Below are 49,462 nucleotides of genomic sequence, written 5' to 3'. Positions count from 1 at the left end.
CATTTTCTCGTCATATTCATGCTTATTGCATGGATCTGACGAGAAAATGCTGTCACGGCGGAGAAAGAGCTAGCGAGAAGCCGACGAGCGATGTTCGTTTCTTTTCGTTCACATCAGCAAACGAATATCTCAGTATTTCCGCAGTCTATAGTCTGACTGGAGCGGCTTTATGAATTTTCCGGGCTAGTGCCGCCAAGCTAATTTTCCTACGAACCCCGTTCATCCTGAGCCTGTCGAAGGATACTGGTAATGCGCTTTGATAGGCTCAGTGCGAACGGATATACCCATCGCCTTTCAAGATGCTACGTTGTTGCCAGCGTTCGCTCACCCTGATCACCTACTACTTTCACCTACTACTTTTAGTCTCACAGGGCTTCGCTCACTTGTCGCCTAGTAGCATCTTGAAATCCAATGGGTATAGAAAATCACCTGACTCCTGGATTATTGTTCTTTTCCGATAATCATATCCAGTCCACGATTATAGAATTCAAGCCAGTCGTCCAGAACGGCTTTGACATCTTCTTTGGTGACTTCATCGTTGTCTGATTGTTTATTAATGCCCTTACGAAGCACTTCGCCTTCCAGTTTTCCAGTACCACCGTCTCTTAATTGAACTTCCATATAGAGAGCAACGATATAATCCAGACGATCTGTTGCGGTTTTAATCAATGTTCTGGCAACAGCAACAGGCAGGACAAATTGTCTGGGTTTGAGGTCTTTCATTTCTGAAACAATACCTGTGATAGCGGGTTGTATCACAAGTACGCCAGGTCCTGGTTTTTCAGCCAGCATGCCACGTTTCTTCAGGCCTTCTTTAAAGCCATTGTTCAGGTAGTCTGCCACTTTGGTGGCTACTTCACGCTGTGCGTCATTCGTGGCGTTGTAATTTGGGAACAGTTTGATGGGCTCAACATAGACTTTTTTGTATTTCTTCAGATCGCCACTGACCCAGCGCATGGCGGTATCGTCATCAATAGGAGTGAGTTTTTCATAATGTTCCAGATAGCCGCTGTAGGGTTGTTCTTCAGTATCGATTTTCTGTTGTGTTGAGCAGGCCGTCAGTAGCAGGGCGCTGATCAGCACAACGGGCAGTGCGAGAAGTCGGCGTGTTTTTTTGTAAGCTGTCATGGTGCGAGTCGTTATGTGATTAAGGGAGTTTTTTACTATGGAAATGCTGCTCTATCAGACCCTGAAGCCATTTTCATGGTTCGAGGTGAGCAGCATTTCCCGCTCATGGCTGTTTAGCTCATGGCTGTTTAAATGAGCAAAACGAAATGTTGGCTCAAAGAAAGGGATAATAGGCTTCTTCTTCTAAAAGAGTCCACCTGATGTCGTTCTTAGTGGTTCAGGCGCATCCATCACCCTGGGCCAGCGATGACTTTTATGACAGCTTTGTTCGTTTTCTTCAGTCACAACATAAAGCCGTGTGAAAGGGCCGTCTGTAGCAATCAGGCCCTGAATAAACTGCTGATTTTCCAGCATGAACCAGTGGCTTTCACCGGCGTCATCTTTTTCCATAAACGCATCGACACTGATCTTTACAGGTCTGGGGTTAAAACGGCTCCAGATGCCACTTTTTACGGACTCAAGTCTTGCCCAGCCTCCCTGAGGGGCAAGGCCTGGCTGACTTTCACGGCGTCCCCAGGGTACCAGGACCTGCTGGCCCTGCCGGGTCAATACCGGCAGTCGGGCTTTAGGGTTCGGGAAAAAGGTTTTGATGGTCTGGCCATCCAGATCGAATTGTACACCGCCGCACACGTCCAGGGGCTCTCCATTGTTGACTGTGAAGGATTCTCATTCCTGATGGCGATGACAATCTGCTTCAAGCGCTCATGGTACGCAATAGATTATTAATGTTTGAGCGCACTTAGCGTTTGCTGCCACCTTTGCAGTCCGGGCTATCAGGTGCCTGCTCTTGACGTTCATGCCACTCACCGGGTGTATAAGTGTGGAGAGCCAAAGCATGAATCCCACCTTGCATTTCTTCAGACAGAATCTTGTAGATCAGTTGATGCCGTTTAACGGGCATTTTGTCTTCAAACTCCTGGCTGACCAGTACCACTTTAAAATGGGACTCCGAGCCGGGAGGCACGTTGTGCATATGGCTTTCATTGAAAATTTCAAAGTGTTGGAGTTCCAGGGCAGCTGTCAGTTTTTTACTGACCCGATCTTGCATACTCATACTTCCATTTCCGCCTTTTTAATCTTGCTTACAGAGTCAGGTTTATAGCTTTAGATTAACAGGAATGCCGAGGGTTGCGAAGGGAAAACCGGATTAGCAAAGTTCACTGCTGAGGAGAATGCATTTCGCGTTTTTTCGATCGGTACAGTAGTCCTTTATGGGGGTGCTGAAGGGTGCGTCCCCTGCACAGATTACTCTGATTGGTGAGGGCTGAGGTCGGGCAGATTGCAGCCACTGTCCATAATCCTGTCGACCTGTAGTCAGGGTATAACTGAATGAGTCGAGTTGGGCGAGGGCCTCCAGTTGTTCAATGCAGTAATGATTGTCACTGCTGGATGCTTCTTGTATCAAGTGGATTCTGGTGTGGGGTGAAGGGGTTGTAAGGCTCAGAGTATCACGGGCATAGGCCAGTAAAGGAGCCAGAGAGCCTTCTTGAGCAATAAGTATTTGGTCAGCGGTGTCTGGCAGATTTCCACAAAGATGCAGTCCGCGGGGGCTGCTGAGGCTGACTTTTTGGCCGACTTCGGTAGAATCGTGAGCCCAGGCGCTAAAAGGCTCAGCTACCTTACGCTGAACATGGATGACCATTGACCGATCCTGTGACGGTACAGAAGCAAGATAGCATTCTTTTTCAAGATTAAGGCCGGTATCGACTCTAATGTGCTGACCGGGAAAGTAGTTTACCGGGTGTCGTGCAGCCAGCTCCAGGGCGACAACGGTGGGGCTTAAAGATTGTTTGGCCGTAATGATGGCTTGTGTGTGTTTTCTGCCTGGTAATGACACGGTCATATCGCTTTCGGGTAGACACTGGCAGGCAAGAAAATAGCCTTCATTAACTTTTTCACTGCTCAAGTATGTCTGGCTGTCTGCTGGAGGTTGACCCATATCGGCTTTCAACATACAGGCGTGACAAATACCTGAACGGCAGGAATAAGGAATTCGTTCTCCCTTTTCCAGTAAAGAGTCCAGCAAGCACTTGTCGGTATTGACCGGGTAAGCCCGATTAGAGAGTGTGATAACAGGCATGGTGGTATCTTACCTTGGTGTTTTTTACCGTGGAAGCCATTTCATTGCCATAGCGGTTTTAAACGCAAGCTATGAAATTCTTCAGGCTCCTGGGGCTTGATACTTAATCTCTAAGCCTCGTCTGTCGTTTGTTTCGGCCAGTCGCGATAAAAAATGAAAGGCTCTGTGGTCAATCCCTGATTATCGTGAAAAACAGGCATCTGTATCGCTATTAAAGTTTGGAGATGTCACTAAATGTTTTTCTACGCTCATGGCTGTTTCCTGAGGAAAGCATTGATATACTCCACGGGCAAATGAGGAGGGGAAGCCCGAAATGAAGCCAGAAAACAGTCAGGTTTCAAAAGGGTTCTTCATTAAAGTTCTGAATTGTGCAGTGAGCCATCAGAGCAAAAAACAGAGCCAGATTGCTGGCCGGGATTCTGAAGGCTGTTCTTCAGTATCTGTATCGTTTGAAGATTGCAAAGCTGGCAGTCTGCCGGATCTATGTATGAGTTTGGCAGGCTCCTGGACCGATCATGGGAGTTGGGGAGCGTAATGACACTAATTCGTGAAGAGGATCTGATTGAGAGCGTAGCTGACGCTCTGCAATTTATCTCCTGCTATCATCCGCTGGACTTTATTCACGCCGTCCATGATGCCTGGAAAAAAGAGCCGTCCAAGGCCGCTAAAGATGCTATGGCCCAGATTCTGATCAACTCCAGAATGTGTGCCATGGGTAAGCGACCTATTTGTCAGGACACGGGTATTGTAACGGTGTTCCTGAAGATCGGTATGAATGTCCGCTTCGAAAGTGATCGAAGTGTTGAAGACTTGGTGAATGAAGGTGTTCGTCGCGCCTATACACACCCTGAAAATGTTCTGCGTGCTTCTGTTCTGGAAGACCCGGCTGGAGCGCGTAAAAACACCAAAGATAACACGCCAGCGGTTATTCATATGACTCTGGTGCCGGGTGATACCGTCGACGTACAGGTGGCAGCAAAAGGGGGTGGCTCAGAGAATAAGTCCAAGCTGGCCATGTTGAACCCATCTGACGATATAGTGGAATGGGTGAAGAAAACAGTTCCTACTATGGGAGCGGGCTGGTGTCCTCCGGGCATGCTGGGTATTGGTATTGGTGGTACGGCTGAAAAAGCTATGGTACTGGCCAAGGAATCCCTGATGGACCCCATTGATATTCATGAGCTCAGAGAACGCGGACCCAGTAACCGGGTAGAAGAATTGCGTCTGGAAATCATGGAGGCAGTAAACAGTCTGGGTATTGGTGCTCAAGGGCTAGGCGGACTGACCACGGTTCTTGATATCAAAATTAAGGACTACCCAACTCATGCGGCTTCTTTGCCTGTTGCTATGATTCCAAACTGTGCAGCTACACGACATGCACACTTTGTTCTAGACGGCAGTGGTCCTGTTATTCAGGAAGCGCCGAGCCTGGACGATTACCCTGAAGTCGCTCTGGATTTGAGTGAAGGTGTTCGTAAGGTCAATGTTGATGATATCTCTAAAGAAGAGATCAAGACCTGGAAGCCGGGTGATACGGTTTTGCTGTCGGGTAAAATCCTGACCGGTCGTGATGCCGCACACAAGCGTATGATCGATATGATGTCCCGTGGAGAAGAGTTGCCTGTGGATCTGAAAGGGCGCTTTATCTACTATGTTGGCCCTGTCGATCCCGTTCGTGATGAAGTTGTGGGTCCAGCGGGTCCGACCACCTCTACTCGAATGGATAAATTCACCCGGACTCTGTTGGAAGAAACTGGCCTGGCTGGGATGATTGGCAAAGCTGAGCGTGGTGATGCTGCCATTGAGGCCATCAGAGATAATGAGTCTGTCTATCTGATCGCTGTGGGCGGTGCCGCTTATCTGGTTTCCCAGGCGGTTAAAAAGGCAGAAGTGATTGCCTTTCCTGAATTGGGAATGGAGGCCATCTATGAATTTGAAGTTAAAGACATGCCTGTGACGGTGGCAGTTGATCATACGGGTGATTCCGTACATAAAACCGGCCCGCAGATCTGGAAGCAGAAAATCGAAGAGCAGATATTGGAACTGAAATAAACGGGTAATTACTATTGTGAAAATGATTCCATCCCGAGGGTTGGAATCATTTTCTTAGCTACGGGGCTGTAAAAAGTACAGGGTTCCAGTGCTCAATGATATTGCCCGATAGCTGGATTTGATACTTTTATCGCTCCAGCCTATACTTCCGCAGCCTTTTGTCTTGGCGTCAGCTTATTTTCTTGAAAAGGTTAAGTGTCCGATCTTCAGGAGTATCTTTCATGATATTTATGTCCGAATTTCCACAGAACCCTGTATGTATTCCTGCCAGTCAGTTTTTAAGAGATAACCCTCCTCAAACTCGTGCAATTACTGAAATGACAATGTCGTTCAGTGACCTTGATAACATGAATCAGTGCTTGAAAGCATTACAGGAGTCTGATGAACGACTTTTGTCAGTGTCGGATAGTGAAGCTAAATACGATTGGCGTAATATCACCGTTAAAGGTCGGTTAATCTGTTTTGGTGTACAGCTGGTACGACGAGTCTTTCTTTCATGAAAAGAAAGAGGTTTACGCGGATGAAAAGCATACTCGTATTATGAGTCAATTTGGCATATCCCCTGATCAATACTCAGTCAATCATTATTGCCTGGCAGCTTGATGAGTCGAATTCAGCTGCCATTAATTCTGCTCTTGAATGAGATTATTACTTTACTGGCAGGTGTATTGATTTTTATTGTAGGTGCAGCCATTGCGGAAACCCAAGGCAATGCAGGCTATTCTAGCTTGTATTTGTCTCTGGCTGTACCTGGTGTCCTTTTTTCCACTGTAATTGGCTCTGCCGTTTCTTTCTTTAGCTCGGTGACCATTCTGCGTGTATCGTCAATTTTGTCTCTGGTGCTGTCCAGCTTTTTAATAGATGTAGAAATGTCATTGGCCGTTGTCATGGGTATAGCCTTTATTTTTTCGATTCTCAGTCAGGCCAGAAGCATTGCGTTCTTTTCCATTTGTTCATGCAACGTTCCTGACCAACAACAAACTATTTTTCAAGGAAAAATAGTTTCCCTGAATTCTCTGGTTAGAATTACGACGCCTGCTATTGCATTGTTTCTATCCAACGGTATAAGTGCCGGTGATTTGCTGGTATTGTTCAGTACGATCAATGTAATTGTCGCAGTAGCTTTGTATTGGTCAACCCTTAATCTTGTCAGAGAGTCCTCAGGTAATATTCTGGTTTCGATAGTCACTCATTTACCAAAAGGTTATCCTTGGAAAGCACTCTTTATAACCTATTATCGTTGTGTACAGACTATTATCGTCACTACCGTATCCGCTGAGTGGTTATTACTTGATAATTATCAACAGGCCTCTTTCAACTTTGTATTGATGGGGGTGGCTGTCACTATGGTCGGGGTATTGATGGTTTATAATTGTCGAAATATTCCAGAGATCCCGGTTCTGGTTATCTATTCATTATTGCTTGTTCTATTTTTGGTATTGAAAGCCAATGCCTGGCTGGTTTTTGTTACGCTCTTTCTTTATACGCTCTATGAATCGATTCTGGCTTCAAAGATAAAAATAATGGCCACACCCGATGATGCCCCGTACTTTGCTTCCTGGTTTCAGTGGAGCACAGGAATGGGGATGATTATTGGCTATGTTGCCGTGATTATAAATCCAGATTTTTTCCAGACAGGAAATCTTTTTTTTATTCTGCCAGTGGCAGTAGCAGGGTGTCTAATTGCTGTAATCCTGAGAACCGAGTCCTTTAGAATTTCGTGAAGGTGTCAATATTCGGTCGATTGGCCGCAGGAACAGAAGTTCTATAATCAGTTTATAAGACCAGGCAGTAAGGACGCATTATGGTTGACGATTCTGATCAGACTCAAGACGCTGCACCCAGAGGCAATAATCGTATAGCAGTTGCGTTGTTTTCCTTGTGGCAAAAGCTCTTGGCAAGGATGAAGCCATGTTTCTCCAGGTGGGGAGAAGAAGAGAGTGTTGGAATTGATGATGATTCCCGAATCGTTAGAGCTAATCTACTGAGCCTTCAGATTGAGGACCGTTTTGAGCACTTCTGGATTGAAGAGCGTGCTCAGGAGATTGAAGAAGATAATGATTCTGAAAGCGTAGAAGGGGATGAGTTGTTTTCTGAGTTGTTAGCTGCTGAAGAAGAGTGGGCCCGATTGCAGCAAATTCGAGATCAGTTTCGTAAGAACAACGATTAGAAGTATGGCCTGTCTATTATCGGTCAGGCCATGGAAACATGGTTAGTCATGCTTGCAGTCTGGTTAGTTTCTTTTCGATAGTCTTTCCTCATCATGAGGTTAGCGAAAAAAGGATTGAGTCAAAGGAGTGATTCATGGCCGGGATATTGGAGACAGGGCAGTCAATTGCCAGAGGCACACTGAACGGAGCTGTCAGAGGTGCTTTATTGCCCGCAGAGCTTTCATATAAGGCAGGGAAGGCGGTGGGTTTGGCCTTCGGTAAATCCGTTGCTGCTGTTGTTGGGTTGCCAGGCTATCTGGTGATCAAAGGCGTGAATGTCTTTCGTCCACAGAATAAAAAATTTGATGCTTCTGAAGCGTTCAATATTGTCCCGGTCGCTCCTTTTAAATACATTGGTGCCGGTCTTGCTCTGACATCTACTTCCCCTGCATTGATTGCGCTGACTCCGCTTGCTGCCATTGGTGGAACTGTCTTTGGTGCAGTATTTACTGTTACAAGACAAGGGGGTAAGAAGTTGGTGGGGTTGATCGCTTATCGTCAGCAGGGTGAAGCGGCCAATGTTCAGCAAATTCGCCAGCAGTTGATGGACTTGCAGCGTCGTATCGTCGAAAAACAGGGTGATGCCAATCCTGCTGATCTCGAGGATTTAGTCCGGGAGTTTAATCATATGGGGAATGATGACCAGATTCTGATCATGGAGCATGTTCAGGGCCTGACTAATGCAGCGGGTGAACCTATTCCTGTCACTGATGAGAATATCGTTGAAATCCTGAATATTATTCATGAGATAAGCCCGGAAGGTGATTTAGCTCCTGTGTTTATGGATCGGTTAATGAGGTTGATCAAAAATCTGGGTATTGAAGATGGGGATGAGCTTTGTGATGGGCTTAACGCCTACAAAAGCTTTTTGCAGCTTCAGACTGTTCAGCATAATCAGGGTGCTGAGGTATTTACTGGCAATGATTTCAAAGGGCTGGTTGAGAGTGGAGCATTGAATAATCCTGTGGTGTTTCAGGCGCCAGTGCATACCATTGAAGAAATGACTCAGGAGCAAATTGAGCACTTTGGAACTCTGGATGCTTACCTGAATTTTGAGCGTGAACGTTATTTGACAAGAAGGCTCAATACAGCCATGCAGGCATTGCAGGAATATCAGCAGGGGCAAGGTTTAGCTCCCTGATGTTCAGGAGATCATTAAAAAAGGCCTGACTGAAAATCTGCAGTCAGGCCTTTTTATATTCAGGTCAAGTATTTGCTCAATTCAACGTTTACCGCTTAAAGAGCTTGAATAGCTTTGAGCTGTTCATCCAGACGTTCTTTGGCAGCCTGGGCTTCTATCAGCTTACTGCGTTCCTTCTCAACCACTTCGGCTTTGGCATTGTTGATAAACTTCTCGTTGGACAGCTTGCCTTCAAAACGCTGAACTTCTTTATTGAGTCGTTCAACTTCTTTACTGAGACGAGCTATTTCTTTGTCTTTGTCGATCAGACCCGCCATGGGTACGAGCACTTCCATCTTGCCAACCAGCTGAGTGGTCGACATTGGGGCTTCCTCGTCGGAGGCTAGAACACGAATATCGGTCAGCTTTGCCAGTGACTTCAGGAAGGCAGTGTTCTCATTAAGGCGACGCTGGTCGTCAGAAGAAAGATTACGCAGCAGTACGCTCAGCTCGCGGCTTGGGCCAATATTCAATTCAGCACGAATATTACGGATGCCGGTAATAAAGCCTTTCAGCCATTCGATATCCTGCTCAGCAGTCTCGTCTAGCTTGCTTTCATCCAGAGTCGGGTAGCTCTGGAGCATGAGTGTTTCGCCCTCAACGCCAGCCTCTTCCTTGATGTTCTGCCAGATTTCTTCAGTAATGTATGGCATGAACGGGTGGGCCAGACGCATGATGGTTTCCAGAACTTTGACCAGAGTACGACGAGTACCACGTTTCAGAGCTTCGGAAGCGTCTTCATCCCATAAAACAGGTTTGGACAGCTCCAGGTACCAGGCGCAGTATTCATTCCAAATGAAGTCGTACAGGTTCTGGGAAGCATGATCAAGGCGGAACTCGGCCATGTTCTTTTCAAGCTGGGCTTCCAGGCGCTGCAGCTGGGAAATAATCCACTTGTCCGCCAGAGTGAGTTCGACTTCGCCACCGTTCTGGCCACAGTCTTCACCTTTGGTGTTCATTTGAACATAATTGGCGGCGTTCCAGATCTTGTTACAGAAGTTTCTGTAACCTTCCAGGCGCTTCATGTCCCAATTGATATCGCGACCGGTTGAGGCCAGAGAAAACAGTGTATAGCGTAAGGCATCAGTGCCGTGGGCTGTAATGCCTTCAGCAAAGGTTTTACGGGTGCGTTTCTCGATCTTTGCGGCCTGTTGAGGCTGCATCATATTACCGGTGCGCTTCTCCACCAGGCTTTCCAGATCGATTCCATCGATCATGTCCAGAGGGTCCAGAACATTGCCCTTGGATTTGGACATCTTGTCTCCGTTCTCGTCACGGATCAGACCCGTGACATAAACGTGTTTGAACGGAACCTGTGGGTTGCCATCTTCATCTTTCATGAAGTGCATAGTCATCATAATCATCCGGGCAACCCAGAAGAAAATGATGTCAAAGCCGGTTACCAGCACATCGGTAGGATGGAAGGTTTTCAGGCGTTCAGTGGTTTCGGGCCAGCCCAGAGTGCCAAAGGTCCAGAGTGCCGATGAGAACCAGGTGTCCAGTACGTCATCGTCCTGCTTAAGGGTAACGTTGGCTGGAATGTTATTCTGTTCTCGTACTTCTTCTTCGTTGCGACCTACGTAGACGGCACCGTTCTCGTCGTACCAGGCAGGAATGCGATGTCCCCACCACAGCTGACGGGAGATACACCAATCCTGGATATCTCTCATCCAGGAGTAGTACATGTTTTCATATTGCTTGGGTACGAACTGAATGCGGCCATCTTCTACCGCTTCCAGAGCTGGTTTGGCCAGAGGTTCGGCACGGACAAACCATTGATCGGTTAGCAGAGGTTCAATCACAACACCGGAACGGTCACCGTAAGGAACGGTCAGGTCATGATCTTTGATTTCATCCAGAAGCCCGGCTTCATCAAAATCGGCAACGATCTGTTTGCGCGCAGCAAAGCGCTCCAACCCCTGATATTTTTCAGGGATAGGTGCAGTAATAGTGTCGTTTACAGTGCCGTCATTGTTGTAAGTGTCGCCTTTCTCTGAAATGAAGCCTTCCAGAGTCATGATGTTGATCATGGGCAGACCACAGCGCTTGCCAACTTCATTATCATTGAAGTCGTGAGCGGGGGTGATCTTGACGCAACCAGTACCTTTATCCATGTCGGCATGATCGTCAGCCACAATGGGAATACGACGATTCACCAATGGCAGAATGATGTCTTTGCCGATGAGTGCTTTATAGCGCTCGTCTTCAGGGTTAACTGCTACACCTGTGTCACCGAGCATGGTTTCAGGGCGGGTGGTAGCGACAACAATGTAGTCTTTGCCTTCAGCCGTGGTTTCACCGTCTGCCAGAGGGTAGCGCAGGTGCCACATGTGGCCTTTAACGTCTTTGTTCTCCACTTCCAGGTCGGAAATGGCGGTGTGCAGTTTAGGATCCCAGTTGACGAGACGCTTGCCACGATAGATCAGATCGTCTTTATATAGGCGAACAAACACTTCCTGAACCGCTTTATAGAAACCGGGGTCCATAGTGAATCGTTCATTTTCCCAGTCGACGGATGCACCCAGCCGGCGGAGCTGGCGAGTAATGGTGTCGCCAGATTCTTCTTTCCATTCCCAGATTTTGTCAGTGAATGCTTCGCGACCATAGTCATGGCGCGTTTTGCCTTCTTCTGCCTGAATCTTGCGCTCTACCACCATTTGGGTGGCGATACCGGCGTGGTCAGTACCTACCTGCCAAAGGGTATTGCTGCCTTTCATGCGCTGGTAACGAATCAGGGCGTCCATAATGGAGTCTTGGAAAGCATGACCCATATGCAGACTGCCGGTGACATTGGGCGGTGGAATCATGATGGTATAGGGTGAGCCTTCGCCTGAGGGGGCAAAGTAACCTTTTTCTTCCCAGGTCTGATACCAGGTGCGCTCAATCGCGTGAGGGTTAAACGTTTTTTCCATAACTTCAGGATTCTGACAGGTTCTGATCTAAACCGCGTAGTATACACGGAACGGTCAGAGCAGTGTTAATAGGAGTCGCCATTCGGGTTGAGTCTACATCGAGAGCATCAATGACTGAATGACAAAAGGCGTCAATCTGAAAGATTTTCAGGCATCTGGTCCAAAAGGTGATCCAGATAGTGGTTCAGTTCGCGGTTCAGCTGGGCTTCAACCCTGACCAGTTCTTCATCAATGATTTCCTGAATGAACAAACGGGCCTGTTTACGTAAACGGGATTTTAGTTCCGATTCTGAAACGCCAGAATGGATGACGGGCGAAAGCGTAGGGGGCTGAGGATGACTTTGCTGGTAGTCCCCTTTGACGTTCAGCACCGCGACAGTCTGTCTGGAGTCTTCCTGATCTGCCAGGTCGGTAAGAACAGGAATGTGTTGATTGAGATGATCGCTACGATCTTTCTCTTCTTTCAGAAGGCTTCTCAGTCGTTCCAGTTCATCCAGTAGACCTTCTGTTTTTTTCTGGCTCATGGGGCTTATCCTGCAATCTGGATTCGGTGAGTTTCCGGCTGGATGCCGTCAGCAATATAAGCCCTGAATTTATCACGGAGCACCTCGACCGGGCCTGGACTCTGATCAACAATTTCACAGGTCCGGACAAAGTGTTTATAAAAGTCCGGAATTCGACTGGACAGGTTAATCAGTAGAGTATTGTCGTGCAATGATTCGGGTTTCTCTATGCCAAGAGTGACAGGAGCGCCCGATGTCTTGCTGGTGATTATCTGATGGGGAAGAAAGCTGTCTTCTCGCCACTCCCAGAGCAGGCGATCCAGGGTTTCGCACTGGATGTCGTTATCCGTATGAATATGTACAGGCATACCATTACGCCACGCTTTGTCGGTAAGTCGACAGGCGAATTGCTTAACGGCTTGTGCGGACTGCTGTTGCAGCAAATAGAAGGTTACTCGGGACATGAAGCTGAGTGTAATGGGAAATGGCTCTGGTGGAAAGGTTGCAAGTCATGGATTTAACAGGGCTTGTGTGAAAATTGAAAGCAGAACGGGTCAGGTATGACCCGTTCTGGCAGAGACTTACAACTGGTTGATCAGATATTGAATCAACATGGGGACAGGGCGACCGGTTGCACCCTTGGCTTTTCCGGAAGTCCATGCGGTACCGGCAATGTCCAGGTGGGCCCATGGATAGCTTTCAGTAAAGCGAGCCAGGAAGCAGGCGGCAGTTATGGTACCTGCTGAACGACCGCCAATGTTGGCCATATCGGCAAAGTTCGAATCCAGCTGGGCTTGAAACTCTTCGCCCATAGGCAGTTGCCAGGCTTGGTCGGAAGCGTCTTTTGAGGCTTTGAGCAACTCACCGGTCAGCTCATCATTATTACTCAGCAGGCCAGTGATATGATGGCCCAGGGCAATAATGCAAGCTCCGGTCAATGTGGCTACGTCAATCACTGCTTTTGGCTTATAACGCTCGGCATAAGTCAGGGCGTCGCAGAGAACCAGACGGCCTTCGGCATCTGTATTGAGGATCTCAATGGTTTGGCCAGACATGGAAGTGACTATGTCACCGGGACGGCTAGCATTACCGCTGGGCATATTCTCGGCGGCGGCTACCATGCCGACTACATTGATGGGCAGATCCAGAGCAAGGATGGTCTGCATGGCACCAAAAATACTGGCTGCACCACACATGTCGAACTTCATTTCGTCCATGGCTGCACCAGGCTTCAGAGAAATGCCACCGGTATCAAAGGTGATGCCTTTGCCCAGCAGGACAATAGGCTTTTCGCCACGCTTGCCACCTTTGTAGTCCATTAGAATCAGCTTGGATTCCTGATCGGAGCCCTGACCTACGGAAAGCAATGAATGCATGCCCAGGTCGGACATCTGTTTTTCGCCCAGAATCTTGGGGGTCATTTTGGCATGAGATTTTGCCAGGGTTTTAGCCTGATCTGCCAGGTAGCTCGGGTGGCAAACGTTACCAGGCAGATTGCCCAGTGTCCGGGCCAGGTTTCGGCCTTCACCAATGGCCTGACCTTCTGCAATGGCTTTTTTCAGAGCTTCTATATGTTTGCGGTCTGCCAGAAAAGTGATTTTCTTCAGTGCCAGTGCATCGGCATTTTTGCTTTTGAATTCGTCGAACTGGTAGAACGCATACACTATGGCTTCGACCAGCTGGCGTGCTTTCCAGCTGTGATCTTTGTCTTTTACCTCGATATCGTCCAGTGTCACCAGGGCATCTTTGGCAGAAGCTGCTTTCAATTCAGAAGCCACCGATTGAGCCAGTTTGATGAACTCGCTTTCATTCAGGGCTTTCTTGCCTTCGCCCGTTGCACAAAGCAGAATTCGCTCAGGGGCAATTTCCGGAACATGTTGGAGCAACAGGGTCTGGCCTGCCTTATATTTGAGGTCGCCTCGCTTGAGAATGCTATCAATGGCACCTTTGCTGGCTTCGTTAACGGCTGACGCAGCAGTGGTAAGCTCTTTCTTCTGCACACCCAGTACCAGGCAGGCAGTTTTCTGCTTCTCTACCGCTCCGCTTTTTACGATAAATTGCATGGTTGCTCCCATAGGACACTTGTCCGGTTATAACTCTCGGGGATGACCCGATCTCCTGTTAATCTTTCTGACAAAACCTGTAGCGCTTCGCTCTGGCTGTTGGTCAACGGCTCTGGCCTGATGTCAGGAAGCTGGCTGAGAAGAAATGACCCGGTCTAAAGTTCACCAAAGAAGTGGTTTCTCTGAGCTTTGTCTGTGAGTGCAATTCCTGTCCAGTTTTCCGGAGTAAGCCTCTGACCAATACATTTGCTTCGGTCAGGGGCTGGTATAGCCATGAGCCGAATTGCATTCTGAACCGACAGATACTCGAGTAAGCCCTGTGAACTCCTTCAGGTCACATCCGATTTTTGCAAAAGGAATGTAAATGATGCGACTTCTCTCATCTGGGCTATAAACTCGAATAGGTTTGTTGGATAATTGTCAGATCGGGTATTTGAACAGAGCTTGCGCCAGAAGTGAATTCCCGCAAGGCTTTCAGAGACAGATTCTAGCCCGTTTATTGTGTCAGTGTGTCGACAAATGTCTTTCAGGGCAGAAAAAACATGTTTTGATGGTCGATATACTGCCTGAAGCTGCTTTTTTGTTTTGTCTGATTCAACAAGTGTCTCGTTGTATGCCATGAAAAAAAACAGCTCAGATGTTTGAGTCATTACATCATTCATTCGCCTTGGGTGCCTGAATGACATTTTTTATGAACTATCGGAAACAGTAACACCAGATCATGCCTTCGATCCTTTTTCGATACCTGGCCAAAGAAATGCTCAAGGTCACATTTGCCGTCACCGGTGTTGTGCTGTTGATCATTATGAGTGGCCGCTTTGTGAATTATCTGGCACAGGCCGCCAACGGCTCGCTGAATGCCGACTTCCTTTTTGCCATCATGGGTTACAGAATGCCCGAGTTCCTGGTGATGATTATTCCTCTGGGACTGTTTCTGGGCATTATCATGGCTTATGGAAGGCTCTATGTAGAAAATGAAATGACAGTGATGGGAGCCTGTGGAGTAAGTCAGGGGCGGCTGTTGCGTATGACAATGATCCCTGCACTGTGCATTATGGTTGTCGTTGCTCTATTGAGTACCATGGTGGCTCCCTGGGGGATAAAGAAGGTAGAAACTATTCTTTCCCAGCAAGATTCCATGACTGAGTTTGACACACTGGTGCCCGGAAGGTTTCAGAAGTTTGAAGGGGCCAACCGGGTAACCTATACCGAGTCGCTGACAGACGATAATCAACAACTGGAAAAAGTGTTTATTGCTCATCAGTCCAGTGCTTCAGATAGCTCGGAAATATCTCTGGTGATGGCAGAGAGTGGTCGCATATCTACGACGGAAGAAGAGGGGCAGCGTTACTTGATCCTTAGTGATGGCTTTCGCTACGACCTGGTTCCAGGTGCGCCAAAAGTAAGGGTTACCCAATACGAAACCTACGGTATTCGGATGGAAGAAAGTACTGTGGCTGATGAAATCAGCAAAGAGCAGGCTTTGCCTACGTCAGTATTAATAGGCTCTGATAATCCGTCTTACATTGCAGAGCTTCAGTGGCGTATCTCCTTGCCATTATTAATCCCTATTATTGTACTGCTGGCGGTTCCACTTTCTAAAGTTAATCCTCGACAGGGACGGTTCGCCAAGTTATTACCGGGAGTCCTGTTGTATCTCCTTTATCTGGCTTTGCTGATTTCAACCCGGGGGATGGTAGATGATGGTCGTTTATCTCCGCAGCTGGGTGTCTGGTGGGTTCATGGTGCCTATTTGTTACTTGGATTAGGGGTCTATTTTCAGGAGCCTGTACAGGTCATGATTGCCAAACGGAGAGCTGCTCGTGCGTAAGCTGGATCGTTATATCGCATGGAATGTTCTGGCATCCATGGTCATGGTGCTTGTGATTCTGGTCGTGCTGGAATCCATGTTCGCATTTTTGGGTGAACTGGATAATGTCCGTGGTAACTATCAGATGGTGGATGTGGTCGTTTATATCCTGCTGCTGATTCCCAAAAAAATCTATGAATTTATTCCGGTTTCGGCTCTGATCGGTTGTCTGGCCGGCCTGGGTAGTATGGCTTCCAACAGTGAGCTGGTGGTCATGAGGGCTGCAGGTGTGTCACTTTGGCGTATGGTCTGGTCAGTCATGAAGCCAGCGCTGGTACTGATTTGCGTAGGCATCGTAGTAGGGGAGTACGTAGCGCCCACCACCGAACAGATTGCTGAAACCCGTAAGAATATCGCACGATCTTACAACGGAGAATATTCTGGTGAGGGGGTCTGGCATCGTGAAGGCAATGAGTTTATGTATTTTAACGCGGTAGAGCCCAATGGGGTGCTTTACGGTGTGAGCCGCTATGTATTTGATGGTGAGATGAGGCTCAAGGAAAGCTCCTTTGCTAAAAGGGCTATTTATCAGCAGAACCATTGGATATTAGAAGATGTGACCCGTAGCCGTGTAGAAGGCAATAAAGTTGTTTCTGAAAAAGTGAATACAGAACCATGGAATACCAGTCTAACGACAACACTCTTGAAGGTCGTTGTCGTTAAGCCTGACGGTCTGTCTATTTCAGGATTAAACACCTATACCAATTATCTGGAGGAGCAAGGGCTTGATACCGGTGAGTATGCCCTGGCTTTTTGGACCAAAGCCTTACAGCCTTTGTCTATCTTCTCTCTGGTGTTAGTCGGAATCTCTTTTGTTTTTGGTCCCCTGCGCTCGGTTAGCATGGGGTTGAGGATTTTCTCGGGCGTCATTACCGGCGTGGTGTTTATGATTGTTCAGAACCTGCTGGGGCCTTCCAGTCTGGTATTTGGTTTCCCGCCTTTATTGTCTGTGCTTCTGCCCGTTCTGATCTGTATCGGTATAGGGTCATTGCTATTATATAAGGCGGCCTGACGACAGGGTGTTATCTTGACAGGTAATGCCCGTATACAAGTATCGAAATTCAGGGAAGAGATGAAAGAGCCAGTGTAAAAGCTGGCTCGATGGTGTTTAGTGGTGCTTCGAGCGTTTTCGTGAATTTTTCTCTTTTTCTACAGGAATATAAGCTCTGGAGAGTTGTTTTTGATTCTGCACGGGCTTCATGGAGGCCAGTATTTTTGTCACCAAGCGAGTCAGCTCATGGAACAACAGGATATTCATAGTTTTGTCCTGAGTGTAGAGGTACCAGATAATAAATTCACCGGTTCCAAGCTTCAAAAGACGCCATAAGATGTGGCGGACTTCGGTTATATTAACTCATATAGGTAAAAATACTAATAAGCATTTCGGAAACTATTTGGTTGTTTTAAGTGGAAAGGGAATATCAAAACAGCAGGTTGAGGCAGGTGTTTCGTGGGTTTGTATGGCAGTCATCTCAATAAAAGTTGGTTGACTGCCTGCTATCGAGTCAGGATTATTGTTTGGGAATATACAGGGTTTTAGAGCTTGATAGGCGGTCCTGCCAGCTAAGGCTCTCTCGATCCCACAGGCACCAAAAGACACCCAGCCCGCAGAGTGCGAGTGAGGGAATAGCGGTGAGTACTCTGATCAGGCATTGGCCAATGGATATAAAGCCACCCTGCTGATCCAGGACTCGAATTTTCCAGGCCTGCATGCCGAGAGTCTGGCCGCGACGGGACCAGAAAAAGGCAAAAAAACTGAAAATGCTCAGAAACAGAGCCGCATAAAAGAATGGACCGCCTATTGACTGTCCGCTGTCTGTCATAGCTTTAAGCTCTTCTGCTCCATACACCTTCATTTGAATGCCCAGGTTGATAAAGCCGACCAGGAACATAATGGCTAATACCAGAAAGCTGTCGTATATAATGGCGGCCAGTCTCCGCCAAACGGGGGCGGGTTGTGCTTGGTTCTGTTTAGATGTGTCTGACATAAAAGCTCCTGTAACAGGTTGCGGAGTTTATCAGTTTCTATGGGGTTGGGCAGTAGCTGTATGAAGGTTTCATGAGCTTGATAGTGAGCGTTAAAAGGTAGACAGGATGAGAAACTCAATACTTTATGAGATCTCAGAGCTGAGAAACCTTGAGATCCTGAACGCCTATGAGACAATCATGGCTCAATTGAAATAATGGAATAAGAGCATTGGCAGGGCGACCAAGTTCAGTTCAACGTTTGAAGAAAGCAGCAATTCGACTATTGGTGAAAAAACCGGGGTCGAGTCTGGCTGAGTTGGCAGCAGCTGCCGGTATTGGCAGGGCGACACTGCACCGACATTTTACCAGTCGTGGGCAATTAATTGGCTCTCTGCTAATGGATTGTCTTCAGGCAGTAGAGCAAACCTATATGGCTGTCGAAACTCAATACCCTGATGACTATCGAGAGCAGCTCCTGCAGATGATAGGAGGCTTTGTTGAGCTTGAAAGCGAGTATTGTTTTTTGCTCAGGGACTGGGGTGTTTCAGATACTGATGAGATCTATGTGAATCTGGCCAGACAACAAGCGGCATGGGACGCGTATCTCCAGTTTTTGGTCAGTGTAAATGTGTTACGACAAGATCTGCCTCTGGCCTGGCATAAGTCTGGGATTGATGGCCTGATTGGAGGAGCCTGGATGGGGATTGAAGATCAGGAGATCGGAATCAAGCAGGCAATACGATTGACTCGAGAGTCAGTGGAAAAGGCGTTTATGGTGCCACTTGAGCAGTCAGGGAAAAAATAATTTAGCATTGTCGTATTGTTGTTAAACTTTGCTGATGTCTTGTATGAGAATTTGCAGATGTTCTCCTGAAAAGTAAATTAATAAAGCAGGTTTGTATTTGAACTAGACTCTTAACATTTGTGGGAGAATGTACCTATGAAGAAGAGTCTTTTTTTCGGTTTGTTCATCTGTTTTGTGCCCTATTCGCTGGCTCTCCCGGTGAATACAGAAGGCAGTCCTCCTGTAAAGGATGTGTCTGATTGCAAAACTCACTTCAATTACACCGTAAAGTCGTCGTCTGGTGAGTGGCAAACCTATGTGCATTTTGCGGCTGAAGATGGCACATCTGTTCTTCCAGAAAAGAACTGTGAGAAAGTGGCCTGGTTTGAAAAGGATGACGATGATCCGATGAAAGTCAGGCAAATCCAGCTTCCCCTTGTGGTGTCAGAAGGGGATAGCGAGATTCTGGGGTATCAGCTGGGGACAAAGTCTGACTTTTATGGCGTGCTGTCAATTACCATGGTTCAAATGCCAACTGAAGGGTCAAGGCTTCGTGAACACTACAAGCTCTATGAGTTGTTGGTAGATAAAGCATACTCACTAAAGAAGGCTGAGAGTACTCCGCCGCCAGCGATGTGCTCTTTTGTCATTGCTGCTAGCGGGCCGGGTAAGCCCGTGGTGACTCCCTTCAGTTTTCACGGTGCCGTTTGCAACATTGATCCGAATACCCTGAGTATTAACGCCAGTCTAAAAGGAATTGATCAAATGGTAGGGATTCCGGGGTTCTAATACGTCCAGGAGCCCGTTCGTACTGAGTCGTCGAAGTGCGGCCCTTGGCCAGGCGAAGTGTGTGCGTAAAACGCACTTGTTAAGTTACTCTTTATGATCGGCAGGATTGATTTTGGAAGTCAGAATATGATCCTGCCACTTTCCGGCGATCTTGAGGTAAGACTTGGCTCTTCCTTCTTCTTCAAAGCCCAGCTTTTTAAGTAGTGTTGCACTTCGATGGTTGTCAGGAATGTAGTTCGCCATGATGCGATGAAGTTTTGCTTCCTGAAAGATGTAGTTCATGCCAGTGGAAACAATCTCGTGCATTAATCCCTGACCTTCGTATTTTTTCGAAATAGAGTAGCCTAGGTGACAGGCTTGAAAAACACCTTGGATGACATTGTTAAAGTTACATAAGCCAATGACTTCTTTTCTGTCAGGTGTCAATGCTGTGAGCTGGAAGCCGGTACCTTCCTTGAAGCTTTTACACTGTGCTGTTAGCTGGCGCTCACACTGTTCCAATGTATAAAAACTCTCATTTCGCACAGGTTCCCACGGGGTCAAGTGATCCCGGTTAGTCAGTCTGTATTCTAAAAGCAAACCGGCGTTATTGGGTTCAAGAATTGTCAATTCAGTTCTTGGTGATTTTATATTGATCATATTGATTCCATAACCAATCTTAAGAGACTTACTGCGTCCTCTATTTAGTACCTATGATGACAGGCTGGTAGAAGACGTTATCAAGCCTCTGTACATTCTTAAAGCCTGCTTCTCTCATCAATTCACAAAGCTGGTCTGTGGAGATGGCATAGTAACGAGAGTGAAGTGTGTGAGTGATTGCTTTGCCTGTAGAAAGGTCTTCTTCAACCAGGTGAAAGGCAAGACTGTACTGATCGCCTTCAAAGTCCCAAACTTGAAACAGGATGTATCGTTTGTTGCCTTCAACCCGGACGCCATAAGGTTTTAACAGGTTTCGGCCACGTTCTTCCTTTTCATAATCTCGAACAGTGATCAGACAGCCACCACCCGATTTGAGACAAGCAAACATTTGTTTAAAGGCTGTAAGGATATCATTGTCGTTTAAGAGGTGAGGTACAGAGTTATCCGCAGAGATTACCAGATCAAAACCAGACCCATGATGATCAAAAGCCTGTCGCATGTCGCAGACTGATACATCTAAATTCAGGCTGCGTTCGTCTGCTTCTTGTCTTGCGCGCTCAGCTTCTTTTTCTGAAAGATCGGATGCTGTGACTTTATAGCCCTTCTGAGCCAGTCCTATGGCTTGGGTGCCAATGCCGCAGGAGACATCAAGAACTGATTCGGTGTCGGGCCAGAATTTCCGAATCAGCGCATGAAGTTGGTTCGACTGTTGCTCAATGCTGTCATCCCAGTCTTCGAAAATAAGAGGGTAAAAAGGGGTGAGCTGATCGTAAAAGTCATTCATGCCGAAGAGTGTATCGTCAAGTAAGGGATGTTAATCAAACAGTGAACTCTGTTGATAAGGGAGTCCACCTTCAAGGTTTAATAGCTTTTCCTTAACGGGTTTGCCACCGGCATAGCCCTGAAGCTCACCATTGCTCGCAATAACCCGGTGGCAGGGAACCAAGATTGAAATTCCGTTGGCACCATTAGCATTGGCTACGGCTCGGAGGGCGTTTTTGTCTCCCATGGATTCAGCCAGTCCTGCGTAGGTGGTGGTCTCTCCGTAGGGGATGTCCAGCAAGGCTTGCCAAACGCGTTTCTGAAAGGCGGTGCCTGCCAAGAGCAGCGGCACTGAAAAGACATTCCGTTCTTTACGAAAATACTCTTCCAGTTGTTGACGAGCGAGTTCCATAATTTCGTCGTCTTTCTCGACATACTCAGCTTTGAGCCCGTTTTTGACGCGTGCGTCGACTCTCAATCTTTTCTTTCGATAACGCCAGTCACACAGGCAGAGCTGCTGGTCATAGGTGCCAAGCATCAGCTCGCCAACCGGCGATTTATAGTATTGGATGTTGATGGTGTTCATGGGGAGGGTTTATATCATATTTTGCTTGCAGAGCATTTGGGGGCTGCTGTTATTTTTTGAAAATATTAGCGGTGCGGCAGTAGCGTGTTAATTTTTGTGGGTGTCAGATAACAGGTATTCTGTTGCCGTTTGTTATAAACGGTATGGTTAGATGCTTGGTATTATTGGCGTATAAGATATAGGAATGATTGTGGCTTGTAGATAAGAGACTCTCAGATAGCTGGATTCTCTGTTGGTCTTTGAGTGGAGATAAATTGAACTTGGTACCGGTGGGCGGACTCGAACCGCCACGCCCGTGAAGGCGGGGGATTTTGAATCCCCTATGTCTACCAATTCCATCACACCGGCACTGTTTTTCAGGACTGGGCTGTCCCGAGAAGATGTGGCGTAGTATACATAAGCCCGAACTGTTTTCAACTGTCGTTTTAGTCCCTGAGTTTGAACCTGTCTTTTCTGATCAATCTTTCATCATAATCGATGTGTCAGGCGGAATGTTTTGTCGCCTGACAGAGACTCGGTTTTGCAGTATATTGACGCGTTTTTTCAGAAACGGTCAGCTCTCCAGACCGCTGAATGGCTTATATTGATGTTGTTTTGATGTTGTTTTGATGTTGTTACAGACATTTTCATGAAGGGAGTGATACTTTCATGAAGCTGGATGGAGTCGTTGAGCGGCTTATGGCTGTTTTATTTTCAGGTACCAGACCACACACCTATTATGCGCGTCAGTGATTTTGATTTTGAGCTGCCCGATGAGCAGATTGCCCGGTTTCCTGCTCAGGAACGTACCGGGAGTCGTCTGTTGCGGCTGGATGGTCCAACAGAGACCATAACCCATGGCCAGTTTGCCGATGTAGAAAGCCTGCTTGAGCCTGGCGACCTGCTGGTCATGAATAACACCCGTGTCATTCCGGCCAGACTGTTTGGCCGCAAAGAAACCGGCGGTAAACTGGAGGTTTTGATAGAGCGAGTGCTTGAAGAACGTAAGGTATTGGCTCATGTTCGTTCCAGTAAGGCGCCTAAGCCCGGCAGTCGTATCTTTCTGGCGGATGACTGTATAGAAGCAGAAGTGACCGGCCGACAAGGGGCTCTGTTTCTGATTGATTTTGATGAGCCAGTACTGCCGCAGTTGCAGGAACATGGCCATATGCCTCTGCCTCCTTATATAGATCGTGAAGATGGCAGTGCTGATCGTCTGAGGTATCAAACCGTATTTGCGGAAAAAGACGGTGCAGTAGCGGCGCCTACAGCTGGTCTTCACTTTGATGAGGCTATGCTGCAGCGGTTGAAAGAAAAAGGCATTGAGCAGGCGTTTGTTACTTTACACGTTGGTTCGGGGACTTTTCAGCCCGTTCGGGTTGATAATATCGCTGACCATGAAATGCATTCTGAGTACATAGAAGTGCCCGAAGCGGTTTGTGCAGCGGTCAAGGCTGCTCGTGCCCGAGGTAATAAGGTGGTGGCTGTAGGGACGACTTCGGTTCGTTCTCTGGAGTCAGCTTCCCGTGACGGTGAGATCAAGCCCTTCTTTGGTGATACGGATATTTTTATTTTTCCGGGCTATGAGTTCCGCTCTGTGGATGCCATGATCACAAATTTCCACCTTCCTCAATCCACACTGCTGATGCTGGTCAGTGCGTTTTCGGGTAAAGACGCCATTCTTCGAGCCTATAACGAGGCGGTGAAAGAAGGGTATCGATTCTTCAGTTATGGCGATGCCATGTGGTTGACTCGTAAATCCTGAGCAGATTGTAAGAAAGTCGGAGATCGGGCTTGAAAAAGCCCTGATGCGCTCCCACTTTAAATTTAATTCTTTTTTAGAAATGTTGTCGGATGGGTGCAGGCTGCTGTGCCCTCTGAATTGAGAGGCTCATGAGTAGAGAAGAGTGCTTCATGCAGTTCGAAGAGCTGGCCACTGATGGTGAAGCTCGACGTGGACGTCTGACCTTTCCCCGGGGAACGGTTGAAACACCGTGCTTTATGCCGGTTGGTACCTATGGCACCGTGAAAGGCATGATGCCCAAGGATATTGAAGATACCGGCGCGGAAATTATTCTTGGGAATACTTTTCACCTGATGTTGCGTCCGGGTACTGAGATTATTCAGGAGCATGGCGATCTGCACGATTTTAATCAGTGGCAGGGACCGATTCTGACAGACTCAGGTGGCTTTCAGGTATTCAGCCTGGGCAAGCTGCGAAAGATTACCGAAGAAGGTGTTTCTTTCAAGTCACCGGTCGATGGCTCTCCAGTCTTTTTGAGCCCGGAAGTGTCTATGCAGGTTCAGCGTGAACTGGGTTCTGACATCGTCATGATCTTTGACGAATGCACAGACGGTGAAGCGACCGAAAAAGAAGCGGAAGACTCCATGGAGTTATCGCTGCGCTGGGCGAAACGATCCAAAGAGGCTCATGGTGACAATCCTTCGGCTTTGTTTGGCATTATCCAGGGTGGAATGTTCGAACATCTGCGTGATCGTTCTCTGGAAGGCCTGGCTGAGATCGGTTTTGATGGTTATGCCATTGGTGGCCTTTCTGTGGGTGAAACCAAGGAAGATATGATGCGTATTTTGTCACATATCACCAATAAAGTGCCTCAAGGTTATCCCCGTTATCTGATGGGGGTGGGTAAGCCGGAAGACATTGTTGAAGCCGTTCGTCGCGGTGTGGATATGTTTGACTGTGTAATGCCAACTCGTAATGCCCGTAACGGTCATTTGTTTGTGGATGAAGGTGTCATTAAGATCCGTAACGCCGTTCATAAGCGGGATGCGAGCCCATTAGAAGAAAGTTGTGACTGCTATACTTGCCAGAATTTTAGTCGCTCCTATCTGCATCATCTGGATAAGTGTGGTGAGATTTTGGGCTGCATGCTCAACACTATTCACAATTTGCGCTACTACCAGAGAGTTATGGCGGGTTTGCGAGACGCCATTGAACAAGGTAAATTGGACGACTTTGTCGAAGAATTCTACCGAAAGCGTGGACTTCCGGTGCCGGCTCTGTGAGAGCCTGACAGAGATTAGTGTCCGAATATAAGGTTTTGGAGAGCGAGAGAACGTTTTCACTGGATTTGTGCAAATAGTTGACCTATTTAATCAAGCTCAGTGTAAAAGTGATCGTTCTTTATGAGCTTTAGGAAGGGCTGTCTACTCTCGGGTCAGACTCTTGGAGTGCACACGATCCTGCTTTTTGTTGTGATGGAATTTAACTGTTTATTGTCTTTAAGGAGTATTTGAATGATCCCATTTATCAGTCCGGCATTTGCTGAAGCGGCTGGCGCAGCCTCTGCGGGTCCAAGCATGTATGGGCAGCTGATTATGCTGGGCGGTTTTGTCCTGATTTTCTGGTTGCTGATCTGGCGCCCACAATCCAAGCGAGCCAAAGAGCATAAGAATCTGCTTGGAAACCTGTCCAAGGGTGATGAGGTTGTGACCACAGGCGGTATTGTAGGCAAGGTAGTGAACACTACTGATGAGTTTATTACTCTTCAGGTTGCTGAGAATCTTGAGCTGAACTTCCAGAAGTCTTCAGTTGCAGCTTCTCTGCCCAAGGGCACTATAAAAGCCATTAAATAACAGCTGTTAGCTGGGAGCCTGTCGGACTTAAGACAATTTCGGCCTGAAATCCAGAAAGAACGGCCATCTTTTCCGTTGAATTTGCTTAGATAGGTCAACTATTCGCACAAATCCAACGAAAAGCTGACTCGCTCTACTGAATTTCATGCTCGAAAGCTGAAGTCCGACAGGCTTCTAGGAGGCTGACCGAGAATAGACAGCCCGGCCTAAAATCCAGAAAGAACGGCCATCTTTTCCACTGAATTTGCTTAAATAGGTCAACTATTCGCACAAATTCAGTGAAAAAGCTGACTCGTTCTACTGAATTTTATGCTTGGATGCTATTCTCGGTCAGCCTCCTAGGGAAATAATTTTTCGCACTTTTGATGATTGAAAATTATTTCACGATAAAAAAGCGCGACCGGACATCGAAGACGGTTTCCGGTTATCTCTGGAGAAACGGATTTTGCCTGGGTATCAGGGAGAATATTCGTTCCCTGAACAGGCATTAGGAGCCTGACTGAGAATAGATCATCCGGCCTGAAATCCAGAACGAACAGCCGCAGCTTTAAGTGGTTCTAAACAGCTCCGTTGAATTTGATTGAATAGCTGAACTATTCGCACAAATACAACGAAGCTACCCAGAACGTTCAAGGCTGTGTCTGGTTCTACTGAATTTTATGCTTGTGCACTATTCACGACCAGACTCCTGATCCAGGCATTTAATATATAGAACAGGAACCGGTGGGCCATGCTCAATCGATATCCCCTGTGGAAGTACCTGCTGATTGCAATGATTGTTGCACTTGGTTTTGTGTACGCTCTACCTAACTTGTACCCCGATGATCCTGCTATACAGATATCGGGCGCTAGCTCATCAGAGACGATCACTGCTGGTGTGCAGGCAAAGGCGCAAAAAGCACTGGATGCGGCCAATATAGAGGCCAAAGCCAGTGATACTGAAAATAATGCCTTGTTGATTCGACTGAAGCATGCTGATCAGCAGCAGCTGGCGAAATCAGTTATTAAAGATGCTCTGGGCGATGATTATATTGTTGCGATCAACCTGGCTCCGACTACGCCAGATTGGTTGACTTCCATTGGCGCTTATCCCATGAAACTGGGTCTGGATCTGTCAGGTGGTGTACATTTCCAGTTGGAAGTGGATACCGATCGGGCTGTTAAGACCAAGCTGGATATATCTAATACAGAAATCAGAGCGCTTCTGCGAAAGGAAAGGCTGCGTTATCGTACTATGCCTGACCGTACAGACGGAGCCCGTCAGCTGGCCTTCCTGGATGAGGCCACTCGTGATAAGGCTGAACGGAGAATCAAGCGAGAGTTTCCAGATTTGCTGGTAGAGACAGAAGATCTGGGTGAGCGTTATGTGGTTTCCTACCGTTATTCAGAACAATATATACGTGAACTGGAAGATTATGCGGTCAAGCAAAACCTGACGACAGTTCGTAACCGTGTCAATGAACTGGGTGTGTCTGAGCCTCTGGTACAACGTCAGGGACGTAACAATATTGTTGTTGAACTGCCTGGTGTGCAGGATACCGCTGAAGCCAAGCGTATTCTGGGTAAAACCGCTAACCTTGAATTCCGCCTTGAGGCTTTGGCAAACGCTTCTCGCAGTAATACTGAGTCTTTTGACTATCGTGGTCGTTCAGTTAATCTGGAACGCGACATCATTATTACCGGTGAGCGGGTTTCCAGTGCTCAGTCCAATTTTGATACCGAAAGTGGTCAGCCGCAGGTAAACATCAGTCTGGACAGTACTGGTGGTAAGAAGATGAATAATGCTACCCGAAATAATATCGGGCGAAGCATGGCGGTTATTTTCATCGAGCAGAAACCTGTGACGCGTACTGAGACCCGTGAAGTTGACGGAGAAAAGGTTAAGGTCAAAGTGCCTGGCTTCCGTGAAGAAAGACGGGTAATCAGTCTTGCAACCGTTCAGTCGGCACTGGGTAACCAGTTCCGTATTACCGGCCTGGACTCCTCTGGAGAAGCTTCTGAGCTGGCGCTGTTGCTGCGTGCTGGTTCCCTTGCTGCTCCTATGTACTTCGTTGAAGAGCGAACCGTAGGTCCGAGCCTGGGTGCCGAGAACATCAAGATGGGGGTGGACTCCACATTGATGGGCCTGGGTATGGTTGTCATGTTCATGATGGTGGTATACCGGGTATTTGGTCTGTTGGCTAATATTGCTCTGGCTATCAACCTGATGCTGTTGACCGCTGCGATGAGTATCTTTGGTGCAACACTGACCATGCCGGGTATAGCCGGTATAGTGCTGACACTGGGTATGGCTGTAGATGCCAACGTTCTGGTGTTCTCGCGAATACGTGAGGAAATCAAGTTGGGTCGGCCGGTTCAGCGTGCTATTCACGATGGTTATGACCGGGCCTTTGTTTCGATCTTTGACGGAAACATTACTACGCTGCTGGTGGGGTTGATCCTCTTCGCAGTGGGTACAGGTCCGATCAAGGGCTTCGCTGTGACTCTGTCTATCGGTATCGTCACATCCATGTTCACTGCGATTATGGTAACCCGTTCACTGGTGAATCTGGTGTATGGCGGTCGTCGTGATCTCAAGAAACTGAGCATTTGAGGTGGTCACAATGGCAGATCAAAAAACAGCCTTGGGCGATAAAACAATCAATTTTATGAAGTTGCGTACTTACGCAACCATTCTTTCCATTGTGATGATCGTTGGCTCCCTGGCTTCTCTGGCCACCAAGGGAATTAACTGGGGGTTGGATTTTACCGGCGGTACCCTGATTGAGCTTGTCTATGATAAGCCAGCTAACACGGAAAACATTCGTGGGCAGTTGGGTGAGGCAGGATACGGTGATGCAGTGGTTCAGGAGTTCGGTTCAGTCCGGGATATTCTGGTTCGAATTCCTGGCGATGATCCCGCTCTGGGTCACAATATTGCCAAGCTGCTTGATCAGAATCACGATGGCAGTGTTGTCGTTAAACGGGTTGAGTTTGTTGGGCCTCAGGTAGGTGAACGACTGCGAGAGCAGGGCGGTCTGGGAATGCTGATGGCGCTTGGCATGGTTATGCTTTACATCGCTTTCCGCTTCCAGTTTAAGTTCTCTGTTGGCGCGGTTTTGGCCTTGACTCATGACTCTATTATCGTGCTTGGCTTGTTTTCCATGCTGCAGTTGCAGTTTGACCTGACCGTTCTTGCGGCGATTCTGGCAGTGATAGGTTACTCGTTGAACGATACTATTATTGTGTACGACAGGATTCGTGAAAACTTCAGGAAGCTGAGAAAGGGGGATGCCGATGAGATAATCAATGTTTCCCTGACTCAGACTCTCGGTCGGACATTGGCAACCTCTGGTACCACTCTGATGGTGCTGCTTTCACTCTTCCTGTTTGGTGGTGAAATGATCAATGGTTTTGCCACCGCACTGATAGTCGGTATTGGTGTGGGTACTTATTCCTCCATCTACATTGCCTCCAATCTTCTGATCTACATGAAGATCAGTCGCGAAGATCTGATTGTTCCTGTTAAGGAAGATGATGTTGATCAGACGCCTTGAGAATACTGATTGATATGCTTATCTTTTAAGTGCTTAAACGTTTGATAGAAGCCGGCCCGTAAAAAGGCCGGCTTTTTTATGCAAGCCTTTCCTGTCTTTTGAGTGACTACCTATCAATTAAACTTACTTCGTTTCATTTTTATTCGTAACTACCCAGCCTGATGGAATCGAATGTTTCTGGCTTATTGAGCAGGTATCCTGCAAGACGTAACGGCGGGAGCATAACCAGCTATGTGACTAGAGTTGCAATGCGGGAGTAGTTGCCGAGGTTGCCAGAGCAATGAGTCAGAAAGTATGATTTATACCCATCGCCTTTCAAGATGCTACGTTGTTGCCAGCGTTCGCTCACCCTGATCACCTACTACTTGTAGGCTCACAGGGCTTCGCTCACTTGTCACCTGGTAGCATCTTGAAATCCAATGGGTATATAGGGTTGGGTACTTGCAGTACCGATCCACGCTCACTTACTGATTTTTTCCGGTTAGCGGCAGTTCGCCAGATATAGAGCTGAGATTCTTGTCGTTCAAGCTCTTTAGCAGCAGAAGATGCTCTGGTTTTTTCGGCCAGCTTCAATGCCTTAGCTCTGAATTCAGGGGAATGGAACTTTCTATTTTTCCTGGTAGTCATTGGTCACCTCTCAGAGTGATTTTACTCTCTTGGAGAGATGCCCAGAACTACTGCCTTACATTAAGTTCGAAAAACTGAATCAGACTCAATCCTTTCTGAAACTGAATCTTATTCTTGGCCTAGACACACCTCATTCAGGCTGAAAACCATTGTCGCCAGTTTAGACGGTTATCTGGCATTGGGTGGGCTTGGGAAAGGTGGTAAACAGGTAGAGGTTTGAATATGTTTTTAAAGGAAGGTTTATTAAACTAGAGGCTTTATCTGCTTAAGGTATCAATATGCTGAGTCGGAATAATACTGCTCTGGTGGTAGTGGATGTGCAGGGTAAGCTTGCCTCGTTAATGTATAAACAGGAAAGGATGCATGATGCCCTGGTAAGAATGGTCAAAGGGGCTCAATTGCTGGAGCTGCCTGTGTTCTGGTTAGAGCAGTTGCCAGAAAAACTTGGGCGTACGACTCCCGTGTTGGCTGAGGCGTTGAAAGGCGCGGTCCCTATGGCTAAGGCTTCATTCAGTGGTTGTGGGCAGCCGGATTTTATGGACTCATTAAAGGCTTCAGGTAAAACTCAAGTATTACTGGCAGGGATAGAGGCTCATATTTGTGTCTATCAGACGGCTCTGGATTTAATGGAGCGGGGTTATGATGTTGAGGTGGTAGTGGATGCAACTTCGTCCAGGTCCAAGCATAACAAACGACTGGCGTTAGATAAGTTGGCAAGGAAAGGTGTTGAGCTGACCAGTGTAGAAATGGTGCTCTTTGAACTGATGAAAACAGCAGAGTGTGATGTGTTTCGGGATGTGGCGAAATTAGTGAAGTGAGTATGTCTGGAAAAAGGCCTTATCCCCGGAGGGTAAGGCCCTAAGGGGTCAGCGTCCCATGTTTTCATTCGCGAATGGGCGAATGCGCTGAAGTACTTCTTTGAAACATCTTGGGTTGGCGGCAACAATCTGGCCTTTGTCCAGGAAGTCGTGCCCGCCATTAAAATCGCTGCACAGACCTCCAGCTTCCTGAATCAGCAGGGAGCCAGCTGCCATGTCATACTTCTGCAGTCCGAATTCCCAGAAGGCATCCAGGCGACCGCAAGCTACATAGGCCAGGTCCAAAGCGGCGGCACCTGCACGACGGATACCGGCAGTGTCTCCCAGCAGGGAGCGCATCATGTTCAGGTAGCCATCTACATAGTTGAGATTACTGCCAGAAAAAGGAATGCCGGTTCCAATCAGTGCGCCTTCAAGGCTTTTGCGTCCGCTTACGCGAATGCGTTTACTGTTCAGGGTGGCACCCTGTCCCCGGCTCGCGCAGAAAGCTTCATCGTGAATAGGGTCGAGTACAACGGCGTGCTCGATCCGGCCGCGATACTGGCAGGCAATGGAAATGGCAAAAGTTGGGATGCCACGGATGAAGTTGGTAGTACCATCCAGTGGATCAATGATCCAGAGGTAGTCCTTACCATCACCTTTTCCTTCAGTCATGCCGGATTCTTCACCGTAGAATCCGTGGTCGGGGTAAGCTTTCATCAGAGCGCCGATGATCGTTTTTTCGGAGGCTCTGTCTACTTCTGTGACAAAATCATTCCGGTCTTTTGCCTGAACCTTGAGACTCTCGAGGTCCTGGTGGGCGTGAAGAATAATTTCGGCGGCCGAGCGAGCTGCTCGCAGGGCCATGTTCACCATGGGTTGCATAGGCTGGACTACGTCTGACTGTGAAAGATCAATATGCTGACCGAGGGGTGCGGCAGCCTGGTACAGACTGGTTTCCTACTCCGGAATGAAAAAAAACCGGGTATTAGGCCAGTGACTGGAAAATAGTCGGCGGAGTATAACAGATGTTATTTGCGGTTAGAAACCTTTCGAAGCTGCTTCGATGAGATCGGTGGTTTTTCTGTTGGCAGGGCGCTCACAGGACTTGTCTCCACCTTCTCTAAAGAGGGACAGGTGTTATCTGCTTTACTATTGATGGTGTGGAACGTCTTCAGCTCATGGCTGTTGAAATCGGATTAGGTTACACTTGCCGATTCGATTGATTTACGCCGTGAAAGCCCCGCTTGATGCAGGTTCTTAGTGGCTTTCATGATTTTGATGAGCTGATTATTGGCTCCTTGTTGTTGATCCAAGCGAGATTTCCCCCAGTGAGTGACGCAGTCGCAATTGAGCCGTCGGTGCTCGACAATATTTCCATTGTTCTGATTAACACCACCCATCCGGGCAATATCGGAGCGGCGGCAAGAGCTATGAAGACTATGGGGCTTAGCAGGCTGGTTCTGGTTGAGCCTCTGGAGTTCCCGTCGGGCAAGGCTTTTGCACTGGCATCCGGTGCTGATGATTTGTTAGCCAATGCCAAAGTGGTCGGTACGTTGGAAGAAGCGGTGGCGGACTGTCATTTTGTAGTGGGTACCAGTGCCAGAGTGCGTGGGGTGTCGTTACCCTTGGTTGACCCTCGAGCCTGTGCCAGCCAGATTCTTGGAGAGGCGGGAGCGGGGCAGATTGCCCTGGTATTTGGAAGAGAAGATCGCGGGATGACCAACGAAGAGCTTCAAATGTGTCATCTGCAGGTGCATGTTCCTACTAATCCGGATTTCAGCTCTCTGAATCTGGGGGCTGCCGTTCAGGTTATGGCTTATGAGTTGAGAATGGCCTGGTTGGCAGTGACGCGAGGAGAGTTGCCGCTGCCTATCCCGAGGTCGCATGATCTTGCGAGTCAGGAGGATGTTGAGCGATTCTATGAGCATTTATATAAGACGCTTGTACAAATAGGCTTTCTTGAGCACAGCAGTCATGAGAAGATCATGGCTAAGCTCAGGCGCATGTATGGGCGCATTCGTCCTGATCGTGTCGAGCTGAACATTCTTCGAGGTATTTTGTCCGAAACCGGAAAGTGTGCTGAGAAGGCTGACCAAGCAGAAAAAAGTGAAAGTGCTCAGAAGACATAATAATGTGGTTGTGCCGCTCTGAGTGACGAGGAATGTTTTGTGTTGCCGCTCTTGTTGAAAGGGTGATGCTGCAAGATGTTTTTCAGGATAAACAGCCATGAGCAGGAAGTGCACCTCACCCCGAAACATGAAATGGTTACAGGGTTTAATAGAGCTGCATTTTCGTAGTAAAGAATAACAATCTGTGGAATCCAGAAGAAGCAAGTGACGATTTGACCCATGTTTGAACGTTTAAAAGAAGATATAAGAACTGTTATGGAGCGTGATCCCGCAGCTCGGGGCACCTTTGAGGTTCTTACCAACTATCCGGGACTTCATGCTTTATTATTGCACCGTGCAGCACACAAGATCTGGAAGTCAGGGTTCTGTTGGCTGGGTCGAACACTGTCCACATTCAGTCGCTGGCTAACGGGTATAGAAATACACCCGGGTGCGACTATTGGTCGACGTTTTTTTATAGATCACGGAATGGGTGTAGTCATTGGTGAAACCGCCATTATTCATGACGACGTAACACTTTATCATGGAGTGACTCTTGGAGGGACGTCGCCTAACAGGGGTAAGGAGCACCCTGCCAACCGAGGTAAACGGCATCCGACTCTTATGGAGGGTGTTGTAGTAGGGGCAGGGGCTAAAGTGTTGGGCCCCTTCGTTGTAGGGGCAAATGCCAAAATTGGTTCAAACTCTGTTGTTGTTCGTGAAGTGCCTGACGGTGCGACAGTAGTTGGTATTCCCGGGCGTATCGTTAAGAAGCGTGAAGAAGTGGACTGTCGACGCCAGAAGATGGCTGAAAAAATAGGTTTTGATGCCTATGCCGTCACTGAGGATATGCCAGACCCGACCGCTAATGCGATCTCGGCAATGCTGGATCATATGCAGGCGGTTGATGGGCGGATCGAAAAGCTTTGTCTGACGCTCAGGGAGCGAGGTCTTGACTGTGGTGACAAGCAACTTCCAGAGTTGAGAGAAGAGGATTTTGCAAGCGTGAAGTCAGACGCTGAGGGTGAAACGGTTTCACATCCGTGATTTTACTTGGATGCGTAACACCTCTTGTATACAATAGCGACGGCTTATAAGCCGTCGCATTTTTAGAAGGCTTTTTAGTATGAGGTGGCTCGCCAATACTAAATAGTGGTATCTGTTAGCGTAACTTCATTCGTTGACTGACTCTTCCCATCCCCTTTTCATTTCAGCCTTATTTTCAGGCGAAAATGGCCCTCTCACGCTATCATTTATAATACTTGACTAAATTACTCAGGTATTTCATAATCCGCTCGAATACTCGTCCTGCCCTGGTTTTTGGTTCACGTGGGGCGAAGCTGCTGCGGGGACAAGTGGCAGAATCAGTAGATTGGATTCTTTAGATAACGCCGGCTCTGGTCGGATGGTTCGGAGATGGTGCCAGCATGCGATTAACAACGAAAGGGCGTTATGCCGTGACCGCTATGTTGGACCTGGCTCTTCATGCAGGTGAAGGTCCTGTGGCTCTGGCTGATATTTCCGAGCGTCAGGGTATATCGCTGTCTTATCTGGAGCAGCTGTTCTCACGGCTCCGTCGAGGAGAGCTGGTGTGCAGTGTTCGGGGTCCTGGCGGTGGTTACCGTCTGAGTCGTGATGTTGATGAAATCTATGTGGCTGAAGTGATTGATGCGGTCAACGAATCGGTCGATGCCACCCGATGTCACGGCAGTGGTTCCTGTCAGAAGGGGGTCAAATGCCTTACCCATGATCTCTGGCATGACCTCAGTCAGCAAATCCACGAGTTCCTCAGTGGTATCAGTCTTGCTGATCTGGTAGCCAGACGTGAAGTTCAGAATGTTGCAGTCCGCCAGGATGAACAGCAGGAACTGAAAAACAAGAGCGCGATCAATAGTCTTCTTTGATGAGGGGATAGCTTTTTGATCGCAGGGACAAACAGCCTGAGCGGCTAAACACCTTGAGCGACTCGAACGACATATGGCTTCGAGCGCCTGGAGATGTACGGGATGAAACTACCTATTTACCTTGATTATTCAGCGACTACTCCGTGTGATCCTCGTGTTGCTGAGAAGATGAGTCAATGTCTGTTGTCAGAAGGCAACTTCGGTAACCCTGCATCCCGTTCACATGTATTCGGCTGGAAAGCAGAAGAAGCTGTTGAGAATGCACGCAGGCAAGTTGCTGATCTTCTGAATGCTGATCCTCGTGAAATTGTCTGGACATCAGGTGCTACTGAGTCTGACAACCTGGCCATCAAAGGTGTTGCCCACTTCTACAGTAAGAAGGGCAAGCACATCATTACTTCCAAAATTGAGCACAAAGCGGTTCTGGACACCTGTCGTCAGCTGGAGCGCGAAGGTTATGAAGTTACCTACCTTGAGCCAGACTCTGAAGGGGTGATTACCCCTGAACAGGTCAGTAATGCGCTGCGTGATGATACTATTCTGGTCAGCCTGATGCACGTCAATAATGAGATTGGTGTGGTCACGGATATTGAAGCTATTGGTGAACTGACCCGCGCTAAAAAAATAATGTTCCATGTGGATGCAGCTCAGAGTGTAGGTAAGCTGCCGATCGACATGGAGACACTCAAGGTGGATCTGTTGTCAGTTTCTGGCCATAAAATGTATGGCCCTAAAGGCATTGGTGTGCTTTATGTGCGACGCAAGCCGCGTGTTCGTATCGAAGCACAGATTCATGGCGGTGGTCATGAGCGAGGCATGCGTTCAGGCACTCTGCCAACTCACCAGATTGTGGGTATCGGTGAAGCAGCCAGAATTGCCAAAGAAGAAATGGCGATTGATAACGAGCATAGCCTGATGCTGCGTCAGCGCTTCTTAAACAGTATTTCTGATATGGAAGAAGTGCATGTGAATGGCAGCCTGGAGCGTCGTGTTCCCGGCAACCTCAACGTCAGCTTTGCATTTGTTGAGGGCGAGTCTCTGATCATGTCTCTGAAAGACATTGCAGTATCTTCCGGTTCGGCTTGTACTTCTGCCAGTCTGGAGCCGTCCTATGTGCTGCGTGCACTCGGGGTTGTCGATGAATTGGCTCACAGTTCCCTGCGTTTCAGTTTTGGTCGTTTCACAACGGCTGAAGAAGTGGATTATGCCGCCACCCAGGTAAGACAGGCCGTAGAAAAGCTGCGTGAGTTGTCACCTCTGTGGGACATGTATAAGGATGGCGTTGATCTGAACACTGTTCAGTGGGTAGCGCACTAATATCGATTTGGGTGGGAGGAAAATATCATGGCTTACAGTGAAAAGGTTATCGATCACTACGAGAACCCTCGCAATGTCGGCAAGCTGGATGACAAATCTGAAAAGGTAGGTACCGGCATGGTCGGCGCACCAGCCTGTGGTGACGTTATGCGTCTTCAGATCCAGGTCAGCGACGAAGGTGTGATTGAAGATGCCCGTTTTAAAACCTACGGGTGTGGCTCTGCGATTGCTTCCAGCTCTCTGGCAACGGAATGGATGAAAGGCAAGACGCTGGAAGAAGCAGCCGATATCAAGAACACGGATATTGCTGAAGAGCTGGCTCTTCCTCCTGTGAAGATCCACTGTTCAGTACTGGCTGAAGATGCGATCAAGGCGGCGATTGACGATTATCGTACCAAGCACGACGAATCTGCAGCCTGATCCACGGATGAGTTGCATTCATTCGTGAATGATCTGATCTATTGGACTTATGTATTGAGTTGGAGTATCTCATGGCGATCACCATGACAGAAGCCGCAGCCCGGCATATAAGGGATCAACTGGAAAAACGCGGCAGGGGGGTTGGTATCCGTGTTGCGGTGCGCACCTCTGGCTGTTCGGGCATGGCTTATGTGCTGGAGTTCGTAGATGAGGCGTCAAATGATGAGCTGGCTTTCGAGAGTCAGGGCGTCAACATTTACTCTGACCAGAAAAGTCTGGTCTACCTTGACGGCACAGAGCTTGATTTTGTCAAGGAAGGGTTAAATGAAGGCTTTCAGTTTAACAACCCGAACGCATCCAGCGAGTGTGGTTGTGGTGAGAGCTTTAACGTTTGAACTCCGACGTACAGTGAGATACATGCAGCTTGAGCCCGCTCGTATTTGAATACGCTTAAAAAGTCTTTCGTCACTCAGGTGATGAAGGACTTTTTGTCGTTGAAAGGTAGGAGTGCTGACCGCTCTTGGCCAGTTTTCCAGGCTGCGAAGCAGAATAACTACCGGGATATCTGTTGCTGTTCATCAGGCAGCGTTGTTCCGGCCTCCACTCATTCGGAATGTCCGGTATCGTGGTCGATTTAACTAAGAATTTTTTCGAACTGTTTCAGTTGCCTGTCGAGTTTCAGGTCAATCAGGCGTTGTTATCCGAGCGGTATCGTGAGCTGCAGAAGTCAGTTCATCCTGACCGTTTTGCGGGTGAGGGTGAGCGACAACAGAGGATCGCAGTCCAATATGCGGCCTATGTTAATGAAGGGCTTGAAACCCTGAAATCACCCCTTAAACGTGCACTCTACCTGCTGGAACTGGCGGGTCACCCCGTTGATCTGGAGAATAATACGGTGATGGATACCGTATTTCTGATGGAGCAAATGGAGCTGAGGGAAGCTGTCAGCGAAGTGCGTGAGCATCAGGACCCGGAGGCAGAACTGGATCGGCTGATGGCTCAGGTGGATCAATCCGTCACTGATTATCAGAATGATTTTGCATTCCTTTGGCAAAAAGGGGATGAGGCTTCTCTTAAGCAGGCTTCGGCTGTCGTTCAAAAAATGCAATTTATGGTAAAGCTGTCTAACGAACTGGAACAGCTGGAATCCGAGCTCCTGGATGATTGAGAATCGAATATGGCACTTCTTCAGATATCTGAACCCGGGCTGGCTCCGGAACCTCATCAGCAAAAACGTGCAGTAGGCATTGATCTGGGTACTACCAATTCATTGGTGGCAACGGTCAGGTCTGGTTCTGCAGAAACACTGCCAGATTATGATGGTCAGCACATCCTGCCTTCTATTGTGCGGTATTCAGAACAGGGCGTGGAGGTTGGTTTGGTCGCCAAGCCTCACGTAATTGACGATTCTTTCAATACTATCGTTTCTATCAAACGATTGATGGGGCGTGGTCTGGAAGATGTTAATACGTTGGGCGAAGTGATGCCTTATCACTTTGTTCAGTCAGAAAGCAGCATGCCTTTGATTGAAACCCGTCGCGGTGCAGTCAGTCCGGTTGAAGTGTCTGCTGAGATTTTGCGTGCTCTGGCTGAGCGCGCCAGAGACAGTCTTGGTGGTGAGCTGGATGGTGCGGTTATAACTGTGCCGGCATACTTTGATGACGCTCAGCGTCAGGCAACCAAAGATGCAGCAAAACTCGCAGGTTTGCACGTTTATCGTCTTTTAAATGAGCCTACTGCTGCGGCAGTTGCCTATGGTCTGGATGAAGGGACTGAAGGTGTTATTGCTGTTTATGATCTGGGAGGGGGGACGTTTGATATCTCTGTTCTAAGATTGCAAAAAGGTGTGTTTGAAGTCATGGCGACCGGTGGTGATACAGCGCTGGGTGGTGATGACTTTGATAAGGAGGTGGCTCAATGGATTCTGGAATGTGCTTCTGTTGCTGAAAGCGACCTGGATAGTGGCAGCCACAGGGCTGTCATGATAGAAGCCTGTCGTGTAAAAGAAGCCCTGACGAATGCTGACAATGTTGAAGTAACGTTTAATGGTTGGCAGGGGGAGTTGTCACGCGTTCAGTTTAATGAATTAGTTAAGCCTCTGGTCACCAGAACCATCAGATCTTTCAAGCGCGCTCTGCGTGATGCGGGTATCAAGGCGGAAGAAATTCACGAAGTGGTCATGGTGGGTGGTTCTACCCGTGTACCTTTGGTTCGTGAATCGGTCGCTGAATTCTCCGGTAAAAACCCTTTGACGTCCATTGATCCGGATCGGGTTGTAGCCATTGGAGCGGCTCAGCAGGCCAACGTCCTGGCAGGAAACAAGTCTGCCGAAGATATGTTGCTGTTGGATGTGATTCCTCTGTCCCTTGGCCTTGAGACAATGGGCGGGCTGATGGAAAAAGTGATCCATAGAAACACAACAATCCCTGTGAGCAGGGCCCAGGAGTTCACTACTTACAAGGATGGTCAGACTGCTATGGCTATTCAGGTGCTTCAGGGAGAGCGTGAGCTGGTAAGTGATAATCGTTCGCTGGCGCGCTTTGAATTGAGAGGTATTCCGCCTCTGCCAGCAGGTGCCGCCAAGATCCGTGTAACGTTTCAAGTTGACGCTGATGGTCTGTTGGATGTTTCGGCCGAAGAAATGGCGACGGGTGTCAAAAGCAGTGTGCAGGTTAAGCCCTCTTATGGTCTGACTGATGATGAAATTGCTCGCATGCTGAAAGAATCCATGACCAGTGCTGAAGAAGATCGGGATGCCAGGAAGCTGCGAGAGCAGGAAGTTGAGGCTGATCGTCTGGTGGAGGCTCTGGATACGGCGCTCAAGGCAGATGGGCGTGAACTGTTAAGTGAAGATGAGTTTAACCGGCTGGTGGCTGACCTTGAAAACCTGGGCGAAGTGAAACGTTCGGGCAGTGCAGAGGCAATCAAGCTGGAAATTGAACGTATCAGCAAGGCTAGTGATGAGTTTGCTGCCCGTCGAATGAATTCGGGTATTCGTAAAGCACTCTCGGGTCACAAGATTGACGAATTCAAGGAGTCCTGAAAATGCCGCAGATCGTATTTCTGCCCCACGATGAAATTTGTCCGGAAGGGGCTGTGATTGAGGTAGAGCCGGGTGTGACGGTGTGTGATGCCGCTCTGGCTAACGGTATTGAGATTGAGCATGCCTGCGAAAAATCCTGTGCCTGTACGACCTGTCATGTGGTTGTTCGTGAAGGTTTTGACAGCATGGATGAGGCTGATGAGCTGGAAGAAGATTTGCTGGATAGAGCCTGGGGTTTGGAACCTGAGTCACGGTTGAGCTGTCAGTCGGTGGTTTCTGAAGAAAACCTGGTGGTAGAAATTCCAAAGTACACCATTAATCAGGTGTCAGAAAAGCACTGAATTCTGTTCGATTGGTAAAGAGGCTCTATGAGTCTCTTTTTTCTTATCTACTGTGTTGATTGTCATTTATAAGAAGGAAGAAAAGCTATGAGGTGGACAGACATCTACGATATTGCTGCTGAATTGGCTGATATTCACCCGAGTGTTGATCCCAAATTTGTTAACTTTGTCGATTTGAGAGCGTGGGTGATTGCTCTGGAAGATTTTGATGATAATCCGGAACGCTGTGGCGAAAAAATTCTGGAAGCTATTCAGGCGGCCTGGATTGAGGAAGTTGAATAGCGTCTTGAATCTTGATAGATGCGATCAGTTTTATCTTGGCTGATTTTGCGGATAAGACTGACAGTGGGATAGTGATCGTTTACAATGCGGCCCAAGCTCCCCCAATGACTGGTGGTAGCGCTATGAATTATAAACTTGACCCATTTTGGGCCAAAAAAAGAACGTTTGGAGAGTGTAATGGCCGTAGAGCGCACTTTGTCAATTATCAAGCCTGACGCTGTTGCTAAAAATGTCATTGGCGAGATTTATAGCCGATTTGAAAAAGCCGGCCTGAAGGTAGTTGGATCCCGCATGGTTCACCTGAGCCAAGAGAAAGCAGAAGGTTTTTATGCTGAGCATAAAGAGCGTCCTTTCTTTAAAGATCTGGTGGCATTCATGACTTCGGGTCCAGTAGTTGTATCTGTACTGGAAGGTGAAAACGCCGTAGCTCATCACCGTGATCTGATGGGTGCTACTAACCCTGCTGATGCAGCTGCCGGAACTATTCGTGCAGATTTTGCTCAGACTATTGATGAAAATGCTGTGCATGGTTCGGATTCTCCGACTTCTGCTGCCAGAGAAGTGTCCTACTTCTTTGAAGAAGCGGACGTTTGTCCTCGCACCAGATAATGACATGACAGGGTATACGTCCTGAACCGCAGGGTTCGGGCGTATGCCCTGTATTTTTATCTATGAAAATGCCGTGGCTATTGTGGTTTAATGGCGCTCAAATTTTTTATCATGAAAATGCAGCCATTTCAGGTGTGCATATATTTCCATATTCAGGAACCGTGCATTTCCGCCCCTTGGCTGTTGGGCGACATTTAACGCTCATGGCTTTTTGAGGTATTAAGATGTCAGAATTGATCACCGTAAGTGCTGAGACCGGTGAGGTTCAGAATACGCCAGTCAACCTGTTGGATCTGTCCCGCAGCAAGATGGTGGATTTTTTTCTCAGCATTGGTGAAAAGAAGTTTCGCGCCGAGCAGATGCTCAAGTGGATTCATCACTATGGCGTTGATAACTTTGATGAAATGACCAATATCAGCAAAACTCTGAAGCAGAAGCTGAAAGAAGTGGCTGAAGTTCGTGGGCCTGAAGTAGTCAGTAGTCAGTTTTCTGAAGACGGCACCTGTAAGTGGGTGGTCAGGGTAACCAGTGGCAGTTGTGTTGAGACTGTCTACATTCCGGACGGAAAGCGAGGCACTCTTTGTGTGTCTTCTCAGGCAGGGTGTTCTCTGGACTGTAGCTTCTGCTCTACCGGAAAACAGGGCTTTAACTCTGACCTGACGGTCGCGGAAATTATTGGTCAGGTCTGGATTGCTGCGCGTCATTTCAATAATGTGCCTGCCAAGAAGGATCGCTCTATCACCAATGTGGTGATGATGGGTATGGGTGAACCCCTGATGAACTTTGATAATGTCGTGGATGCCATGAATCTTATGATGGACGACCTCGGCTATGGTTTGTCAAAGCGAAGGGTGACACTAAGTACATCGGGTGTTGTTCCAGCTCTGCGCAAGCTGGGTGAGGTGACCGACGTGTCCCTGGCTGTATCTCTCCATGCTCCCAATGACGAATTACGAAATGTATTGGTACCTATCAATCGCAAATATCCTCTGGCTGAGCTGTTGGATGCGATAGACCAGTATATGAGCGGTCTTCCCGACAAGCGTGTTGTTACTATCGAGTACACATTGATGGCTGGTGTGAATGATCAGCCTGAGCATGCAACTCAGTTGACCCAGCTGTTGAAGAACGTTCCTTGTAAAATCAACCTGATTCCTTTTAATCCGTTTCCGCACTCTGGTTACGAGCGTCCAAGTAATAATGCGGTACGTCGTTTTCAGGAACAGTTGCAGGAAGCAGGTTTTAATGTAACTGTTCGCAGGACTCGTGGTGACGATATTGATGCCGCTTGTGGGCAGCTGGTGGGACAGGTTGCCGATAAAACACGAAGAAGTGAGCGTTATATCGCTGCTCGTCAGTCAGAGGCAGGCTGATTCAATCAGGCTTGAGCTGATCGTGTTGGCTGAAATATAGATGTCAGGGCCAGATTTCTGTGGCCTTGGCTATCCCGGTTCACTTAGTATGGTGATATTGAGGGAATGTGTTGGTGCTGGCGTGGTGAAATAGTCATGACGCTGTGCACTCGGAGCCTGTCGGACTTAAGGCAATTTCGGCCTGAAATCCAGAAAGAGCGGCCATCTTTTTCGTTGATTTTGCTTAAATAGGTCAACTATTCGCACAAATTCAACGAAAAAGCTGACTCACTCTACTGAATTTCATGCTCGAAAGCTTAAGTCCGACAGGCTCCTCGCAAAGATAGTTCCTGATCCAGAATGAAAATGAATTAATATTCCGTTACCAATCGCTGGAAATGACACTCTCTGGGCGCTGTCTGCTTATAGATAGTCTCCTGAGTAGTTAGCTCTATGAAGTACTGGCAAGTGATCTGCTGGAGTGGCGTTTTCCAAGTATAAATGTGCCAGATGATCAAAACGATTAAATGACGGGGAGAAGCATGATCGCAAAACTGAGAATCAGTGCAGTTTTGTTCAGTATCATCCTGAGTGGCTGTGTGGCGACCGGTGGACCTGAGCCTGTCAACGAGGGCGATGCCGTCCGTAGCTACCTGGAACTGGCCAGGGGATATGTACAACAAGGACTGACCGAAAATGCGGTCAAACCGATCAATCGGGCGTTGGAAATTCAACCCCGATCTGCAGATGCCTATGGCATGCTTGGGCTGGTTTATCAGCTCCAGGGAGAAGCCAGTCTGGCAGAAGAATCCTTTAAAAAAGCCCTGTCTCTGAACTCTGACTCTTCTGAAATACATAATAATTTTGGTGTTTTTCTATTCAGCCAGAACCGTCTGGCGGATGCCTATCGCGAATTTGAAAAAGCCGCTGAAGATGTGCGTTACGGCAGTCGAAGCCGAGCTTATGAAAATCTTGGGCTGGTGGCTTTGCGGCAAGGGCGATCATCTCTGGCAGCAGAGCATTTTGACAAAGCTCTGAAATTGAACAGTAATTTACCCCGTGCAAGTCTGGAATTAGCAGCAATACTTGAGGAGCAGGGCAGGTTTCGTGAAGCCTGGCAGTCCTATCAGGTCTTTACCCGCCTCTCTCGTCAGAATGAACGATCCCTGAAACTGGGGATTCGCCTGGCCAGAAATAATGGCGATCAGGATGCTGCAGCCAGTTATTCTTTGCAATTAGGGCGTTTATTCCCTTCTTCCACCGGAGAGGGAGTGCGGAGTAGAAGCGGTTATGAGTACTGATGAGCGAAACAGTCAGAAAGGCCAGGAGACGGCTTCAGAAGCCTCTCCAGGTCAGGTACTGGAAGCGGCAAGGCTTAAAACAGGTCTTTCTGTAGAAGAGGCGGCCGACCGGCTTAAGGTGCCAGAGTCCTACATACTGGCTATTGAGCATAATGAATTTGAAAAACTGCCAGGGCTGGTTTTTGCCCGGGGTTATGTCAGAAGTTATGCCCGAATTCTTGAGTTGGTAGATAATGAACTGGTTGATCACTTCGATCGTTTTACCGGAAATAGTGGCGTCGATACACCTCACTTGAAAGCCGGCGCACCAGTAACCAATCGCAGGCACATGTCTCCGGTTATAGCCTGGGGGGCGACTCTGCTCACCGTGATTCTGGTGGGGGCAGGCAGCTATTACGGATGGAACTCCGACAAGCGTGCGTCTTCAGAGTTAGAGATAACCTCACAGGAGCAAACTCCGGTGATCATTGAGCCTGAAAGTCCTTCTGAAGAAGAGCTTTTGCCTGCTCAAGCTGATTTTGACGAATCTGAAGTTGAAGTGATTGAGCCAGAGTTGGATTCAGAACTTGAGTCTCAAGTGGATTCGATGCCTGAAGAGGCAGAAGATCCAGGCCTGGCGGAATCGGTCAGTGCGGAAACAATTCTACCCCCTGAGACTCTGCAGGATACTACAGAGTCTCTCCCCAAGAATCGGGATTCTCTGGTCAGGTTGGCCATTCAGTTTGCTGAAGACTGCTGGGTTCAGATTAAGGATATGAGCGGCAATGCTCTTTATACCGATGTTCAGAAAGCCGGTACTCATCTGGAGTTGGAAGTACCTTCGTCTGTTCAGGTCCGGTTTGGTAATGTTAATGGGGTGGCTGATCTCAAGTTTGATGGCAGGGAAGTGGCGGTCAAAGTGCCTGAGCCTGGTCGCAAAGTAGCCAGCCTGTATTTGGATGCCAGTTGATTGATAACCTGTAGAGGTATCATCCCTAGGAGGCTGTCCGAGAATAGACAGTCCGGCCTAAAATCCAGAAAGAACGGCCATCTTTTCCACTGAATTTGCTTAAATAGGTCAACTATTCGCACAAATTCAGTGAAAAAGCTGACTCGTTCTACTGAATTTTATGCTCGGACGCTATTCTCGGTCAGCCTCCTAGTAGATTCATCGGCCATGTACTCATGGCTCCGGAAAAGTTATAGTTGGCGTTTTTGCCGTTGGAATAACCTTTTTGGTGCAGACTTGATGCCAGATCTATATGAAGGCTTCAGGCATTATCTGCCATAGTTATCTTCACCAGCGGCGACGTAGAGGATTGAGAGGACGTCAGAACTTGGCAAAGCAACTTCAAGCCATTCGCGGGATGAACGACATCCTGCCAGAATATAGTCCTGCCTGGCAGTATCTGGAATCCAGACTCCGCAACCTGATGGCGACCTACAGTTATCGTGAAATCAGGATGCCTGTCGTCGAGCCAAGCCCACTGTTCAGTCGTGGGATCGGTGCGGGTACGGATATCGTAGAAAAGGAAATGTATACCTTCGAAGACCGCAATGGCGAGAGCCTTTCGTTGCGTCCGGAAGGGACTGCTGGTTGTGTGCGTGCTGGTATTCAGCATGGTCTTCTTTATAACCAGACACAAAGATTGTGGACGATGGGACAGATGTTCCGTTACGAGCGTCCACAGAAAGGTCGCTATCGCCAGTTTCATCAGTTCAGTGTTGAAACTTTTGGTATGGCAGGCCCTGATATTGATGCAGAATTGATTTTGCTGACGGCTCGTCTCTGGAAAGAACTGGGTATTAATGAACATGTTCGCCTGGAGCTCAATACTCTGGGTACACTGGAAGCTCGAAAGCACTATCGTGAAGCGCTGGTTGAGTACTTATCCGGGTTCGAGCAGGAGCTGGATGAAGACAGTCGAAACCGGTTGTCTATCAACCCTTTGAGAATTCTTGATAGCAAGGACAAGCGTACTCAGGAAATTGTTGCTGATGCCCCGGTATTGCATGACTATCTGGATGCCGAGTCTGCTGAACATTTTGAAACACTGAAAAGCATCCTCGATGCGGCAGGTGTTCGCTATGTTGTAAATCCTCGTCTGGTTCGTGGGCTGGATTACTACAGTCGAACCGTGTTTGAATGGATAACAGACAGTCTTGGCGCACAAGGAACGGTCTGCGGTGGTGGCCGATACGATGCGCTGGTTGAATTGCTTGGTGGCAAGCCTACTCCAGCGGTTGGTTTTGCCATGGGACTCGAGCGTTTGGTATTGATGCTGGAAACACTGAACCTGATTCCTGAGTCGGTTCAGAAAACAGTTGATGTTGCGGTAGTGACTCGTGGTGATGGCGTGAGTGCCAAAGCTCTGCCTATGATTGAACAGATCAGAACGGGTCTGCCAGGTGTGCGCATTCAAGTGAATTGCGGTGGAGGTTTCAAAGGTCAGATGAAACGGGCCTTTAATAGCGGGGCTGATTATGCCTTCATCATTGGAGAAGATGAACTGGCCAATCAGACAGTATCCGTTAAACCTCTATTAACAGACGGTGAGCAGGAAAACATGGATATTTCTGCTGTGATTGAATTTTTGAAAAAGCGAATTCAGGAGTAAAGAGTGAGTCGCTCAGATGAAGAAGAAGTAGAACTGCTCAAAAATCTCTGGCAGGAATACGGCAAGCCCGTTGTTGCTGGTGTCGCTATTACGGTCGTAGCCATCTTTGGTTACAAGGCCTATCAGAAGAATCAGCTGGAAACAGCTGCGGCTTCGTCACAGCTTTATCAGAGTCTTCTGGATGCTACCCAGACAGCTCAGGGGCAGCCACTGTCAGATCAGCAGAAATCCACGGTGAAACATGTTGTGGAGACACTGCAATCTGATTATGAAAGCTCTCAGTATGCCGCTTTCGCTACTCTGTTTCAGGCTCGTGAACAGGTGATGGATAATGACCTCGAAGGTGCAAGGGCCTCTCTTGAGTGGGTTCTGGGTCAAAAGCCGGATCAGGAAGTAGAACTGCTGACTCGTGCCAGACTGGCCAGAGTGATGTTGAGTCAGTCTGCGGATAATGCTCAGGCAGCATTGGATGTTTTGGCTAAAGCCAAGTCAGAAGCTGGTTTTGTAGCGACCATTGAATCTGTTCGTGGTGATGCTTTCCTGGCCATGGGCCAGAAAGATAAAGCACGTGAATCCTATGAAAAGGCACTGGACGCTGCCCGTAACAACGGAGAGTCCCGGCCTCTGCTGCAGTTCAAATTGGACGATCTGGCAGCTAACGTAAAAGAGGGCTAATGGATGGAGAGGATAATCAGATCACTGTTGATCGTTTTCCTGGCACTGGGACTGGCTTCTTGTAGTTTGTTTTCCGGTGATGAGGAAGAAGTCCGAAAGCCAAAAACCCTGACTGAATTCAAACCGGATGTTGAGCTCAAAGAGGTCTGGTCCAAGGGAATCGGTAAAGGTGTTGAAGACAGTTATGAACGACTGGTGCCTTCTGTGTCAGGTGGCGTGATTTATGCTGTTGGTGCTCAGGGTAATGTAGTGGCTCTGAACCGTGAAACCGGTAAGGAAATCTGGAAGAAAGAGCTGGAATTACCTGTCGGTGGTGGTATTACAGCTGACTCCGGAATGCTGCTTCTGGGAACGTTGGACGGTCATGTCATTGCCTTGAAGGAAGAGGACGGCAGTCAGCTTTGGAAAGCCAGAGTCAGCAGTGAAGTGATTTCTTCTCCACAAACCAATGGTCGTGTTGTTCTGGTGCAGAGCATTGACGATACCATCACCGCTCTGGATGCTGAAACCGGCAAAGCGCTCTGGAATCAGGAAAACCTGCAGCCAGCTCTGACATTGAGAGGGTCAAGTACTCCTCGTATTGAAGGTCAGGCGGTCTTTGTAGGGCTTTCCAACGGTGAAGCCAAAGCGTTCAGAATATCCGATGGAACTCCACTGTGGAACAGTCGTGTTTCCATTCCAAAAGGTTCTTCTGAACTGGAGAGGATGGTTGATATTAAGGCTGAGCCCCTAATCGTGGGAGATAATCTCTTTATGGTCAGCTTTCAGGGCAATGCTGCCGCTCTGGATATGTACAGTGGCCGGGTTCGCTGGACTCGTGAGCTATCCAGCTACAAATCGATTGCGGAAGGCTTCGGATCGCTCTATGTGACGGATGAAAGTAGCTATGTCAGCTCTCTGGATCAACGGAGTGGAGCGGTAAGCTGGAGGCAGGATCAGTTGGAATATCGTCTGGTGACGGCTCCTGCAACCTTTAGCAGTTATGTGGCAGTTGGTGACCTTGATGGTTATGTGCACTTGTTGTCTCAGGTAGACGGGGGTATGGCGGGCCGCTTTAAGGCGGGCTCTTCAGCCATTAAGGCGCCTCCTGTAGTCTCCGGAGATTACATGTATGTACTCAGTGCCAACGGTACATTGACTGCACTGAAACAAAAGTAAATTGCTGAATTAAATCGTTAGTTTGGCAAAGAATTAAAGCCGGGCTGAACCTCAGGGTTCAGCCCTTTTTCTGTTATTAGAATGCTAGGAATCGGGTCGGTTTCAGGTCGCAAGGTCTGAGCCAGGCAGATTCCGGGACAGACGGCTCCCTCTGAATTGGTCGTTTGTCTGAAACTGGCTAAAGCTTTGGGGGTATCCTATAGCCCCTGTGGAATGAAGTGTATGGTTCCTGTAATTGCCCTGGTGGGGCGTCCCAATGTCGGCAAGTCTACGCTGTTCAATCGATTGACTCGCTCTCGTGATGCTCTGGTTGCCAATGTGGCCGGTCTTACCCGTGATCGTAAATACGGGGAAGGCAGAATGGGCTCCAGGCCCTATATTGTTGTTGATACTGGTGGTATCAGTGGCGATGAAGAAGGTATAGATTCGGCTATGGCTGAGCAGTCGCTGACGGCTATCCAGGAGGCAGATATTGTTCTGTTTCTGGTGGATGCCAGGGCTGGACTGACCGCAGCAGACGAAATGATTGCTGCCCACCTTCGTAAACAAAACAAGCAATACCATCTGGTACTGAATAAGACTGATACAGTTGATGCTGATCAGGCAGAAGCAGACTTTGCTGTTCTCGGATTTGGTGAGGCTTTTCACATTGCCGCCGTTCATGGTCGTGGTGTCAAGGGCATGATCGAAGGCGTGCTCGAAGAAATCATGGGGCCTGAGACTGAGGAGTCTGAAGAAGATGAGTCAGAAGAGGACAAAGCCAGAGGCATCAAAATTGGTATTGTTGGACGACCGAATGTAGGTAAGTCAACACTGGTCAATCGTCTTCTGGGTGAAGAGCGTGTTGTGGTCTATGACCAGGCGGGCACTACTCGTGACAGTGTGTATATACCTTATGAGCGTTTTGGTAAGGATTACACCCTGATTGATACTGCAGGCGTCCGTCGTCGTGGGAAAGTGCATGAAGTGGCTGAAAAATTCTCAGTGATCAAAACCCTGCAGGCGATTGAAGATGCCAATGTTGTGGTTCTGGTCGTTGATGCCCGTGAAGGTATAGTGGAGCAGGATCTTCATCTTCTGGGCTTTGTACTGGAAGCTGGGCGTGCCGTAGTGATTGCCATTAACAAATGGGATGGCATGAAAGAAGAAGAGCGCAAAAAGGTGAAGGAGGAGCTTGGCAGAAGACTCGAATTCATTAATTTTGCTCGTATTCACATGATCTCTGCCAAGCACGGAACTAATGTCGGTCACCTTTATGAATCCATTGATGAAGCTTATGAATGTGCAACGCGTAAGCTGTCTACCAATCAGTTGACTCGAATTCTGGAAGATGCCACCAAAATTCATCAGCCGCCAATGGTTCGCAATCGTCGTATTAAGCTGAGATATTGTCATGCCGGTGCCATGAACCCTCCTACTATTATCATTCATGGTAATCAGACCGAGGAAGTTCCTGCTGCCTATAAGCGCTATCTGGAAAATACATTCAGGAAGGTGCTCAAAATTATGGGTACTCCTATTCGGATTGAGTTCCGTTCTTCAGAGAATCCTTATGCAGAACGCAAAGCGGTTCATAAGAAGAATCCGGGTGGAGAGCGCAAGGTGACTCATAAACGTCGAGTTATTGAGCTGAAAGGCAAGAAGAAAGACGATAAAAAGAAAAAGCAGAAATCCCGCCGATAAAGTTTCTGCTTAAGCGGATAAAAGGCCTCCGAATTGCAGCTCTGTGCTTCGGGGTTTTTTTATGCCTGGTCGAATTGTCATCTGGTAGACAAAAGAAGATCTGGCTGATTGGCGGAGAGTTTCTAATCACCCCTAGTACAAAAAAACAAATTACTTGTCTTATGACAATGCCAGAATTTCCCATTCTGGCATTCTTCCCTGACACAGTTCAGGACTTTATCCATGCCAGCTCGTTATCGCATACTCTTATCCCCCGCTGAGCAACAACAGCTCAAGGACATCATTCATCAAAACAACATTGCAAAACACAAACGCATTCACGCCCAAGTCATTTTGGCTTTGGACGAAAATGGATCAAAACTTACAGAGCTGCAAGTCAGTCAAACCTGTGGTGTCACAACAAAAACCGTGCAAAGAACTCGAAAGCGCTGTGTGCTTGAGGGGCTGGAAGTTGCTGTAAACAGCAAACGTAATGGTATAGCCCGCCCTCGAAAGCTCCAGGGAGTCCAGCAAGCCAGCAATTCCCGCTGACCATTAATAAATGTTCGATCCAATAGATTATTTTGATGCCATTTATTCGGGCCGAACAACACCCGACTGCTTAATC

The 49,462-nt window shown here is 48.0% G+C and carries 49 protein-coding genes and 1 tRNA gene; 34 read left to right on the top strand and 16 right to left on the bottom strand.

The annotated features are described in order from the left end of the window. Positions 1-441 precede the first annotated feature (441 nt). From GZ78_RS26105 to GZ78_RS26090, 4 genes are all read right to left on the bottom strand, one after another. Entirely contained in the window at positions 442-1,128 is a 687-nt protein-coding gene (locus tag GZ78_RS26105; RefSeq protein WP_034843057.1) for a DUF3313 domain-containing protein, read from the bottom strand. A 183-nt stretch (positions 1,129-1,311) separates the two neighbouring features. Further along, positions 1,312-1,758 (bottom strand): hypothetical protein, encoded by a 447-nt coding sequence (locus GZ78_RS30105; RefSeq protein ID WP_051786573.1) that lies wholly within the window; start codon positions 1,756-1,758, stop codon positions 1,312-1,314. Between the two features lie 109 nt (positions 1,759-1,867). Beyond that, positions 1,868-2,182 carry a BolA family protein gene (locus GZ78_RS26095; protein ID WP_034843054.1) on the bottom strand — a complete coding sequence of 105 codons (315 nt, stop codon included), beginning with the start codon at positions 2,180-2,182 and terminating at the stop codon, positions 1,868-1,870. 93 nt (positions 2,183-2,275) lie between these two features. Further along, entirely contained in the window at positions 2,276-3,208 is a 933-nt protein-coding gene (locus GZ78_RS26090) for a 2Fe-2S iron-sulfur cluster-binding protein (protein ID WP_034843051.1), read from the bottom strand. A 534-nt stretch (positions 3,209-3,742) separates the two neighbouring features. Between GZ78_RS26090 and GZ78_RS26080 the strand changes: the two genes are divergently transcribed. The 5 genes from GZ78_RS26080 (at position 3,743) to GZ78_RS26060 (ending at position 8,611) form a co-directional block, all read left to right on the top strand. After that, positions 3,743-5,260 (top strand): fumarate hydratase, encoded by a 1,518-nt coding sequence (locus tag GZ78_RS26080; RefSeq protein ID WP_034843047.1) that lies wholly within the window; start codon positions 3,743-3,745, stop codon positions 5,258-5,260. A 221-nt stretch (positions 5,261-5,481) separates the two neighbouring features. Beyond that, positions 5,482-5,760 (top strand): hypothetical protein, encoded by a 279-nt coding sequence (locus tag GZ78_RS26075; protein WP_034843044.1) that lies wholly within the window; start codon positions 5,482-5,484, stop codon positions 5,758-5,760. Between the two features lie 102 nt (positions 5,761-5,862). Beyond that, positions 5,863-6,984, top strand: coding sequence for a hypothetical protein (locus GZ78_RS26070; RefSeq protein WP_051786572.1), 1,122 nt, complete (start codon positions 5,863-5,865; stop codon positions 6,982-6,984). A gap of 80 nt (positions 6,985-7,064) precedes the next feature. Further along, positions 7,065-7,430 carry a hypothetical protein gene (locus tag GZ78_RS26065; RefSeq protein ID WP_034843040.1) on the top strand — a complete coding sequence of 122 codons (366 nt, stop codon included), beginning with the start codon at positions 7,065-7,067 and terminating at the stop codon, positions 7,428-7,430. A gap of 134 nt (positions 7,431-7,564) precedes the next feature. Next, complete coding sequence (locus tag GZ78_RS26060; protein WP_034843037.1) at positions 7,565-8,611, top strand: hypothetical protein; 1,047 nt, start codon at positions 7,565-7,567, stop codon at positions 8,609-8,611. 95 nt (positions 8,612-8,706) lie between these two features. Here the strand turns inward: GZ78_RS26060 and GZ78_RS26055 are convergent, their stop codons facing one another. The 4 genes from GZ78_RS26055 to GZ78_RS26040 form a co-directional block, all read right to left on the bottom strand. Next, positions 8,707-11,562 (bottom strand): valine--tRNA ligase, encoded by a 2,856-nt coding sequence (locus tag GZ78_RS26055; RefSeq protein WP_034843036.1) that lies wholly within the window; start codon positions 11,560-11,562, stop codon positions 8,707-8,709. Positions 11,563-11,693: 131 nt separating this feature from the next. Then, positions 11,694-12,086 carry a hypothetical protein gene (locus GZ78_RS26050; RefSeq protein WP_034843033.1) on the bottom strand — a complete coding sequence of 131 codons (393 nt, stop codon included), beginning with the start codon at positions 12,084-12,086 and terminating at the stop codon, positions 11,694-11,696. A 5-nt stretch (positions 12,087-12,091) separates the two neighbouring features. Further along, complete coding sequence (locus tag GZ78_RS26045; protein WP_034843031.1) at positions 12,092-12,529, bottom strand: DNA polymerase III subunit chi; 438 nt, start codon at positions 12,527-12,529, stop codon at positions 12,092-12,094. Positions 12,530-12,646: 117 nt separating this feature from the next. Next, positions 12,647-14,128 (bottom strand): leucyl aminopeptidase, encoded by a 1,482-nt coding sequence (locus GZ78_RS26040; protein ID WP_034843029.1) that lies wholly within the window; start codon positions 14,126-14,128, stop codon positions 12,647-12,649. Positions 14,129-14,849: 721 nt separating this feature from the next. On the opposite strand from GZ78_RS26040, the gene lptF reads away from it, so the two are divergent. Both lptF and lptG read left to right on the top strand, forming a co-directional pair. Further along, positions 14,850-15,959, top strand: coding sequence for an LPS export ABC transporter permease LptF (gene lptF / locus GZ78_RS26025; RefSeq protein ID WP_034843023.1), 1,110 nt, complete (start codon positions 14,850-14,852; stop codon positions 15,957-15,959). Next, positions 15,952-17,010 carry an LPS export ABC transporter permease LptG gene (gene lptG / locus GZ78_RS26020; protein ID WP_034843021.1) on the top strand — a complete coding sequence of 353 codons (1,059 nt, stop codon included), beginning with the start codon at positions 15,952-15,954 and terminating at the stop codon, positions 17,008-17,010. The genes lptF and lptG overlap by 8 nt, the downstream gene beginning before the upstream one ends. 96 nt (positions 17,011-17,106) lie before the next feature. On the opposite strand, the gene GZ78_RS29725 is transcribed toward lptG, so the two are convergent. Further along, positions 17,107-17,256: a hypothetical protein gene (locus GZ78_RS29725; protein ID WP_161787499.1), complete on the bottom strand. Its 150-nt coding sequence runs from the start codon at positions 17,254-17,256 to the stop codon at positions 17,107-17,109. 253 nt (positions 17,257-17,509) lie between these two features. After that, positions 17,510-17,986, bottom strand: a complete 477-nt coding sequence (locus tag GZ78_RS26010; RefSeq protein ID WP_034843016.1) for an RDD family protein — start codon at positions 17,984-17,986, stop codon at positions 17,510-17,512. A 239-nt stretch (positions 17,987-18,225) separates the two neighbouring features. On the opposite strand from GZ78_RS26010, the gene GZ78_RS27930 reads away from it, so the two are divergent. Then, positions 18,226-18,771, top strand: a complete 546-nt coding sequence (locus tag GZ78_RS27930) for a TetR/AcrR family transcriptional regulator (protein ID WP_051786571.1) — start codon at positions 18,226-18,228, stop codon at positions 18,769-18,771. 135 nt (positions 18,772-18,906) lie between these two features. Continuing rightward, a complete protein-coding gene (locus GZ78_RS26000; protein ID WP_152558965.1) occupies positions 18,907-19,539 on the top strand; it encodes a hypothetical protein in 633 nt (210 codons plus the stop codon). Between the two features lie 84 nt (positions 19,540-19,623). On the opposite strand, the gene GZ78_RS25995 is transcribed toward GZ78_RS26000, so the two are convergent. The 4 genes from GZ78_RS25995 to GZ78_RS25980 form a co-directional block, all read right to left on the bottom strand. Beyond that, entirely contained in the window at positions 19,624-20,178 is a 555-nt protein-coding gene (locus GZ78_RS25995) for a GNAT family N-acetyltransferase (RefSeq protein WP_081870057.1), read from the bottom strand. 40 nt (positions 20,179-20,218) lie between these two features. Continuing rightward, positions 20,219-20,962, bottom strand: coding sequence for a class I SAM-dependent methyltransferase (locus tag GZ78_RS25990; protein ID WP_034843008.1), 744 nt, complete (start codon positions 20,960-20,962; stop codon positions 20,219-20,221). Positions 20,963-20,992: 30 nt separating this feature from the next. Then, positions 20,993-21,526, bottom strand: coding sequence for a methylated-DNA--[protein]-cysteine S-methyltransferase (locus GZ78_RS25985; protein WP_034843005.1), 534 nt, complete (start codon positions 21,524-21,526; stop codon positions 20,993-20,995). A 261-nt stretch (positions 21,527-21,787) separates the two neighbouring features. Beyond that, positions 21,788-21,874: transfer RNA gene (locus tag GZ78_RS25980), tRNA-Leu, on the bottom strand. Positions 21,875-22,244: 370 nt separating this feature from the next. Between GZ78_RS25980 and queA the strand changes: the two genes are divergently transcribed. The 5 genes from queA (at position 22,245) to secF (ending at position 28,638) form a co-directional block, all read left to right on the top strand. After that, entirely contained in the window at positions 22,245-23,270 is a 1,026-nt protein-coding gene (gene queA / locus GZ78_RS25970; protein ID WP_034843000.1) for a tRNA preQ1(34) S-adenosylmethionine ribosyltransferase-isomerase QueA, read from the top strand. A gap of 149 nt (positions 23,271-23,419) precedes the next feature. Next, complete coding sequence (gene tgt, locus GZ78_RS25965) at positions 23,420-24,532, top strand: tRNA guanosine(34) transglycosylase Tgt (RefSeq protein WP_034843069.1); 1,113 nt, start codon at positions 23,420-23,422, stop codon at positions 24,530-24,532. A 231-nt stretch (positions 24,533-24,763) separates the two neighbouring features. Beyond that, positions 24,764-25,102, top strand: a complete 339-nt coding sequence (yajC, locus tag GZ78_RS25960) for a preprotein translocase subunit YajC (RefSeq protein WP_034842998.1) — start codon at positions 24,764-24,766, stop codon at positions 25,100-25,102. 730 nt (positions 25,103-25,832) lie between these two features. Next, positions 25,833-27,695 (top strand): protein translocase subunit SecD, encoded by a 1,863-nt coding sequence (gene secD, locus GZ78_RS25955; RefSeq protein WP_034842996.1) that lies wholly within the window; start codon positions 25,833-25,835, stop codon positions 27,693-27,695. A gap of 10 nt (positions 27,696-27,705) precedes the next feature. Beyond that, the gene (gene secF / locus GZ78_RS25950) at positions 27,706-28,638 is read left to right on the top strand and encodes a protein translocase subunit SecF (protein WP_034842993.1); all 933 of its coding nucleotides are present in this window, start codon (positions 27,706-27,708) and stop codon (positions 28,636-28,638) included. 387 nt (positions 28,639-29,025) lie between these two features. Here secF and GZ78_RS25945 read toward each other — a convergent pair whose 3' ends face one another. Then, positions 29,026-29,265, bottom strand: a complete 240-nt coding sequence (locus GZ78_RS25945) for a transposase (protein ID WP_051786570.1) — start codon at positions 29,263-29,265, stop codon at positions 29,026-29,028. A gap of 278 nt (positions 29,266-29,543) precedes the next feature. On the opposite strand from GZ78_RS25945, the gene GZ78_RS25940 reads away from it, so the two are divergent. Then, positions 29,544-30,083: a hydrolase gene (locus tag GZ78_RS25940; protein WP_034842991.1), complete on the top strand. Its 540-nt coding sequence runs from the start codon at positions 29,544-29,546 to the stop codon at positions 30,081-30,083. A gap of 48 nt (positions 30,084-30,131) precedes the next feature. On the opposite strand, the gene GZ78_RS25935 is transcribed toward GZ78_RS25940, so the two are convergent. Then, complete coding sequence (locus tag GZ78_RS25935; protein ID WP_034842988.1) at positions 30,132-30,947, bottom strand: inositol monophosphatase family protein; 816 nt, start codon at positions 30,945-30,947, stop codon at positions 30,132-30,134. A gap of 446 nt (positions 30,948-31,393) precedes the next feature. Here GZ78_RS25935 and trmJ point away from each other — a divergent pair, with 446 nt between their 5' ends. The 19 genes from trmJ (at position 31,394) to GZ78_RS25840 (ending at position 49,386) form a co-directional block, all read left to right on the top strand. After that, on the top strand, positions 31,394-32,194 hold the full coding sequence (gene trmJ / locus GZ78_RS25930) for a tRNA (cytosine(32)/uridine(32)-2'-O)-methyltransferase TrmJ (protein ID WP_236631702.1): 801 nt from the start codon (positions 31,394-31,396) through the stop codon (positions 32,192-32,194). Between the two features lie 219 nt (positions 32,195-32,413). After that, complete coding sequence (cysE, locus tag GZ78_RS25925; RefSeq protein ID WP_034842985.1) at positions 32,414-33,220, top strand: serine O-acetyltransferase; 807 nt, start codon at positions 32,414-32,416, stop codon at positions 33,218-33,220. Between the two features lie 380 nt (positions 33,221-33,600). Continuing rightward, positions 33,601-34,077, top strand: a complete 477-nt coding sequence (iscR, locus tag GZ78_RS25920) for a Fe-S cluster assembly transcriptional regulator IscR (protein ID WP_034842983.1) — start codon at positions 33,601-33,603, stop codon at positions 34,075-34,077. A 102-nt stretch (positions 34,078-34,179) separates the two neighbouring features. Then, the gene (locus tag GZ78_RS25915) at positions 34,180-35,394 is read left to right on the top strand and encodes an IscS subfamily cysteine desulfurase (RefSeq protein WP_034842980.1); all 1,215 of its coding nucleotides are present in this window, start codon (positions 34,180-34,182) and stop codon (positions 35,392-35,394) included. A gap of 27 nt (positions 35,395-35,421) precedes the next feature. Then, positions 35,422-35,814 carry a Fe-S cluster assembly scaffold IscU gene (gene iscU / locus GZ78_RS25910; RefSeq protein WP_034842977.1) on the top strand — a complete coding sequence of 131 codons (393 nt, stop codon included), beginning with the start codon at positions 35,422-35,424 and terminating at the stop codon, positions 35,812-35,814. A gap of 71 nt (positions 35,815-35,885) precedes the next feature. Continuing rightward, positions 35,886-36,209 carry an iron-sulfur cluster assembly protein IscA gene (gene iscA, locus GZ78_RS25905; protein WP_034842975.1) on the top strand — a complete coding sequence of 108 codons (324 nt, stop codon included), beginning with the start codon at positions 35,886-35,888 and terminating at the stop codon, positions 36,207-36,209. A 230-nt stretch (positions 36,210-36,439) separates the two neighbouring features. Continuing rightward, positions 36,440-36,982, top strand: coding sequence for a Fe-S protein assembly co-chaperone HscB (gene hscB, locus GZ78_RS25900; protein ID WP_236631701.1), 543 nt, complete (start codon positions 36,440-36,442; stop codon positions 36,980-36,982). A 9-nt stretch (positions 36,983-36,991) separates the two neighbouring features. Then, positions 36,992-38,857 (top strand): Fe-S protein assembly chaperone HscA, encoded by a 1,866-nt coding sequence (gene hscA, locus GZ78_RS25895; RefSeq protein WP_034842969.1) that lies wholly within the window; start codon positions 36,992-36,994, stop codon positions 38,855-38,857. A 2-nt stretch (positions 38,858-38,859) separates the two neighbouring features. Continuing rightward, a complete protein-coding gene (gene fdx / locus GZ78_RS25890) occupies positions 38,860-39,198 on the top strand; it encodes an ISC system 2Fe-2S type ferredoxin (RefSeq protein ID WP_034842966.1) in 339 nt (112 codons plus the stop codon). An 87-nt stretch (positions 39,199-39,285) separates the two neighbouring features. Further along, complete coding sequence (iscX, locus tag GZ78_RS25885; RefSeq protein WP_034842964.1) at positions 39,286-39,480, top strand: Fe-S cluster assembly protein IscX; 195 nt, start codon at positions 39,286-39,288, stop codon at positions 39,478-39,480. 177 nt (positions 39,481-39,657) lie between these two features. Next, positions 39,658-40,089, top strand: coding sequence for a nucleoside-diphosphate kinase (gene ndk, locus GZ78_RS25880; protein ID WP_034842962.1), 432 nt, complete (start codon positions 39,658-39,660; stop codon positions 40,087-40,089). Between the two features lie 224 nt (positions 40,090-40,313). Next, positions 40,314-41,462, top strand: coding sequence for a 23S rRNA (adenine(2503)-C(2))-methyltransferase RlmN (rlmN, locus tag GZ78_RS25875; protein WP_051786569.1), 1,149 nt, complete (start codon positions 40,314-40,316; stop codon positions 41,460-41,462). 521 nt (positions 41,463-41,983) lie between these two features. After that, on the top strand, positions 41,984-42,742 hold the full coding sequence (gene pilW, locus GZ78_RS25870; RefSeq protein WP_051786568.1) for a type IV pilus biogenesis/stability protein PilW: 759 nt from the start codon (positions 41,984-41,986) through the stop codon (positions 42,740-42,742). Further along, the gene (locus GZ78_RS25865; RefSeq protein ID WP_034842958.1) at positions 42,732-43,691 is read left to right on the top strand and encodes a helix-turn-helix domain-containing protein; all 960 of its coding nucleotides are present in this window, start codon (positions 42,732-42,734) and stop codon (positions 43,689-43,691) included. The genes pilW and GZ78_RS25865 overlap by 11 nt, the downstream gene beginning before the upstream one ends. Positions 43,692-44,058: 367 nt before the next feature. Beyond that, on the top strand, positions 44,059-45,339 hold the full coding sequence (gene hisS, locus GZ78_RS25860) for a histidine--tRNA ligase (protein WP_201772807.1): 1,281 nt from the start codon (positions 44,059-44,061) through the stop codon (positions 45,337-45,339). A gap of 3 nt (positions 45,340-45,342) precedes the next feature. After that, on the top strand, positions 45,343-46,014 hold the full coding sequence (locus GZ78_RS25855) for a YfgM family protein (protein ID WP_034842953.1): 672 nt from the start codon (positions 45,343-45,345) through the stop codon (positions 46,012-46,014). A 3-nt stretch (positions 46,015-46,017) separates the two neighbouring features. Then, positions 46,018-47,172: an outer membrane protein assembly factor BamB gene (bamB, locus tag GZ78_RS25850; RefSeq protein ID WP_034842950.1), complete on the top strand. Its 1,155-nt coding sequence runs from the start codon at positions 46,018-46,020 to the stop codon at positions 47,170-47,172. Positions 47,173-47,394: 222 nt separating this feature from the next. Further along, the gene (der, locus tag GZ78_RS25845) at positions 47,395-48,855 is read left to right on the top strand and encodes a ribosome biogenesis GTPase Der (protein WP_034843059.1); all 1,461 of its coding nucleotides are present in this window, start codon (positions 47,395-47,397) and stop codon (positions 48,853-48,855) included. Positions 48,856-49,077: 222 nt separating this feature from the next. Then, a complete protein-coding gene (locus tag GZ78_RS25840; RefSeq protein ID WP_034842947.1) occupies positions 49,078-49,386 on the top strand; it encodes a helix-turn-helix domain-containing protein in 309 nt (102 codons plus the stop codon). The last annotated feature ends 76 nt before the right edge of the window (positions 49,387-49,462 follow it).

Source organism: Endozoicomonas numazuensis (assembly GCF_000722635.1).
GTDB classification, from domain to species: domain Bacteria; phylum Pseudomonadota; class Gammaproteobacteria; order Pseudomonadales; family Endozoicomonadaceae; genus Endozoicomonas_A; species Endozoicomonas_A numazuensis.
This window is presented reverse-complemented; position numbering and strand designations above follow the sequence as displayed.

What these genes read in the sequence shown, in the direction of transcription:
- GZ78_RS26000 (WP_152558965.1), top strand. Translation starts at nt 18,907, where the DNA reads ATGAAGAAGAGTCTTTTTTTCGGTTTGTTCATCTGTTTTGTGCCCTAT.
- GZ78_RS26090 (WP_034843051.1), bottom strand. Translation starts at nt 3,208, where the DNA reads ATGCCTGTTATCACACTCTCTAATCGGGCTTACCCGGTCAATACCGAC.
- ndk (WP_034842962.1), top strand. Translation starts at nt 39,658, where the DNA reads ATGGCCGTAGAGCGCACTTTGTCAATTATCAAGCCTGACGCTGTTGCT.
- pilW (WP_051786568.1), top strand. Translation starts at nt 41,984, where the DNA reads ATGATCGCAAAACTGAGAATCAGTGCAGTTTTGTTCAGTATCATCCTG.
- GZ78_RS26050 (WP_034843033.1), bottom strand. Translation starts at nt 12,086, where the DNA reads ATGAGCCAGAAAAAAACAGAAGGTCTACTGGATGAACTGGAACGACTG.
- queA (WP_034843000.1), top strand. Translation starts at nt 22,245, where the DNA reads ATGCGCGTCAGTGATTTTGATTTTGAGCTGCCCGATGAGCAGATTGCC.
- tgt (WP_034843069.1), top strand. Translation starts at nt 23,420, where the DNA reads ATGCAGTTCGAAGAGCTGGCCACTGATGGTGAAGCTCGACGTGGACGT.
- GZ78_RS25935 (WP_034842988.1), bottom strand. Translation starts at nt 30,947, where the DNA reads ATGCAACCCATGGTGAACATGGCCCTGCGAGCAGCTCGCTCGGCCGCC.
- der (WP_034843059.1), top strand. Translation starts at nt 47,395, where the DNA reads ATGGTTCCTGTAATTGCCCTGGTGGGGCGTCCCAATGTCGGCAAGTCT.
- GZ78_RS26040 (WP_034843029.1), bottom strand. Translation starts at nt 14,128, where the DNA reads ATGCAATTTATCGTAAAAAGCGGAGCGGTAGAGAAGCAGAAAACTGCC.
- GZ78_RS26055 (WP_034843036.1), bottom strand. Translation starts at nt 11,562, where the DNA reads ATGGAAAAAACGTTTAACCCTCACGCGATTGAGCGCACCTGGTATCAG.
- GZ78_RS25995 (WP_081870057.1), bottom strand. Translation starts at nt 20,178, where the DNA reads ATGATCAATATAAAATCACCAAGAACTGAATTGACAATTCTTGAACCC.
- GZ78_RS25840 (WP_034842947.1), top strand. Translation starts at nt 49,078, where the DNA reads ATGCCAGCTCGTTATCGCATACTCTTATCCCCCGCTGAGCAACAACAG.
- fdx (WP_034842966.1), top strand. Translation starts at nt 38,860, where the DNA reads ATGCCGCAGATCGTATTTCTGCCCCACGATGAAATTTGTCCGGAAGGG.
- GZ78_RS25915 (WP_034842980.1), top strand. Translation starts at nt 34,180, where the DNA reads ATGAAACTACCTATTTACCTTGATTATTCAGCGACTACTCCGTGTGAT.
- GZ78_RS25985 (WP_034843005.1), bottom strand. Translation starts at nt 21,526, where the DNA reads ATGAACACCATCAACATCCAATACTATAAATCGCCGGTTGGCGAGCTG.
- lptF (WP_034843023.1), top strand. Translation starts at nt 14,850, where the DNA reads ATGCCTTCGATCCTTTTTCGATACCTGGCCAAAGAAATGCTCAAGGTC.
- GZ78_RS26070 (WP_051786572.1), top strand. Translation starts at nt 5,863, where the DNA reads ATGAGTCGAATTCAGCTGCCATTAATTCTGCTCTTGAATGAGATTATT.
- GZ78_RS26060 (WP_034843037.1), top strand. Translation starts at nt 7,565, where the DNA reads ATGGCCGGGATATTGGAGACAGGGCAGTCAATTGCCAGAGGCACACTG.
- yajC (WP_034842998.1), top strand. Translation starts at nt 24,764, where the DNA reads ATGATCCCATTTATCAGTCCGGCATTTGCTGAAGCGGCTGGCGCAGCC.
- GZ78_RS26010 (WP_034843016.1), bottom strand. Translation starts at nt 17,986, where the DNA reads ATGTCAGACACATCTAAACAGAACCAAGCACAACCCGCCCCCGTTTGG.
- iscR (WP_034842983.1), top strand. Translation starts at nt 33,601, where the DNA reads ATGCGATTAACAACGAAAGGGCGTTATGCCGTGACCGCTATGTTGGAC.
- iscX (WP_034842964.1), top strand. Translation starts at nt 39,286, where the DNA reads ATGAGGTGGACAGACATCTACGATATTGCTGCTGAATTGGCTGATATT.
- GZ78_RS25865 (WP_034842958.1), top strand. Translation starts at nt 42,732, where the DNA reads ATGAGTACTGATGAGCGAAACAGTCAGAAAGGCCAGGAGACGGCTTCA.
- GZ78_RS26075 (WP_034843044.1), top strand. Translation starts at nt 5,482, where the DNA reads ATGATATTTATGTCCGAATTTCCACAGAACCCTGTATGTATTCCTGCC.
- bamB (WP_034842950.1), top strand. Translation starts at nt 46,018, where the DNA reads ATGGAGAGGATAATCAGATCACTGTTGATCGTTTTCCTGGCACTGGGA.
- GZ78_RS26105 (WP_034843057.1), bottom strand. Translation starts at nt 1,128, where the DNA reads ATGACAGCTTACAAAAAAACACGCCGACTTCTCGCACTGCCCGTTGTG.
- iscA (WP_034842975.1), top strand. Translation starts at nt 35,886, where the DNA reads ATGGCGATCACCATGACAGAAGCCGCAGCCCGGCATATAAGGGATCAA.
- GZ78_RS25940 (WP_034842991.1), top strand. Translation starts at nt 29,544, where the DNA reads ATGCTGAGTCGGAATAATACTGCTCTGGTGGTAGTGGATGTGCAGGGT.
- secF (WP_034842993.1), top strand. Translation starts at nt 27,706, where the DNA reads ATGGCAGATCAAAAAACAGCCTTGGGCGATAAAACAATCAATTTTATG.
- GZ78_RS29725 (WP_161787499.1), bottom strand. Translation starts at nt 17,256, where the DNA reads ATGAATATCCTGTTGTTCCATGAGCTGACTCGCTTGGTGACAAAAATA.
- GZ78_RS25945 (WP_051786570.1), bottom strand. Translation starts at nt 29,265, where the DNA reads ATGACTACCAGGAAAAATAGAAAGTTCCATTCCCCTGAATTCAGAGCT.
- GZ78_RS25990 (WP_034843008.1), bottom strand. Translation starts at nt 20,962, where the DNA reads ATGAATGACTTTTACGATCAGCTCACCCCTTTTTACCCTCTTATTTTC.
- rlmN (WP_051786569.1), top strand. Translation starts at nt 40,314, where the DNA reads ATGTCAGAATTGATCACCGTAAGTGCTGAGACCGGTGAGGTTCAGAAT.
- iscU (WP_034842977.1), top strand. Translation starts at nt 35,422, where the DNA reads ATGGCTTACAGTGAAAAGGTTATCGATCACTACGAGAACCCTCGCAAT.
- GZ78_RS26045 (WP_034843031.1), bottom strand. Translation starts at nt 12,529, where the DNA reads ATGTCCCGAGTAACCTTCTATTTGCTGCAACAGCAGTCCGCACAAGCC.
- GZ78_RS26065 (WP_034843040.1), top strand. Translation starts at nt 7,065, where the DNA reads ATGGTTGACGATTCTGATCAGACTCAAGACGCTGCACCCAGAGGCAAT.
- secD (WP_034842996.1), top strand. Translation starts at nt 25,833, where the DNA reads ATGCTCAATCGATATCCCCTGTGGAAGTACCTGCTGATTGCAATGATT.
- GZ78_RS26080 (WP_034843047.1), top strand. Translation starts at nt 3,743, where the DNA reads ATGACACTAATTCGTGAAGAGGATCTGATTGAGAGCGTAGCTGACGCT.
- cysE (WP_034842985.1), top strand. Translation starts at nt 32,414, where the DNA reads ATGTTTGAACGTTTAAAAGAAGATATAAGAACTGTTATGGAGCGTGAT.
- GZ78_RS26095 (WP_034843054.1), bottom strand. Translation starts at nt 2,182, where the DNA reads ATGAGTATGCAAGATCGGGTCAGTAAAAAACTGACAGCTGCCCTGGAA.
- hscA (WP_034842969.1), top strand. Translation starts at nt 36,992, where the DNA reads ATGGCACTTCTTCAGATATCTGAACCCGGGCTGGCTCCGGAACCTCAT.